This window comes from Roseitalea sp. MMSF_3546, assembly GCF_030732865.1.
Classification (GTDB): domain Bacteria; phylum Pseudomonadota; class Alphaproteobacteria; order Rhizobiales; family Rhizobiaceae; genus Roseitalea.
Window position 1 is genome coordinate 56,776 of the sequence record NZ_JASHKB010000014.1, and the last position, 40,910, is coordinate 97,685.

At 67.5% G+C, this 40,910-nt stretch carries 46 protein-coding genes and 1 tRNA gene (1 of these 47 running past the window's edge); 19 read left to right on the forward strand and 28 right to left on the reverse strand.

The window, feature by feature from the left end; genetic code table 11:
* From RBB34_RS12355 to RBB34_RS12395, 9 genes are all read right to left on the reverse strand, one after another.
* Positions 1-976 carry the 5' portion of an extracellular solute-binding protein gene (locus RBB34_RS12355; protein ID WP_306119531.1) on the reverse strand. Its footprint begins 290 nt before the window's first position, so the window shows 976 of its 1,266 coding nt (coding positions 1-976); its start codon is at positions 974-976; the stop codon falls past the left edge of the window.
* A 13-nt stretch (positions 977-989) separates the two neighbouring features.
* Positions 990-2,057: a LacI family DNA-binding transcriptional regulator gene (locus RBB34_RS12360; RefSeq protein WP_306119532.1), complete on the reverse strand. Its 1,068-nt coding sequence runs from the start codon at positions 2,055-2,057 to the stop codon at positions 990-992.
* A 36-nt stretch (positions 2,058-2,093) separates the two neighbouring features.
* On the reverse strand, positions 2,094-2,402 hold the full coding sequence (locus RBB34_RS12365; protein WP_306119533.1) for a winged helix-turn-helix domain-containing protein: 309 nt from the start codon (positions 2,400-2,402) through the stop codon (positions 2,094-2,096).
* A 366-nt stretch (positions 2,403-2,768) separates the two neighbouring features.
* Positions 2,769-3,236, reverse strand: a complete 468-nt coding sequence (locus RBB34_RS12370) for an alpha/beta hydrolase (protein ID WP_306119534.1) — start codon at positions 3,234-3,236, stop codon at positions 2,769-2,771.
* Between the two features lie 293 nt (positions 3,237-3,529).
* Positions 3,530-3,606 (reverse strand) — tRNA-Arg (locus RBB34_RS12375).
* Between the two features lie 188 nt (positions 3,607-3,794).
* A complete protein-coding gene (sulP, locus tag RBB34_RS12380; protein ID WP_306119535.1) occupies positions 3,795-5,711 on the reverse strand; it encodes a sulfate permease in 1,917 nt (638 codons plus the stop codon).
* Between the two features lie 40 nt (positions 5,712-5,751).
* Positions 5,752-6,636 carry an MBL fold metallo-hydrolase gene (locus RBB34_RS12385; protein WP_306119536.1) on the reverse strand — a complete coding sequence of 295 codons (885 nt, stop codon included), beginning with the start codon at positions 6,634-6,636 and terminating at the stop codon, positions 5,752-5,754.
* A gap of 30 nt (positions 6,637-6,666) precedes the next feature.
* The gene (locus RBB34_RS12390; protein ID WP_306119537.1) at positions 6,667-7,104 is read right to left on the reverse strand and encodes a DUF6691 family protein; all 438 of its coding nucleotides are present in this window, start codon (positions 7,102-7,104) and stop codon (positions 6,667-6,669) included.
* Between the two features lie 2 nt (positions 7,105-7,106).
* Complete coding sequence (locus RBB34_RS12395; RefSeq protein ID WP_306119538.1) at positions 7,107-7,538, reverse strand: YeeE/YedE family protein; 432 nt, start codon at positions 7,536-7,538, stop codon at positions 7,107-7,109.
* A gap of 125 nt (positions 7,539-7,663) precedes the next feature.
* Between RBB34_RS12395 and RBB34_RS12400 the strand changes: the two genes are divergently transcribed.
* Positions 7,664-8,008, forward strand: coding sequence for a metalloregulator ArsR/SmtB family transcription factor (locus RBB34_RS12400; RefSeq protein WP_306119539.1), 345 nt, complete (start codon positions 7,664-7,666; stop codon positions 8,006-8,008).
* A gap of 34 nt (positions 8,009-8,042) precedes the next feature.
* Here RBB34_RS12400 and RBB34_RS12405 read toward each other — a convergent pair whose 3' ends face one another.
* Positions 8,043-9,206 (reverse strand): M20 aminoacylase family protein, encoded by a 1,164-nt coding sequence (locus RBB34_RS12405; protein ID WP_306119540.1) that lies wholly within the window; start codon positions 9,204-9,206, stop codon positions 8,043-8,045.
* A 165-nt stretch (positions 9,207-9,371) separates the two neighbouring features.
* On the opposite strand from RBB34_RS12405, the gene RBB34_RS12410 reads away from it, so the two are divergent.
* On the forward strand, positions 9,372-10,553 hold the full coding sequence (locus tag RBB34_RS12410) for a D-alanyl-D-alanine carboxypeptidase family protein (RefSeq protein ID WP_306119541.1): 1,182 nt from the start codon (positions 9,372-9,374) through the stop codon (positions 10,551-10,553).
* A 7-nt stretch (positions 10,554-10,560) separates the two neighbouring features.
* Here RBB34_RS12410 and RBB34_RS12415 read toward each other — a convergent pair whose 3' ends face one another.
* From RBB34_RS12415 to RBB34_RS19855, 5 genes are all read right to left on the reverse strand, one after another.
* Positions 10,561-10,806: a sulfurtransferase TusA family protein gene (locus tag RBB34_RS12415; RefSeq protein WP_306119542.1), complete on the reverse strand. Its 246-nt coding sequence runs from the start codon at positions 10,804-10,806 to the stop codon at positions 10,561-10,563.
* A complete protein-coding gene (locus RBB34_RS12420) occupies positions 10,803-11,828 on the reverse strand; it encodes a murein L,D-transpeptidase family protein (protein WP_346432536.1) in 1,026 nt (341 codons plus the stop codon). Before RBB34_RS12420 ends, RBB34_RS12415 begins: the two co-directional genes overlap by 4 nt.
* Positions 11,829-11,976: 148 nt before the next feature.
* Positions 11,977-12,933: an acetyl-CoA carboxylase carboxyltransferase subunit alpha gene (locus tag RBB34_RS12425; RefSeq protein WP_306119543.1), complete on the reverse strand. Its 957-nt coding sequence runs from the start codon at positions 12,931-12,933 to the stop codon at positions 11,977-11,979.
* 90 nt (positions 12,934-13,023) lie between these two features.
* On the reverse strand, positions 13,024-13,941 hold the full coding sequence (locus tag RBB34_RS12430; protein ID WP_306119544.1) for a site-specific tyrosine recombinase XerD: 918 nt from the start codon (positions 13,939-13,941) through the stop codon (positions 13,024-13,026).
* 52 nt (positions 13,942-13,993) lie between these two features.
* Positions 13,994-14,239, reverse strand: coding sequence for a hypothetical protein (locus RBB34_RS19855; RefSeq protein WP_346432537.1), 246 nt, complete (start codon positions 14,237-14,239; stop codon positions 13,994-13,996).
* Positions 14,240-14,370: 131 nt separating this feature from the next.
* On the opposite strand from RBB34_RS19855, the gene RBB34_RS12440 reads away from it, so the two are divergent.
* From RBB34_RS12440 to RBB34_RS12450, 3 genes are read left to right on the forward strand one after another with little or no spacing between them, the layout of a single operon-like run.
* Complete coding sequence (locus RBB34_RS12440; protein ID WP_306119545.1) at positions 14,371-14,967, forward strand: shikimate kinase; 597 nt, start codon at positions 14,371-14,373, stop codon at positions 14,965-14,967.
* On the forward strand, positions 14,964-16,085 hold the full coding sequence (gene aroB, locus RBB34_RS12445; RefSeq protein ID WP_306119546.1) for a 3-dehydroquinate synthase: 1,122 nt from the start codon (positions 14,964-14,966) through the stop codon (positions 16,083-16,085). Before RBB34_RS12440 ends, aroB begins: the two co-directional genes overlap by 4 nt.
* A 6-nt stretch (positions 16,086-16,091) precedes the next feature.
* Positions 16,092-17,348 (forward strand): HlyC/CorC family transporter, encoded by a 1,257-nt coding sequence (locus RBB34_RS12450; protein ID WP_306119547.1) that lies wholly within the window; start codon positions 16,092-16,094, stop codon positions 17,346-17,348.
* A gap of 10 nt (positions 17,349-17,358) precedes the next feature.
* Here the strand turns inward: RBB34_RS12450 and RBB34_RS12455 are convergent, their stop codons facing one another.
* Entirely contained in the window at positions 17,359-17,625 is a 267-nt protein-coding gene (locus tag RBB34_RS12455; RefSeq protein ID WP_306119548.1) for a BolA family protein, read from the reverse strand.
* Between the two features lie 164 nt (positions 17,626-17,789).
* Between RBB34_RS12455 and RBB34_RS12460 the strand changes: the two genes are divergently transcribed.
* From RBB34_RS12460 to RBB34_RS12480, 5 genes are all read left to right on the forward strand, one after another.
* Positions 17,790-18,404, forward strand: a complete 615-nt coding sequence (locus tag RBB34_RS12460) for a J domain-containing protein (protein WP_306119549.1) — start codon at positions 17,790-17,792, stop codon at positions 18,402-18,404.
* Between the two features lie 57 nt (positions 18,405-18,461).
* Positions 18,462-19,448: a cobaltochelatase subunit CobS gene (gene cobS, locus RBB34_RS12465; RefSeq protein ID WP_306119550.1), complete on the forward strand. Its 987-nt coding sequence runs from the start codon at positions 18,462-18,464 to the stop codon at positions 19,446-19,448.
* Positions 19,449-19,693: 245 nt separating this feature from the next.
* Positions 19,694-19,960, forward strand: coding sequence for a type II toxin-antitoxin system HicB family antitoxin (locus RBB34_RS12470; RefSeq protein ID WP_306119551.1), 267 nt, complete (start codon positions 19,694-19,696; stop codon positions 19,958-19,960).
* A gap of 15 nt (positions 19,961-19,975) precedes the next feature.
* Positions 19,976-21,904 (forward strand): cobaltochelatase subunit CobT, encoded by a 1,929-nt coding sequence (cobT, locus tag RBB34_RS12475; RefSeq protein ID WP_306119552.1) that lies wholly within the window; start codon positions 19,976-19,978, stop codon positions 21,902-21,904.
* Positions 21,905-22,960 (forward strand): esterase-like activity of phytase family protein, encoded by a 1,056-nt coding sequence (locus RBB34_RS12480; protein WP_306119553.1) that lies wholly within the window; start codon positions 21,905-21,907, stop codon positions 22,958-22,960.
* Here RBB34_RS12480 and RBB34_RS12485 read toward each other — a convergent pair.
* On the reverse strand, positions 22,914-23,567 hold the full coding sequence (locus RBB34_RS12485; RefSeq protein WP_306121025.1) for a queuosine precursor transporter: 654 nt from the start codon (positions 23,565-23,567) through the stop codon (positions 22,914-22,916). The two genes, RBB34_RS12480 and RBB34_RS12485, sit on opposite strands and share 47 nt — an antisense overlap.
* Positions 23,568-23,641: 74 nt before the next feature.
* Positions 23,642-23,932 carry a 50S ribosomal protein L28 gene (rpmB, locus tag RBB34_RS12490; RefSeq protein ID WP_306119554.1) on the reverse strand — a complete coding sequence of 97 codons (291 nt, stop codon included), beginning with the start codon at positions 23,930-23,932 and terminating at the stop codon, positions 23,642-23,644.
* A gap of 224 nt (positions 23,933-24,156) precedes the next feature.
* On the opposite strand from rpmB, the gene RBB34_RS12495 reads away from it, so the two are divergent.
* A complete protein-coding gene (locus RBB34_RS12495; RefSeq protein ID WP_306119555.1) occupies positions 24,157-24,963 on the forward strand; it encodes a DUF3108 domain-containing protein in 807 nt (268 codons plus the stop codon).
* Here the strand turns inward: RBB34_RS12495 and RBB34_RS12500 are convergent.
* Together RBB34_RS12500 and gloB are read right to left on the reverse strand one after the other, a co-directional pair.
* Positions 24,929-25,396: a cupin domain-containing protein gene (locus RBB34_RS12500; protein WP_306119556.1), complete on the reverse strand. Its 468-nt coding sequence runs from the start codon at positions 25,394-25,396 to the stop codon at positions 24,929-24,931. The genes RBB34_RS12495 and RBB34_RS12500 overlap by 35 nt on opposite strands.
* Entirely contained in the window at positions 25,396-26,160 is a 765-nt protein-coding gene (gene gloB, locus RBB34_RS12505) for a hydroxyacylglutathione hydrolase (protein ID WP_306119557.1), read from the reverse strand. The genes RBB34_RS12500 and gloB overlap by 1 nt, the downstream gene beginning before the upstream one ends.
* Before the next feature lie 96 nt (positions 26,161-26,256).
* On the opposite strand from gloB, the gene RBB34_RS12510 reads away from it, so the two are divergent.
* The 4 genes from RBB34_RS12510 to RBB34_RS12525 all read left to right on the forward strand — a co-directional run bounded on the left by RBB34_RS12510 (position 26,257) and on the right by RBB34_RS12525 (position 29,912).
* Positions 26,257-27,018 carry a class I SAM-dependent methyltransferase gene (locus tag RBB34_RS12510; RefSeq protein ID WP_306119558.1) on the forward strand — a complete coding sequence of 254 codons (762 nt, stop codon included), beginning with the start codon at positions 26,257-26,259 and terminating at the stop codon, positions 27,016-27,018.
* Positions 27,019-27,082: 64 nt separating this feature from the next.
* Positions 27,083-27,865, forward strand: a complete 783-nt coding sequence (locus RBB34_RS12515; protein ID WP_306119559.1) for a chorismate mutase — start codon at positions 27,083-27,085, stop codon at positions 27,863-27,865.
* Complete coding sequence (gene hisC, locus RBB34_RS12520; protein ID WP_306119560.1) at positions 27,862-28,974, forward strand: histidinol-phosphate transaminase; 1,113 nt, start codon at positions 27,862-27,864, stop codon at positions 28,972-28,974. The genes RBB34_RS12515 and hisC overlap by 4 nt, the downstream gene beginning before the upstream one ends.
* 2 nt (positions 28,975-28,976) lie before the next feature.
* Positions 28,977-29,912 carry a prephenate/arogenate dehydrogenase family protein gene (locus RBB34_RS12525; RefSeq protein WP_306119561.1) on the forward strand — a complete coding sequence of 312 codons (936 nt, stop codon included), beginning with the start codon at positions 28,977-28,979 and terminating at the stop codon, positions 29,910-29,912.
* Here RBB34_RS12525 and RBB34_RS12530 read toward each other — a convergent pair.
* Positions 29,907-30,905 carry a DUF2125 domain-containing protein gene (locus RBB34_RS12530; RefSeq protein WP_306119562.1) on the reverse strand — a complete coding sequence of 333 codons (999 nt, stop codon included), beginning with the start codon at positions 30,903-30,905 and terminating at the stop codon, positions 29,907-29,909. The genes RBB34_RS12525 and RBB34_RS12530 overlap by 6 nt on opposite strands.
* A 40-nt stretch (positions 30,906-30,945) precedes the next feature.
* Between RBB34_RS12530 and RBB34_RS12535 the strand changes: the two genes are divergently transcribed.
* Positions 30,946-31,473: a gamma-glutamylcyclotransferase gene (locus RBB34_RS12535; protein ID WP_306119563.1), complete on the forward strand. Its 528-nt coding sequence runs from the start codon at positions 30,946-30,948 to the stop codon at positions 31,471-31,473.
* Here the strand turns inward: RBB34_RS12535 and RBB34_RS12540 are convergent.
* The 4 genes from RBB34_RS12540 to ftsE form a co-directional block, all read right to left on the reverse strand.
* Complete coding sequence (locus RBB34_RS12540; RefSeq protein WP_306119575.1) at positions 31,454-32,194, reverse strand: 1-acyl-sn-glycerol-3-phosphate acyltransferase; 741 nt, start codon at positions 32,192-32,194, stop codon at positions 31,454-31,456. The genes RBB34_RS12535 and RBB34_RS12540 overlap by 20 nt on opposite strands.
* A gap of 166 nt (positions 32,195-32,360) precedes the next feature.
* A complete protein-coding gene (locus tag RBB34_RS12545) occupies positions 32,361-33,029 on the reverse strand; it encodes a YdcF family protein (RefSeq protein ID WP_306119564.1) in 669 nt (222 codons plus the stop codon).
* Between the two features lie 121 nt (positions 33,030-33,150).
* Positions 33,151-34,116 (reverse strand): ABC transporter permease, encoded by a 966-nt coding sequence (locus RBB34_RS12550; protein ID WP_306119565.1) that lies wholly within the window; start codon positions 34,114-34,116, stop codon positions 33,151-33,153.
* Complete coding sequence (gene ftsE / locus RBB34_RS12555) at positions 34,113-34,772, reverse strand: cell division ATP-binding protein FtsE (RefSeq protein WP_306119566.1); 660 nt, start codon at positions 34,770-34,772, stop codon at positions 34,113-34,115. The genes RBB34_RS12550 and ftsE overlap by 4 nt, the downstream gene beginning before the upstream one ends.
* Before the next feature lie 222 nt (positions 34,773-34,994).
* Here ftsE and RBB34_RS12560 point away from each other — a divergent pair, with 222 nt between their 5' ends.
* The 3 genes from RBB34_RS12560 to RBB34_RS12570 are packed head-to-tail and all read left to right on the forward strand — an operon-like array spanning position 34,995 to position 36,547.
* Positions 34,995-35,615: a hypothetical protein gene (locus tag RBB34_RS12560; RefSeq protein WP_306119567.1), complete on the forward strand. Its 621-nt coding sequence runs from the start codon at positions 34,995-34,997 to the stop codon at positions 35,613-35,615.
* A gap of 15 nt (positions 35,616-35,630) precedes the next feature.
* On the forward strand, positions 35,631-36,179 hold the full coding sequence (hpt, locus tag RBB34_RS12565; protein ID WP_306119568.1) for a hypoxanthine phosphoribosyltransferase: 549 nt from the start codon (positions 35,631-35,633) through the stop codon (positions 36,177-36,179).
* Between the two features lie 2 nt (positions 36,180-36,181).
* On the forward strand, positions 36,182-36,547 hold the full coding sequence (locus RBB34_RS12570; protein WP_306119569.1) for a response regulator: 366 nt from the start codon (positions 36,182-36,184) through the stop codon (positions 36,545-36,547).
* Between the two features lie 61 nt (positions 36,548-36,608).
* On the opposite strand, the gene RBB34_RS12575 is transcribed toward RBB34_RS12570, so the two are convergent.
* From RBB34_RS12575 to RBB34_RS12585, 3 genes are all read right to left on the reverse strand, one after another.
* Entirely contained in the window at positions 36,609-39,188 is a 2,580-nt protein-coding gene (locus tag RBB34_RS12575; RefSeq protein WP_306119570.1) for a TIGR02302 family protein, read from the reverse strand.
* 115 nt (positions 39,189-39,303) lie between these two features.
* Entirely contained in the window at positions 39,304-40,569 is a 1,266-nt protein-coding gene (gene lysA / locus RBB34_RS12580; RefSeq protein WP_306119571.1) for a diaminopimelate decarboxylase, read from the reverse strand.
* 21 nt (positions 40,570-40,590) lie between these two features.
* Positions 40,591-40,776, reverse strand: a complete 186-nt coding sequence (locus RBB34_RS12585; protein WP_306119572.1) for a hypothetical protein — start codon at positions 40,774-40,776, stop codon at positions 40,591-40,593.
* Positions 40,777-40,910 lie beyond the last annotated feature (134 nt).

The window sequence follows — 40,910 nt, forward strand, 5'->3', positions numbered from 1 at the left end:
CGGTCAAGGCGAACTCGATGAAGGCGCGCGCACCTTCGGGGTGTTCGGAGGCGGCCGAAACGCCGAACTGCCAGCTTGCCGCGCCGATCGTCGATCCGTTGCCGAAGTCCGGCGCCGGCAGGAACAGCGCGTCGTCGCCGAACGCCTCGATGACGGGCAATGCGGCCCAGTTGCCGTTCCATTGCAGGGCATATTGGCCGTCGATGAAGCCGGTTTCACGGTCGGCCGGATCCTGGCTGGTGCCGGGCGCGAGGTCGCGCTCGAACAGCGATTGCCACCATTCGCCAAATTCGATCGCCGCTTCGCCATTCAGCGCGCCTTCGGCGGTCAGATAGGTGGACCGGTCAACGATGTCGCCGCCGAACGATTGCAGCAGCGGGCTGAACGCGTAAGGATACCATTCCCCCGTCCAGGCCATGCCAGGGTCGAACGCGTGTTCGAATTCGCCGCTCTCGTCGAGCGTGACAAGGGCCGCGTCAAACTCGTCCTTGGTCCAGGGTTCGTCGAGGGTCGGGATGCGGATGCCATGGTCCTCAAGCACCGAACGGCGGGCGAACACGGCGACGGCCGCGTCCCACAGGCCGACCGAATACACCTCGCCGCCCCAGCGGCCGATCGTGCCCGGCAAGAAGCCCTCGAGCCTTGCCTCGTCGATGCCGAGCGGCTGCATGTAGCCGGCCCAGGCCCAGTTGGGCATGACCGGGCCGTCGACATCGATGATGTCGGGCAGGTTGCCGGCCAGCGCGGCGGCGACGATCGAATCGTTGTAGCTTTCCTGCGGGAAGCTCTCCATGACGACCTCCCAGTCGTCCTGGCTGGCGTTGAACTCGGCGACCAGCCGGTTGACGGTCGCCTCTTCCTGGTTGTTGCTGCCGGCGCCGTGATACCACATCGACAGCTCGGTCTGGGCCATGGCGGCGGGCGCGAAGGCGACGCCGCCAAGCAATGCGGCGGTCAGTATCGTCCTGGTTTTCATCGGTTTCTCCTCCTCATGGTTGGTCGTTTCGGTGCTCGATCACCGATTGCCGCCAGACGATCGGACCGCGCACCGGCGCGGTGATGTCGGGGCCGTCCGGCGCCTGCGTTTCGGGCCGCAGCCGCCCGATCAGCCACTGGGCGGCCCGCTCGCCCATCTCGCGATAGGGCAGCACGGCGGTGGTGAGCGGCGGATAGAGCGTTTCGGAAATCAGCCGATGGTCGTCGTAGCCGGCCACCGAGATGTCGCCGGGCACGGCGATGCCGCGCGTGCGCAGAACGCCGTAGAGCTGCATCGCCATGCGGTCATTGCCGCAGCACAGCACGGTCGGCGGATCATCGAGCGCCATCATGCGGTCGACTGCCTCGCCCATCAGCATCGTCTCGCGCGGGCTGGCATGGTGCAGGCCGGCGGCGATGACCAGATCCCCATCATAGGCTATGCCGGCGTCCTCGAGCGCGGCGCGGTAGCCGGCGAGCCGAAGCCCGTGGGCGATGAGGTCGTCGGGCAGCGTCAGGAACCCGATGCGCCGATGGCCGGCCGCGATCAGCCTTTGCACGAGACCGCGCTGGCCGGCCGTGTCGTCAGGCAGCACCGAGGGCGTGCCCTGTTCGTCGAAGCAGTTGACGAGCAGAAGTTCGGCCTCGCCCGGCGGCCGGGGCAGGTCGATGCGGCTGTGCCGGTCGGCGACGTAGAACAGGCCCTCGACCCGGTGCTGGGCAAACGTGCTCATCAGCGCCGGCACATTGTCGGGGTCCTCGCCGGTATCGGCGATCAGCAGGGTGAAACCGGCCTCGGCGAGTGTCGCCCGGATGCCCTGCACGATGATCAGGTCGGGCAGGCCGGCCGTCTCGGGCGATTCGGCGTTGGTGGTGATGGCGCCGGTGATCAGGCCGATCAGGCCGGTCTTGTTGGAGCGCATGGAGCGGGCGGCGCGCGAGGGCACGTAGCCCAGCTCGCCCATCGCCGTCTTGACGGCCTTGCGCGTGTTGGCGTTGACCGGCGCGTCATCGTTAAGCACGCGGCTGACGGTCTTGGGCGAAACCCCGGCCCTTTTGGCAACATCGTAGATGGTCGCCAATCGCTCCTCCCGCATGACGCCGGTGTTCGGATTCGCTTATGACACCGCTGTCATGACATCGGTGTCATTACCGCAAACGCAGTGTCGATGCAAGACGAATTGTCCGGTCGTGACAAGAAGGGTCCCCGCGCCGATCGGCATGGTTGGAGCTGTCCATTTCGGCGACAAACGGAAGCCGCGACGCGCGACCGTCTTGATGACCTTCTGCTGCGATCCGGAATCACCGACAGCACGCCTTGCGGCGCTGATACCGCCGGCAATCGCGGCTTCCGAGACGATGCGGCCGCCCCAGACGCTTTCGACAAGATCGCCCCGGGACACGTCCCGATCGCGGTTTTCGATCAATCGCGGCGGCGATACGCTCGTTGTGGACGGCGAGTATCTCCAGACCGTGATCTACAAGAGCTGGCGGCGACGGCGGGGCCGTGGCGACCGCTCGTGGCGGCGCGGGTCGCTGCACCGTATGCAAGTAGTCAGCATCCAACGTCCGCCGAGGGCCGTTAGCGGACCGGGGATGAATGACGGCTTCGGGCGAGCAGCGGACGTCCGATAGAACGCCAGGGCGACCTCATCGAGAAATGCAGCTTGGCGTTTGAACTCGCTCCATTCCGCTTTTGCAATCGCGGCGCTGGAGCTGCATCGATCACGGAGGTCAACCCATCCTCGGCAGTGAATGCTCCGTGACCAGCCGCATGCCCGGATGCGCCTGCTTCATTGCGGCAACGGCTCGTCCGGCAGCACGAACCGAAATTGTGCCGCTTCGATACATGCCGTGTTCAACGGCGTATCGGGCGTCAGAATGAAGGACTGGACAAGCGCCTTTCCGCAGTCGTCGAAGAGGCCGGATACATGGCCCGACATCGGGATCGTCACGACGGTCGCATTGTCCAGCGTCTCGGCGGCGCGAAGGCCCCATTCCGGCGGCGTCGCCGTATCGAGGGCGCCGTTTACGACCAGCGTGGGAATATCGCTCACGACACCGGGGGGCGCCGGAGCGTAGGCCTCACCGGCGAGCCCGAGCTGTTCGCAGCTGACCTGATAGCGGGGCACCCACTTCGCCGACTCTCCGATCAGTTGCGGTGCCTCGAACTCCGCATAGGCGTAGAAGGCCACGTCGTTGAAGAAGCTGTAGGATATGTCGTTGCACCGAACGATGCGGTGCGCGATGGAATCGACCATGGTCCGGCCGCGCAGGAAGGCGTCAGCAGAGCACCGGTCGGCGTGACGATTCTGATGCGCACCGCAAAGGCGCGCTCATCGAGGGTCCTGTGTGTGAAGCGACGCGTCATTAGGCGGCTTTTGTTCTGGCAACGAGCGATGAGCGAGGCAAGTCGACGGGAGCCGATGGGCCAAGGTAGATTCGGGTGCGGCAACCTGGCGCGCAACCACGTCCCGTCTCCGAACGGATCGCAAAAGCGCGGCCAGAACCAGACCAGGAGAATGCTCCAACGGCGATAAGTCATTGAAAACATTGGTGATCCCGGCAGGATTCGAACCTGCGACCCTCAGATTAGGAATCTGATGCTCTATCCTGCTGAGCTACGGGACCACGACCCCTTCATATCAGAATGTGCGCCGCTGTGGACCCTCCCGACGGCAAATATCGCCCAGTGCTGCCGGCATCGGCGTGGTTGGCGCATGACCCTTGTCGGCCGAACCGACGCGTGCACGACCCGTGCCGGTCGACTGCTTCGATCCGCGCAGATATGCAAGGCGCGGCCGATCCCGGCCGACAGCCTATTTAGTCGCCGGATTGGCCGTTCCGCCGGCCAGTTGGCCGGCCCCGCCCGCACTGCCGGCCCCCGGTTCGGCCGGCGCCGCCGCCCCGGGGCTCGCGGCCGCGGCTTCGGTCGGCGCCGCCGCGCCCTCGCGCTCGCCGTCACGGTCGGCCTCAGGCGTACCCGTTTGACCGTCGCCGGCCGCGACCGGCGCAGCTGCCGTCAGCGCGCACATCGCCTGGTGCTGGCTGAGGAAGACCTCGCCCGTCAGGGCTTCGAGGAAGTGGCTGCGCTTGAGCCGGTCCATCACCGGGCCCTTGACCTCGGTGAGGTGAAAGCGCACACCCAACGCCTCGAGCCGCTCGTTGATCGCCTCCAGCGATTCCAGCGCGCTCATGTCGATGGCGTTCACCGCCGGGCAGGCCAGGACCACGTGCTCGATCTCGGGATGATCGGCCACCATTTCGTACAGCCGGTCCTCGAGATAGCGCGCATTGGCGAAATACAGGCTCTCGTCGACGCGCAATTGCAGCACGCGCGGATCGGTGATCACTTCATGGCGTCTGATGTTGCGGTAGTGCTCGGTGCCCGGCACCTGGCCGATGATCGCCATGTGCGGCTTGGAGGTCTTGTACAGATGGATCAGCACCGACAGCAGCACGCCGGCGGTCACGCCCGCCTCCACGCCGACGATCAGCGTGACCGCGACGGTCGCGGTGACGGCGGTGAAATCGGCCTTCGAGTAGATCCAGGCGTCCTTGAAGATCGAGAAGTTCACCAGACTCAGCACGGCGACGATGATCGTCGCGGCCAGCGTCGCCTGCGGCAGGAAGGCGATCAGCGGGGTGATCGTCAGCGATGCGGCGGCAAGGCCGATCGCGGTGAAGGCGCCGGCCGCCGGGGTGCGCGCGCCCGCGTCGAAATTGACCACCGATCGGGCGAACCCGCCGGTGACCGGATAGCCGCCGGTGAAGCCCGCGCCCATATTGGCCATGCCCAGCCCGATCAGCTCCTGGTCGGGGTCGATGCGCTGGCGGCGCTTGGCGGCCAGCGTCTGGGCGACCGACACCGATTCAACGAAGCCGATGATCGAGATCAGCGCCGCCGAGCCGACCAGCGCCAGCCACAGATCGGGCGAAAAGGACGGCGCGGTCAGCGGCGGCAGGCCGCGCGGCACCTCGCCGACGAGCCTGACGCCGGCCTCGCCCAGATCGAGCGACCAGGCGGCAAGAGCGGTGATCGCGACGGCGAAGACCGGCCCGGTGCGCGCCAGATGGCCGGCAAGCCGTTCGCCGATGCCGATGCGGACCAGCAGCGGCTTCAGCCCGCCGCGCACCCAGAACAGGAAGCCGGTCGCGCCGACCCCGATGATGACGGTGGCAAGGCTGGCGCTGCCCAGATCGGCGATCAGGCTCGACAGGATCACCGGCAGGGTGTGGCCGTGCGCATCGACGCCCAGGATATGCTTGAGCTGGCTCGCCGCGATCAGAATGCCCGAGGCGGTGATGAACCCGGCGATCACCGGGTGGGACAGGAAATTGGCGATGAAGCCCAGCCGCAGCAGACCCATCGCCATCAGCATGGCGCCCGACAGGAAGGCGAGCGTCAGCGCGGCGACGACATAGTCCGAACTGCCCGGCTCGGCGATGCGGCCGACCGCGGCCGCCGTCATCAGCGAGACGACGGCGACCGGCCCGACCGCCAGCGCCCGCGACGTGCCGAACAGCGCATAAAGGATGATCGGCACGATCGAGGCGTAAAGGCCCGCTTCGGGCGGCAGGCCCGCCAGAAGCGCGTAGGCCAGCGATTGCGGGATCAGCATGATGGTGACGATCACCGCGGCGACGAGGTCGCCGGTCAGGGTCTCGCCATCGTAGCCCCGGCCCCAGTCGAGGACCGGCAAGTACCGCCTTGCCGAAAGTGCCGGCTTGCTCATCGCTTCTGGCCTTCTTCTTGTTGTTGGTTGTCGCGACCGATCAGAGCTTGTTGAGCGGCACTTTCAGGGTCGGATTGCCGTCCTGGTCGCACGGCACCTCGCCGGCGCGCATGTTCACCTGTAGCGACGGGATGATCAGCTTGGGCATATCCAGGGTCGCATCGCGCTCGGTACGCATCTTGACGAACTCCTCGCGGCTCTTGCCCTGGCCGACATGGATGTTGTGGGTCTTCTCGTCGCCCACCGTCGTTTCCCATTTGATGTCGCGACCGTTCGGCCCGTAGTCATGGCACATGAACAGGCGCGTCTCGTCCGGAAGCGCGAGCACCCGCTGGATCGAATCGAACAGCGTCGCCGCGTCCCCGCCGGGGAAGTCGGCGCGCGCCGAACCGCCGTCTGGCATGAACAGCGTGTCGCCGACGAAGGCGGCATCGCCGATCACATGGGTCTGGCAGGCCGGCGTGTGGCCGGGCGTTGCGATCACATGGGCGGTCATCGCGCCGACCGTGTAGCTGTCGCCGTCCTTGAACAGCCGGTCGAACTGGCTGCCGTCGCGCTGGAACTCGGTGCCTTCGTTGAACACCTTGCCGAACGTGTCCTGCACGACGGTGATCTTCTCGCCGATGCCGGTCTTGCCGCCGAGCTTTTCCTGAAGATAGGGGGCCGCCGACAGGTGGTCGGCATGGACATGGGTCTCGACGATCCACTCGACCTTCAGATCATGCTTGTTGATGTAGTCGATGATCCGGTCGGCGCTTTCATAGGACAGCCGGCCGGCCGCATAGTCGATGTCGAGGACCGAATCGACGATTGCGCAGGCATTCGAGCCCGGATCCTTGACGACGTATGAGATCGTGTTGGTCTGCGGGTCGAAGAAGGCCTCGACCTCCGGCTTGACGTTCAGGTCTGCGATGTGAGCGTTCATGACAAGTCTCCTTTTGCGGTCCGGCGTAACTCAGGCCGAGACCGTCTTCTTGAACGGATTGGCACGGGCGAAGCGGGCGAGCACGATGCCCGCGGCCATGGAAACAACGAAGATCGGTACGGCCGGTTCGCCGATGCCGAGCGCGGGGATCGCCCCGCCCGGGCAGAACCCGGAAATGCCCCAGCCTACGCCGAACAGCGCCGAACCGCCGATCAGCCTGGCATCGAGATCGGTGCGCGTGGGCAGCGAGTAGCTCTTTTCGAACAGCGGCCGGGCGCGTGCGCCAAAGACGATGCGATAGCCGATCGCGGTGGTCACCAGCGCCCCTCCCATCACGAAGATCAGGCTCGGATCCCAGTTGCCGGCGATGTCGAAGAAGTTGAGCACCTTGGCCGGGTTGGCCATGCCCGAAAGGGCGATGCCGATGCCGAAGATGGCGCCGATGACGAGTGCGGAAACGATGCGCATGGCTACACCCCCACCGACAGGACGTGACGCATGATATAGACGGTGATGCCGGTGGTCACCATGAAGGTGACGGTGGCGACGATCGAGCGCTTGGAGATGCGCGCCATGCCGCACACGCCGTGGCCGCTGGTGCAGCCCGAGCCGATCGAGGCGCCGGCGCCGACGATCAGCCCGCCGACGACCATCGCCCAGACCGGCACCGGCACGGCGAAATCGATGGCACCGCCGGCCAGCAGGAACGCCGCCGGCGCGATGATCGCACCGGCCAGAAACGCCGCGCGCCACTGCCAATCATCGCCGACCGGCGGCAGCACGCCGCCGAAAATGCCGGTCATGCCGGCGATGCGGCCATGAAAGGCCATCAGCAGCACGGCCGCAAGACCGATCAGCGCGCCGCCGAAAAGCGACATCCATGGGGTGAATTCGGTGATCATGAGCCCTTTCCTTGATCCCTGACAATGTTCGGGAGCCCCTGAGCCCCCATTTTCGGCGCAAGCCTTGCGCCTCCGGAAGCCGGAAGTTATATTCCTGAAATCGAATATTCAAGAGGGCTCATATAATGAATATCGCGGACCTCGAACCGCGCATTGCCGAGGCCGCCCGGCTGATGGAAATGCTGTCCCAGCCGGTGCGGTTGCGGATCCTGTGCGCGCTGTCGGAACGCAAATGGAGCGTGGTCAAGCTGGCCGAGGCGGTGAACCTGTCGCAGCCGGCCATGTCGCACCATCTGCGCAAGTTGCGGGAGGCCGGTCTGGTCAAGACCGAGCGCGACGCGCAGACGATCTACTATTCGCTCGACGGCAGGGAAGTCGCCGCCGTGCTCGCCGTGCTGCAGGACCTTTACTGCCCGGGCGACATGAAGCGCGTCGCCCAGGCCGCCGATGCGGCCTCCGAACGGGACTGATCGCGCCCGCGCCGCCGCGTGCGGCCCGGCCGGCTCACCGCGCCGGGTTCATCTCGGCCAGCCGAGCCCAGTAGCTGATGCCCAGCGCAATGATCTCGTCGTTGAAGTCGTAGGCCGGGTGGTGTAGCCCGGCGCTGTCGCCATTGCCGATCAGGATCATCGCGCCCGGCCGCGCATTGAGCATGTAGGCGAAGTCCTCCCCGCCCATGATCGGCGGCAGCTTCGTGCCCACCGCCGCCTCGCCGCTGATCGCCCGCGCCGCCTCGATGCTGACATCGGTTTCGTCGGGATGGTTGACCATGACCGGATAGCCCGGCCGCCAGGTGAGCCGGGCCGTCGCGCCCATCGCCTGGCAGACATGGTCGGCGATGGCGCGCATGCGCTGCTCGGCCATGGACCGCGCCTCGGGTGCGAGCGTGCGCACCGTGCCGCTGATCTCGGCGCTCGCCGGGATCACGTTGTGCGCATTGCCGGCGTGGAACTGGGTCACCGAGACGACCACCGGCGCGCCCGGATCCGTGTTGCGCGAGGCGATGGTCTGAAACGCGCTCACCAGCTGCGCCCCCGCGACGATCGGGTCGACGCAGTTGTGCGGCATCGCCGCATGGCCGCCCTTGCCCTCGATCGTGATCCGGAACTCGTCGGTCGCGGCGAATGCCGGGCCGGCATGGGTGGCGAAACTGCCGACCGGCATGCCGGGCATGTTGTGCATGCCATAGACCCGGTCGATCCCGAAGCGCTCCATCATGCCGTCCTTGACCATGGCGTCGCCGCCGCCGCCACCCTCCTCGGCCGGCTGGAAGATGACCGCCACGGTGCCGGCGAAATTGCGTGTTTCGGCGAGATACTTCGCCGCGCCCAGCAGCATGGCCGTGTGCCCGTCATGGCCGCAGGCATGCATCTTGCCTGAAACGGTCGACTTGTAGGGCACGTCGGTCGCCTCGGTGATCGGCAGCGCGTCCATGTCGGCACGCAGGCCGATCGTCTCGCCCGCCCCCCTGCTGCCCTTGATCACGCCGACCACGCCGGTGCGGCCGATGCCGGTGACCACCTCGTCGCATCCGAACTGACCGAGGTGCTCGGCCACGAAGGCGGCGGTCTCGTTCACGTCGTACAGCAGTTCGGGATGGGCATGCAGATGCCGGCGCCACCCCGTGACCTCTTCCTGCAACTCCGCCGCACGATTGAGCACCGCCATGAAACGTCCCCTTTTTCATCAGATCTCTGCGACGCCGAGGATTGATGCCCGCGCCGATGCGCGCCACAATGCAATACGCACAATGAGTTGTCACGTGCCGCCCGCGCCGTGCGGCGCGTTGTCGGTGCGCAACCCGATGCGGCAAGAAACGGGCGGGGGAAACGCATGCTGCCGAAACGATGGGCCAATGCCGTATGTGCGCTTGCGCTTGCCGTCATGGCGATGCCGGCGAGCGTGGCGGCCGGACCGGCCATAGTGATCGAGGCCGATTCGGGCCGCGTGCTGCACCATGAGCAGGCATTCGAGCTGTGGAGCCCGGCCTCGCTGACCAAGCTGATGACGGCCTATGTCACCTTCCGCGCCATCGAGGCGGGCGAACTGGACATGCGCGCACCGGTGGTCATGAGCGCCAACGCGGCCGCCAACCCGCCCAGCAAGATGGGCTATCGCGTCGGCGCATCGATGACCGTCGACAACGCGCTCAAGATGGTCATCATCAGGTCGGCCAACGATGTCGCAGTCGCACTCGGCGAGGCGGTGGCCGGCAGCGAAGCCGCCTTCGTCGCGCGCATGAACGCCCAGGCCGAACGGCTCGGCATGACCGACACCAATTTCGTCAACCCGCATGGCCTGCACGACCCCGACCAGTATTCGACGGCGCGCGACTTCGCCATTCTGGCGCGCGCCATCCGCACCCAATACCCCGAACATGCGCGCTATTTCGCCGCCGAGGCGATCCGCACCGGCGACCGCGTGACGGCCTCCTACAATCTGCTGCTGGGTCGCTTCGAAGGCGCCGACGGCATGAAGACCGGCTTTGTCTGCGCGTCGGGCTTCAATCTTGCCGCCTCGGCGACGCGCGACGGCCGGACGCTGATCTCGGTCGTCATGGGCACCGCGAGCCAGAAGGAGCGTGCCGAGGTCAGCGCGCGCCTGCTCGAACAGGGCTTTGCCGCGCCCGCCCCGGCCGACGCGCCGACGCTGGCCAGCCTGTCCGGGCCGCCCGATGCGGACGGCAGGCCCGCCGATCTGCGCGACACGGTGTGCACGGCCGAGGCGCGCGCCGCCCGCTGGGACGGCCGGACCATCGAGGGTTACATCGCCTTCGACACGCCCCTCATCAAGGAACTGACGCGTGAGCCGGTGGCCGTCGCGGCCGGGCTCGGCGGCGCCACCGGCCAGAGCCGGGCCGGCTTCGTCCTGGCCGGCACCGTGGTCACCGAACTGCCGCTGCCGAAATTGCGCCCCGAACGCGAAGCCGTCGCCGACCAGGCCGATCTCGACCGCTACCGGCTGCGGCCGGGCTTTGAGGTGCCCGTGCCCCGGCCCCGCCCGGAAAGCGGCTGACGCAGGTCTACGCGCCGCGCGCGATCAGGAAGCGGTGCCCGTCTTCGGTCGCCTCCGTGGCAAGCAGCGCGTGGCCCTTCTCCCGGCAGAAATTGGGAATGTCGATCACGGCGAGCGGATCGGTGGTGCGCACCCACAACCGCTCGCCGGAGGCCATCGATTTCAGGCGCTTTTGCGTCTTCAGCACGGGCAGCGGGCAGTTGAGCCCGCGCAGATCGTACTCCGCGACATCGGACAAAAGGGCCGCGCTCACTGGCCGAGCAACGGCGGTCGCGCCACCGGAACCGGCGCAAGGGACAGCGCATCGGCGCTGGCATCGCCGGAAATGGATGACACCGCCTCGACCGATGTCATGGGCGGCATGGCAGGCGTGGCAAATGGCGCCGCCATGGCGGCGAGTTCGGCGAACGGGCGCGGCGAGCGCCCCTCCTTCCGCGCCACGATCGCTTCGAACGCGACGGCCTCGTCGCGGCGCAGCGCGTTATAGGCCAGTTCCAGCGAACGCGGCATCGAGGTCGGCGGGCACTGGGCGACCGGGTCGAAGGCGCCCTCGCCCTCGATCTTGCGATTGAAGACATAGCGCCGTTCGCACACATCGACCTTGGGCGGCACCTTGGTCAGTTCGAACTGGTCATAGCCCGACTTGAGCATTGTCCAGTACTCGAAATGCGGGCTGTGGCGATGCTTGGCCATGTTTTCGGCCGTCATGCGGAACGGAAACGCCTGCACCTGGAACGCATCCTGCTGGCCGCCGCGCAGCGCATCGCGCGCAAAGGCATAGATCTCGGTGACGTAATCGTCGGTCATGGCGTAGCAGCCGCGCGAGGAGCAGTCGCCGTGCACCATCAGGTTCGAACCGGTGCGCCCATGCGCCCGGTCATAGGCGTTCGGAAAGCCCAGATTGAACGACAGGTGGTAGTCCGAATTGGGATTGAGAAGCCCGCGATGGACGAAATAGAACCCCTCCGGCGACTGCCGGTCGCCCTCGGCGAATTTCGGGCCCTTCTCGCCCGAGAACTCGCAAATGTCATAGCTCTTGACGAGCGCGTAGCGGCCATTGGGCTTTTGCTTGAAGACCTCAAGGACCGCCTCTTCCTTGAAGATGCGCATCATGATGGGCGAGGCCTTGGTCATGCCCATCGAATCCATGGTCGCGACCACATCGCGCGGCAGCGGCTCCTCGGCGGCGAGGTCGAAGATGTCGCTGGCCTGGCAGCCGGCGAGGGCGATGGCCGCCGAAAGGGCGAGAGCCGAGAGCGCGGAGCGCATGCGCATGCGGAAAATCCCAATGCTCGTCACAGGAGCATGTCTTATAGTTGATGAATTGCTAACTCAAGGTTTCCAAGCGGGCATCGCGCGCGCCGGACGCGCGCGCTCTTCGCAGGCGCGGCCCGACGCAAGATGCAGCGAACACCGGTTCGGCCTACAGATCGCGACCGATGGCCAGGAACTTGTCCCGCCTTGCCTTTTTCAGCCCGTCCGCGTCCTGGTCGGCAAGCGCCTTCATCGCTTTTGAGACATAGGTATCGGTTTCGGCCATCACCGCGGGATAGTCGCGATGGGCGCCGCCGAGCGGTTCGGGCACGATCCCGTCGATCACTTTCATGTCGAGCAGGTCTTGCGCCGTGATCTTCATCGCTGTCGCCACATCCTTGGCCCGCGCCGCATCGCGCCACAGGATCGAGGCGCCCGCCTCCGGCGAGATCACCGAATAGATGGCGTGTTCGAGCATGTAGACCTTGTTGGCGGTGGCGATGGCGATGGCGCCGCCCGAACCGCCCTCGCCGATGATCACCGAGATGATCGGCACGCGCAGTTCGAGGCATGTCTCGGTCGACCGGGCGATCGCCTCGGCCTGGCCGCGCTCTTCGGCGCCGATGCCCGGATAGGCGCCGGCCGTGTCCACCAGCGTGATCACCGGCAGGCCGAACCGGTCGGCCAGTTCCATGATCCGCACTGCCTTTCGGTAGCCCTCCGGCCGGGCCATGCCGAAATTGTGCGCAAGGCGCGACTTGGTGTCCGAGCCCTTCTCCTGGCCGATGACGGCGACCGGCGCGCCGTGATAGCGCGCAAAACCGGCCATGATGGCGCGGTCCTCGGCATATTTGCGATCGCCGGCCAGCGGCGTGAACTCGGTGAACAGCGCATCGACATAATCGGTGCAGTGCGGCCTGTCGGGATGGCGCGCCACCAGCGCCTTCTGCCAGGGCGTCAGCTTGCGATAGGCTTCCACGAGCGCTTCGTGCGAGCGCTTTTCCAGCCGTGCGATCTCGTCGGCGACATCGACGGCCCCCTCGCCGCTTTCGGCCAGCTTCTTGAGCTCCAGGATCTGCCCTTCCAGATCCGCGATCGGCTTTTCGAACTCGAGATAGCTGTACATGGGTCGGCGGGGTCTCTGGCGCAGGCGCAAAAGGGGCGGGTTCGCCCCGCAGGTGGCGGCAATCGGCGCCCGTGTCAAGTCGCGCGGGGGTCAGCGCGCGGCGAGCGGATGATGCCGCGTGACAAGATCGTGCAGGCGCCGGTCGAGCACATGGGTGTAGATCTGCGTGGTCGAGATGTCGGCATGGCCGAGCAATTGCTGGACCACGCGCAGGTCGGCGCCGTGGTGCAGAAGATGCGTGGCGAAGGCGTGCCGCAACACGTGCGGCGACAGGCGCTCGGCGGCGATGCCGCAGCGCGCGCCCAGCGCCTTGAGATCGCGCGCCAGCACCTGCCGGGCGACGGGTCCCGAGAACGCATCGTCCGGGAACAGGAAGGGACAATCGCGGGCGCGTTCATCGGCGCAAAGCAGCGTGCGATAATGCTTGCAGGCGACCCGGGCCCGGTCCGACCACGGCACGATACGCTCCCTGCCGCCCTTGCCCCTGACGGTGAAATAGGGCTCCGGCCGCGCGATGATCGCCGCCCGAAGGGCGACGATTTCCGAGATGCGCAATCCCGTCGCATAGAGCAGTTCGACCAGCGCATGCAGCCGCGCTCGGCGACGGTCGTTGCGCGCCTTGCCGGTCGTCTGGCCGGCTTCGGCGCGGGCCACTGCCAGCAGCCTGTCGACATCGGCCTCGCCCAGATGCCTGGGCAGCGGACGCGCCTTGCGCGGCGAATCGATGACGCCGGTCGGATCGTCCCCGCGCAGCCCCTCGGCGTAAAGGAAGCGGAAATACTGACGCAGCGCCGAGAGCCGTCTGGCCTGCGAGGAGGCGGCAACCCCCTGCCCGGCCAGATCGCGCAGATAGGCGGCCACATCCTCGCTTTCGGCCCGCTCCAGCCCGCCCGATCCGCGCCGGCGCACGAATGCGGCGGCGTCCTCGAGATCGCGCCGATAGGCGGCGAGGGTGTTGACCGCCGCGCCGCGCTCGGCGCTCATCATTTCAAGGAAGGCCTCGATCATGCATCCGAGCGTAAGGCGGGAATGTTACCGGTGTGTAAGTCCGGTCGTCAGTTCACGGATCGTCCGTCGCCCCGGTCACCGCATCGTCGGGGGCATCGTCGGCGCCCTCGCCGGGCCCGTCCTGCAGCGGCAGCGTCCGTGGCATCGGCGCCGGCACCGGGTCGATGATGCTTGCGGGCAGCCGTGTCGTCATCTCGCGCGTATTGGGCTCGACATATCGGACCAGCGCGAACATCCCCGCATAGACGAGTCCCGCCAGGATCGCCAGCACCACCACCAATCTGATAAGACTGGACATCGAGGGTCCCTGCACATGCGCCCCGCGCCATATGACGCGAACCGGCTTCCGAGATCAAGCGTGGCGGCCGTCGACGCTGCTGCGCACGCAGCTTGACTTGCCGCCGCCATTGATGTGCTAAGCACGTCATCATGACAACGCAATGCCCCCAAAGTGCGATCGACCGGCTCCGCGTGCAGCTCGCCGGCCGTCCGATCGTGCTGGTCGGCCTGATGGGCGCGGGCAAGTCGGCGATCGGCCGCAAGCTCGCCGCCCGGCTCGGCCTTGCCTTCGTCGACGCCGACCGCGAGATCGAAAAGGCCGCCAGCATGCCGATCCCCGAAATCTTCGCCAATTACGGCGAGCCCGAATTCCGCCGCCTCGAAGCCAGCGTGACGGCGCGATTGCTGGCAGCCGAAAAGACCGTTCTGGCGACCGGCGGAGGCGCCTTCATGAACCCCGAAACGCGGCGCAACATCGCCGATGCCGCCGTCTCGGTCTGGCTTTGCGCCGATCTCGACCTGTTGATGTCGCGCGTTTCGCGCAAGCCCACGCGCCCGCTCCTGCAGGACGACGACCCGCGCGGCGTCATGGAAAGGCTCATGCGCGAGCGCTATCCGGTCTATGCGCAGGCCGATGTGACGGTCCAGTCACGCGATATCGGCAAGGAGCAGATGGCCGAAACGGTGATCGCAGCGCTGTGTTCGCATCTTCAAGAACGGCAAAGCGCGGACGTGACGCAACGATGACCGACGCCCCCACCCGGACGGTCCATGTGGCGCTCGGCGAGCGCAGCTACGACATCGTCATCGGCGATGGCGTGCTGGCCGAGGCCGCAGAGCGCATCGCCGCGCTGGCGCCCGGCGCGCGCTGCGCCATCGTGACGGACCAGAACGTCGCCGCACTACACCTTCCCGCGCTCGAGGCGTCGCTGTCGGCGGCGGGCGTCGCGCCGACCGCCCTGATCCTGCCGGCCGGCGAGGCGACCAAGAGCTTCCACCATCTGCAGCGCACGGTCGAAGCGCTGCTCGACGCAAGGCTCGAGCGCGGCGATCTGGTCGTCGCGCTGGGCGGGGGCGTGATCGGCGACCTGGCCGGGTTCGCCGCCGCCGTCACGCGGCGCGGCATGGATCTCGTGCAGGCGCCGACATCGCTGCTCGCCCAGGTCGATTCCTCGGTCGGCGGCAAGACCGGCATCAACGCACCGCAGGGCAAGAACCTTGTCGGCGCCTTCTATCAGCCGCGACTGGTCCTGGCCGACACGGCGGTGCTGGACACGCTGCCCGAACGCGAATTCCGCGCCGGCTATGCCGAGGTCGTCAAATACGGGCTGATCGACGACGCCGACTTCTTCGCCTGGCTGGAGGCCAATCGCCAGGCGGTCTTTGCCGGCGGTGCGGCACGCGCCGAGGCGATCGCCCATTCCTGCCGCGCCAAGGCGGCGATCGTGGCGCGCGACGAGCGCGAGGCGGGCGAGCGCGCCCTGCTCAATCTCGGCCACACCTTCGGCCACGCGCTCGAGGCCATGACCGGGTACCGGTCCGACGTGCTCGTGCACGGCGAGGGCGTGGCGATCGGCATGGTGCTCGCCCATGCCCTGTCGGCGCGCATGAACCTTGCCAGCCCCGACGACACGACCCGCGTGGCGCGGCATCTTGAAAGCGTCGGGCTTCCGACCGATCTGGGCTTCATCGGCGCCCATCTTCCCGACGCCGACACGCTCATGGACTTCATCGCCCAGGACAAGAAGGTCGCGCGCGGGGCGCTGACATTCATCCTCACGCGCGGCATAGGCCGGGCCTTCATCGCGCGCGATGTGCCGCCGGCCCTCGTGCGGGCCTTTCTTCAAGACATGCTGGAAAGCTGATCGATCATGGAAATCTGGATCACCGCAATCGCCGTCCTGCTGTTGATCTGCATGTCCGGCTTCTTCTCGGGCTCCGAAACGGCCCTGACCGCCGTCTCGCGCGGCCGCATGAAACAGCTCGCCAACCAGGGCAACGAACGCGCCGACGCGGTCAGCCGGATCACCGAGAACAAGGAACGGCTGATCGGCGCGCTGCTGATCGGCAACAACCTGGTCAACGTGCTCTCGTCGGCGCTGGCGACGAGCCTGTTCCTGTCGCTGTTCGGCGAGACGGGCGTCGTCTACGCCACGCTGGTGATGACGGTCATGCTCGTCGTCTTCGCCGAGGTGCTGCCGAAATATCTGGGCATCTCCAAGACCGACCGGTTCGCGATGACCGTCGTGCCGCTGATCAAGCGCTTTGTCGCCATCGTCGCCCCGCTCGCCCATGCGGTCGACGTGATCGTCCGGCGCATTCTCGGACTTGTCGGCATCCGCATCGGCGCCGGTCAGTCACTCCTGTCGGCGCATGAGGAATTGCGCGGGGCGGTCGAGGTGCTGCACGAGGAGGGCTCCTTCGTCAAGGAGGAGCGCGACCGGCTCGCGGGCGCGCTCGATCTGAGCGAGCTCGATGTCGGCGACATCATGGTGCACCGCACCGCTATGCGCATGGTCAATGCCGACGATCCCCCCGAGACCGTCGTGCGCGAGATCCTCGAAAGCCCCTATACGCGCATGCCGGTCTGGCGCGGCGAAAACGACAACATTGTCGGCATCGTGCATGCCAAGGACATGCTGCGGGCGCTCCATGCGGTCGACAACGACCCGACACAGATCGACATCATGAAGGTCGCCAACAAGCCCTGGTTCGTGCCCGACACGACCATGCTGCAGGACCAGCTCAACGCCTTCCTGCGCCGCAAGGCCCATGTCGCCCTGGTGGTTGACGAATATGGCGAACTCGAGGGGCTGGTCACGCTCGAGGACATCATCGAGGAAATCATCGGCGACATTTCCGACGAGCACGATGTCGAGGTCGCCGGCGTGACGACCGAGGCCGACGGTTCTGTGGTGGTCGACGGTTCGGTGCCGATCCGCGACCTGAACCGCGCGCTCGACTGGGACCTGCCCGACGACGACGCCAACACGATCGCCGGCCTGGTCATCCACGAGGCCAAGACGATCCCGCTCGAAAAGCAGACCTTCACATTCTACGACAAGCGCTTCGTCGTGCTCAAGCGCGAGCGCAACCGGATCAGGAAGCTGCGGATCAGGCCCTGCTGAGCCTGCCCGCCTACCAGCGGACCGCTTCGCCGGGCGCGGCCGGCTCGACCGCCAGCGCGTGAACGCCCTCGGCCAGTTCGGCGGCCAGCGCCTCGTTGACGGCGCGATGGCGTTCGATGCGCGACAGGCCGTCGAATCGCGCCGATACGATGCGCACCCTGAAATGGGTCTCGCCGGTGCCGTCCATCGCGCCGCCCTGATGGCCGGCATGCAGATGGCTTTCGTTGATCACCTCGAGCCGCTCGGGCGCAAAGGCATGGGCGAGTTTGTCCCGCATGCGGCTTTCAATCGCTCCGCTCAACACCTATCTCCTGCTTGCCACGCAGCGTCGTGACCGTTACACAGGCGCGTCGAATTTGCGCCCCTGTCGTCTGGCGTATCGCGCGCATCCTCAATGTCAATCCTTGTTTGTCCGGGGCGTTGCCCCATAATCGCGGTCGCATGAAACCCAGTTCGAAATATTTCGATTCCATCCGCATCAATCCCGGCGGCAAGAAGAAGCGGGCGGCCGAGGAAGCCGTCAGCCGCTGCCAGTGGGAGGGTTGCGAACAGCCCGGCCGCCACAAGGCGCCCGCCGGCCGCAACCGCGATGGCGAGTATCTGTGGTTCTGCCTCGACCACGTGCGCGACTACAACAAGAATTACAACTACTTCTCGGGCCTGACCGACGACGAGATCGCCCGCTTCCAGAAGGATGCCATGCTCGGCAACCGGCCGACCTGGAAGATGGGCACGGCGAACGCCAAGACGACCGCCGCCCCGACCTTCGCGGAGATGAAGTCGGGTTCGGCCAAGGCCATGCGCATGCGCGATCCGGCCGCCTGGGCCCGCGCCCAGAACGCCGAACCGGTGCGCCGGCTCAAGCCGCTGGAATCCAAGGCCATGCGCACGCTCGGGCTGAAGGACACCGCCGGCGCCGAGGCGATCAAGACGCGCTACAAGGAACTGGTCAAGAAGCACCATCCCGATGCCAATGGCGGCGACCGCACGTCCGAGGAGCGGTTCCGCGATGTGATCCAGGCCTATCAATTGTTAAAGACCGCCGGGCTGTGCTAGCCCGCATCGAAATCGAGTGAATACGCGCGGCCGCAGGCGCTGCGCGAGGATAGCATGATGAACAAGATCGATCTCGACATTGCCGACACGCCCGACACCACCGTCGACGTGCGCGACACCTTCGGCATCGATGTCGACCGGCAGGTTCCGGCGTTTTCGGCCGGCAACAGCCATGTGCCCGAAGTCGACCCCGATTACATCTTCGACCGGGCGACGACGCTGGCGATCCTGGCCGGCTTCGCCCACAATCGCCGCGTCATGGTGTCGGGCTATCACGGCACCGGCAAATCGACCCATATCGAGCAGGTCGCCGCGAGGCTGAACTGGCCGTGCGTGCGCGTCAATCTGGACAGCCATATCAGCCGCATCGATCTGGTCGGCAAGGACGCCATCGTCGTCCGGGAGGGCAAGCAGGTCACCGAGTTCCGCGACGGCATCCTGCCCTGGGCCTATCAGAATAATGTCGCGCTGGTCTTCGACGAATACGATGCCGGCCGGCCCGACGTCATGTTCGTCATCCAGCGTGTGCTGGAGTCCTCGGGCCGGCTGACGCTGCTCGACCAGAGCCGCGTCATCCGCCCGCACCCGGCGTTCCGCCTGTTCGCGACGGCCAACACGGTCGGCCTCGGCGACACGACCGGGCTCTATCACGGCACCCAGCAGATCAACCAGGCACAGATGGACCGCTGGTCGATCGTCACCACGCTCAACTATCTGCCGCACGACAACGAGGTCGAGATCGTTCTGGCCAAGGCCAAGCATTACCAGACCAAGGAAGGCCGGCAGACCGTGAACGCCATGGTGCGGCTCGCCGACCTGACGCGCCAGGCCTTCATCAATGGCGATCTTTCGACGGTGATGAGCCCGCGCACGGTGATTACCTGGGCCGAGAATGCCGAGATCTTCGGCGATGTCGCGATGGCCTTCCGGCTGACGTTCCTGAACAAGTGCGACGACCTCGAACGCACGCTGGTCGCCGAATTCTACCAGCGCTGCTTCGGCGAGGAACTCAGGGAAAGCGCGGCGAACGTCGCCCTGAGCTAGGAACACGCGCCGGTGGGCAAGACCATCGAGCGCATGCGCGCCAATCCAAAGGCGGACTGGCAGATACGGGATGTCGAAAGAGCCTGCCGGGAAGCGGGGGCCGTTTGTCGAAAACCGGGGTCGGGTTCGCACTACAAGGTTCACGGCCCATTGGGTGGACGACATGTGACAATACCGGCGCGACGGCCTATAAAGCCTTACTACATAATGCGCCTCGTTGATTTTCTGGATGAGCTGGATCCGAGATGATTGATAGAAGCAAATTCAAGACCACCGATGGCCATTTGTTTGACCCCGATGCTTACGAAATCGTGCTCCGCCCACTGACGGAAGACGAAGGCGGCGGCTGGCTAGCGACAATTCCGGCCTTGCCGGGCTGCATGGGTGATGGCGAGTCGGAAATTGAAGCAATCAAGGACGTCAGGCTCGCGGCACTGGAATGGGCGGATTCGGCTTTCGAAGTCGGGGATCCGATACCATCTCCGCCTGGGTTGGCCCCGGCCGCCGAATAAGCCACCGGAAAGTCCATGTCCCAACCCGGCGACAATTCCCGCAAACGGGCGCAAAAGCCCGCCGACACGGAGCCTTTCAAGCGCGCGCTGACCGGCTGCATGCGCGCCATCGCCGCCGAGCCCGATCTGGAGGTCGTCTTCTCCAACGACCGGCCGGCCTTTGCCGGCAAGCATGCGCGCCTGACGGACCTGCCCAAGCGGACCACGCACAACGACGTCATGGTCACGCGCGGCCTCGGCGATTCCATGGCGCTGCGTTCGGCCTGCCACGATGCGGGCACCCACCGCACCATGGCGCCCGAGGGCGAGCAGGCCCGCGCCATCTACGACGCCGTCGAGCAGGCGCGCGTGGAATCGCTCGGCGCGCGCCGCATGTCCGGCGTCGGCGACAACCTGGCCGCCGCGCTCGAGGACCGGTTCACGCGCAACAATCTCGCCACCGTCACCGAGCAGGATCAGGCGCCGCTCGAAGAGGCGATCGCGCTTGTCGTGCGCGAAAGGCTCACCGGCCGGCCGACGCCCGAGGCGGCCAGCGCCGTCGCCGATCTGTGGCGCGACTGGATCACCGACAAGGCCGGCACCGATCTCGACGAACTCGCCGGCGCGCTGGAGGATCAGGATGCCTTTGCGCGCACGGTGCGCCACATGCTTGCCGCCATGGACATGGCCGAGGACTATCGCGGCGAGGGCGACGACCAGGCCGACGAGGACGGACCCGACGAGGAACCGCCCGAACAGGACGAGCAGGACGAGGGGGGCCTGGACGACCAGCAATCCGGCGAGGAGACCGCAGAGCAGGACGAGGCGCCCGTCGAAAGCGAGGAAAGCCAGAGCGAGCAGATGGACGCCGCCGATGCGACGACCGACGATCTGGACGACGATCTGGACGCCGACGCGCAGGAACCCGGCGAGGTCGAGCGGCCCGAGCCAGTGTTCAACGACATCCTGTCCGATATCGACTACACGATCTTCACGACCGAGTTCGACGAGACCGTTGCGGCCGAGGAGCTGTGCGACGAGGCCGAACTCGATCGCCTGCGGGCCTTCCTCGACAAGCAGCTTGTCAACCTTCAGGGCGTGGTCGGCCGGCTGGCCAACCGCCTGCAGCGCCGCCTGATGGCGCAACAGAACCGCTCGTGGGATTTCGATCTCGAGGAGGGCTATCTGGACCCGGCGCGCCTGCCGCGCATCGTCGTCGAGGAGATGAAGGGCGGCTTCGGCGCGCTGTCGTTCAAGCGCGAGCGCGACACCCGGTTCCGCGACACCGTGGTCACATTGCTGATCGACAATTCGGGCTCGATGCGCGGCCGGCCGATCACGGTGGCAGCCACCTGCGCCGACATCCTCGCCCGCACGCTCGAGCGCTGCGGCGTCAAGGTCGAGATCCTGGGCTTCACCACCCGCGCCTGGAAGGGCGGGCAATCGCGCGAGGCCTGGCTCAAGCGCGGCAAGCCGGCCGAGCCGGGGCGGCTGAACGATCTGCGCCACATCGTCTACAAGAGCGCCGATGCGCCCTGGCGCCGGTCGCGACGCAATCTCGGCTTGATGATGCGCGAAGGCCTTCTGAAGGAGAACATCGACGGCGAAGCGCTCACCTGGGCCTATCGCCGTCTGGCGGTGCGCCCCGAACAGCGCAAGATCCTGATGATGATCTCCGACGGTGCGCCGGTCGACGACTCGACCCTGTCGGTCAATCCGGGCAACTATCTCGAGCGGCATCTGCGCGCGGTCATCGAGGAGATCGAGACCCGCTCGGACATCGAGATGCTGGCCATCGGCATCGGCCATGACGTCACCCGCTACTATCGCCGGGCGGTGACCATCGTCGACGCCGAGGAACTGGCCGGCGCGATGACCGAACAGCTCGCCGAACTGTTCGCCGAACAAGGTGGTCGCGAGCGCGCCCGCGCGCCCGGCCGCACGCCGCGCCGGCGGGCGGGCTGAATGCGCCGCGCCGCCGCCGGCCTTGCCGTCGCGCTGGCCACGGCCATCGCCCTGCCGCCACCGCTTTTGCCGCACAAGGCGCACGCGGCCGGGGTGGAGCGCCATGCAATGGATGTGCGCGTCCGGCCGATCACCCGGTTTCGCATCGGCTCGGACCAGATGCGCTTCGGTGCGCTCGAATTTGCCGGCGGGCTCGAGATGAACGCCACCTCGCGCCATTTCGGAGCGCTGTCGGGCCTGTCGATCACCGGCGGGCAGTCCGGTTTCATCGGCGTCGCCGACACCGGCTTCTGGATCACCGGCGCGATCCGGCGCGGCACCGACAATCGGCCCACCGGCCTTGCCGATGTCGTGATGTGGGCCATGACCGGCCGCAACGGCACGCCGCTCGCCGGCAAGCAGGACGCCGATGCGGAGGCGGTCGCCACGCGTGGCGACGTCGCGCTTGTCGCCTTCGAGCAGAACCACCGCATCATGCGCTACCGCCTTGCGCCGGGCAACCCGCCGCAATGGCAAGGGACCAGTCCGCCGCCCGTCCCGCTTCACGAACTGCGGCGCAATCAGGGATTTGAAGGGCTGGCATTCGCGCCAGAGGACAGCCCGCTGGCCGGCGCCCTGGTCGGCCTGAGCGAAAAGAGCCTCGACCGGGCCGGCGACATCATGGGTTTCGTCGTGGCCGGCACGGGGGCCTCATTCGAGTTCTCGCTGCGCCGTCGCGGCGATTTCGACGTCACCGACATCGCCTTTCTGCCCGGCGGCGACATGATCGTGCTCGAACGGCGGTTCAACGCACGCGCCGGGCTGGGCATGCGCCTGCGCCGCGTCGACGCGGCGGTCGTCACCGAGCGTGCCACGGTCGACGGCGCGGTTCTGCTCGAAGCCGACATGCGCCATCAGATCGACAACATGGAAGCCCTCGACGTCTCCATCGATCCGGACGGCGTGGCGCGCCTGACGATCGTGTCGGACGACAACCACTCGCTGCTGCAGCGCAACCTCCTGATCGAGTTCAGGCTGCCGGACCGTGACCGGCAAGCGGCCGTGGTGGGCGAGTGAGGCGCAGCAGGAGACCATAGGGTACCAGCATCGCCAGCCCGACGATGAGCTTGACGCCCAGATCGCCCAGCGCCCAGGACACATAGCGCGGCACCTCGGCGGCAAATGCGCCCAACAGCGGCGCCGCCTCGATGGCGAAGGCGTCGTTTGCGCCGAACACCGCGAAGGCCGGCGCGAATGCGATCGAAAAGAAGATCGCGGTGTCGACAACCGACCCTATCACCGAGGAGATCAGCGGCGCCTGCCACCATTGCGCCTCGCGCAGCCGGTTGAACACGGCGACATCGAGCAGTTGCGCCACCAGAAACGCCGAGCCTGAGGCGAGCGCGATCCTCGGCGTTGCCAGCACGATCGAGACCGCCACCGCCAGCGCGAAGCCGGCCAGCACGACCAGCCGCGCCGCGCCAGGCCCGAAACGGCGATTGGTCAGATCGGTGACCAGAAAGGCGACCGGGTAGGTGAACGCGCCCCAGGTCAGGAGGTCGGCGAGGTCGAGACCGCCGACCGACGCCCGCACCGGGAACTGGACGAGATAGTTCGACGCGGCGACGACCGCGCACATGGCGGCAACGAAGGCCGCAACGGGCATGACGGAAGGGTTTCGCATTTTTTTATCCTGGGTGATGCCACCAGACAGAACCATGCCGGCCGGAGGGCCGGCGATGGGGACGCGATCGCCGATCAGGCGGTCTCGGCCTGCTTTTGCGCGATGCGACGCTTGATCAGCCGGGCGCGCTGCGACAGCTCGCCGTCCTTGGCCTTTGCCAGATATGCATCCAGCCCGCCGCGATGCTCCACCGAGCGCAGCGCGTCGGCGGAGATGCGCAGGCGGAACTTCTCGCCCAGCGTGTCGGAGATCAGCGTCACCTGGCACAGATTGGGCAGGAAGCGCCGGCGGGTCTTGTTGTTGGCGTGGCTGACATTGTTGCCGGCCATCACGCCCTTTGCGGTCAGTTCACATGCGCGCGACATGGCGGTCTACCTTCGGTTCGAAAAACGCGTTCCGCGCAAAACGGGCCTCCGCCACCATACCGTTCAATCGGCTGCGGCCAGAAACCCTCGCAAGGCGGAAAAGTCACGGCTCTATAGGGATTGCGCACCGGCCCGTCAATGCCTGCCGGCCGCGCGACCATACAATCGGCCAAATTGCTCCATAGCCGGAGCGGCAGGGACGAAACGACAGAACGGAAATGCCCATGCCACGCCTTGTCAGTGCAGCCCTTGCGGCTGGCCTTGCCCTGGTCCTCGCTCTCGTGCTCGCCCGTCCCGGCCTTGCCGACACCGCCGGCGCCGCCAGCTTCAAGTCCGAATACACCCTTTCGGCCTTCGGACTGCGCATCGCCTCGACCGAGTTCGACACGACGATTGGCGACGACCGCTACGAGATCACCGGTTCGCTGCGCACGCGCGGCATTGCCCGCCTTCTGAGCACCACCGACGGCACGCTCACCGCGACGGGCCGCCTCACCGCCGGCCAGGTCACGCCGGTCCGCTTCGAGGCGCGCTACACCGACGGCGGCAAGGCCAAGCGCACCGTGATCGACTTCGAGGGGGATCGCGTCGCCGACACCGTCAACGACCCCGTGGTCAGGAAGACCGATGACTGGATCGACATGCCCGCCGCACAGCTCGTCGGCGCCTTCGATCCAGCCGCCGCGATCCTGGTGCCGGCGCGATCCTTGCGCGAGGTCTGCCGCCGCACGCTGCGCGTCTATGACGGGGCGATGCGCGCCGACCTCAAGCTGGGCTATCTGCGCACAATCCCGTTTTCGGCCAAGGGCTACAATGGCGATGCCGTCACCTGTCGGGCACGGCTCGAGCCGGTCGCCGGCTATTCGCCGACCAAAAAGGACCTCATCTACATCCGCGACAATGGCGACATCGAGATCAGCTTCGCGCCCGTCGGCCGGACCGGCCTGTTCGCCCCGGTGCGGGTGAAGCTGCGCGCGCAGCCCGCCACGGTGCTGATCACCGCGACCCGCTTCGAGCAGCTTGCGCCATAGTGGGCTGCCAATCGGGCGGCGCAAGCTCGAAGGCGGCGAAATCAAAGCCCGGCGCCACCGTGCATCCGACCAGCGTCCATGCGCCCAGCGCGGCGGCCGACTGCCACCAGCCGGCGGGCACGACGATCTGCGGGCGCTCGCCTGCGGCAAGGTCGGTGCCCAGGTGCCGCTCCTCGATATCATGGCCGTCCGCCGACAAGGCCAGCCGGAGCGGCGCGCCGGCGTAATGGTGCCAGACCTCGCTTGCATCCGATACGCGGTGCCAGTGCGAGACCTCGCCCGCCTCGAGCAGGAAGTAGATCGCCGTCGATGCGCCACGCGCGTCATGGGCCGGGCCGGACGTGTCGCGAAAGGTCTCGACATACCAGCCGCCCTCGGGATGGGCACGCATGTCCAGGAGCGCGCGGATGTCGGCGGCCGACAGATGGTTCATCAGAACCGGTCCTTGCGCGCGCGCAATTGGGCGAACACGGCCGCCTCGTCCTCGTGCTCCATGCCCAGATGGCGCCGGATGGCCGGATCGGCGGTCCGCAGGAACGGATTGGTTGCCAGTTCGGTCTTCAGCGAGACCGGCAGTGTCGGCTCTCCCATGATGCGAAGCGCCTGCACCTGTTCGGCCCGATCCTTGAGCGCGGCATTGTCGGGGTCGACCGTGCGCGCGAACGCGGCGTTCGATTGCGTGTATTCATGGCCGCAATAGACCATGGTCTCGATCGGCAGGCGCTTTAGCTTGCCGAGCGATGCGAGCATCTGCTCGGCCGTGCCCTCGAACAGCCGACCGCAACCCATCGAGAACAGCGTGTCGCCGGCAAAGACGGCGCCCGCCTGCGCACAGTAATAGGAGACCTCGCCCGCCGTATGCCCCGGCGTCTCGATCACCTCGAACACCAGGTCGCCGGCGACATATTCGGATCCCTCGACCAGGTACTCGTCAAGCCGGCCGATCGCCTCGGCCTCGGCCCGCGGGCCGGCGATGGTGCAGCCATGCGCCTCCTTGAGCGCGGCGAGCCCTTCGATGTGGTCGGCATGCTTGTGCGTGACCAGGATGTCGGTGAGCTGCCAGCCGCGCCGCTCGAGCGCCGCTTCGACGGCGTCCGCGTCCGGCGCATCGATGGCGACGGTGCGCCCGCTCTGCACGTCATGGACCAGCACGCCGAAGTTGTCGCTGCGGCAGGTGAACTGTTCGATATCGACCATTTGCCTCGCGCGTCCCTGCTCACCACATTGCCCTTGGAAGGTAAATGCGGTTTTGTACGGCCGCGTCAACACCCTGCCCCAACACCGTTTGAAGTCATGCAGACCGATATCGTCGAATTGCGCGCGTTCTACCATTCGGCGCTCGGCAAGCGTGCCGCCCATGCGATCGGCCTGGCGCTTTCGCGCATCTGGAAGCCGTTGCCCAACGAACGCCTGGTCGGGCTGGGCCATACGCGCCCATGGCTTGAGCGCTTCGAGCCCGACACCGAACGCACGCTGGCCTTCATGCTCGCCGCGCAAGGGGCGGCGCGATGGCCGCGCACCGGGCTGTCGCGGACCGCGCTCGTCTTCGACGAGGAACTGCCCCTGCCCGATTCGTCCATCGACCGCGTGCTCATGGTCCATGCGCTCGAACATGCCGAGAACCCGCGCGAGACGTTGATGGAGGCCTGGCGCGTGCTTGCGCCCAATGGACGGCTCGTGCTGATCGTGCCCAATCGCCGCGGCGTCTGGGCACGCAACGAATACACCCCTTTCGGCAATGGCCGGCCGTTTTCGCGCGGACAACTCGTCAATCTCATGCGCGAGGCGAACTTCACCATGACCTCGGAGACCGAGGCGCTGTTCTTCCCGCCCTCCAAGCGCTTTCTCGCCCTGCGTCTGACCGCGCGGCTGGAGGCCTGGGGCCTTCGGCTGTGGCCGCTGTTCGGCGGCGTTCTGGTGATCGAGGCGCAAAAGCGGCTCTATCAGGGCCTGCCGGTCGCCGAGCGCCAGTCGCGCCGGGTGTTCGTGCCCGCGCTCGCCCCGCAGGGCACCGTGGCCGGCCGCGTGCGCCGCCAACCCCTTCTCAGGCGCTGAAGCGCCTTGGCATGTGCCCGCCGGGCTGCCTAACTGGCCGGCACATCGCAGGGAGGGAGCCGGCATGGAACGCGACAACCCGCAAAGGCTGACCGAACTGCGCGCCAAGATCGACGCGGTGGACGAGACCATCCACACGCTCATCATGCAGCGCGCCACGGTCATCGACGAGCTCATTCGCATCAAGGGCGCCGACCGGTCGCGGGGCGCCGCCTTCCGGCCCGGACGCGAGGCGCAGATGATGCGCGCGCTCGCCGACCGCCATGCCGGCTCGGTGCCGCTGGGGATGATCGTGCATCTGTGGCGCGAGCTGATCTCGACCTTCACCCACATGCAGGCGCCCTATGCGGTGCACCTGGCCGAGGCGGGGCGGGCAGACATCATGCGCGACATGGCCCGCCATCATTTCGGCTTCACCGTGCCGCTCATCGCTCACGCCGACGCGTCAGGCGCCATCGCCGCCGCGCGCGCCCGGGGCAATGCGCTCGCCCTCGTGCCGCTGGAGGGCGCCGGCCCCTGGTGGGACGATCTGGACGCGGCCACCGGTCTTTCGGTCATGGCGCGCCTGCCCGTCATCGGTGTGCCGTTCGCCACCGTCGACGCATTCGTGCTGTCCCCGCAGCTCTCCGATCCCGTGCCCTTTGACGTCCGGCTCTATACCGGCCTTGCCAAGCACCCCGAAACGCTGTCCGCCTGGACGGGCGGTACGGTGATCGCCACCGGCGATACGACGCAGCGCGCCCTCATCGCGATCGAAGCGGGCGGCAGCGCGCCGCACGATCTTCTCGACATCCGCGCCGCCGGCGGCTATTTCGCGCCTGCAGGAACCACGGACCCGACACGATGAACGCCCCGCCCCGCGCACCGATCCCGCAGCCAAATGCCGGCGTGATGGACATCGCCGCCTATGTGCCCGGCCGCGACAAGGCCGCCCCTGGCGTCAAGCTGCACAAGCTGTCCTCCAATGAAAACCCGCTCGGCGCCAGCCCGGCGGCCGTCCAGGCCTATCGCGGCGCGGCCGATCACCTGCATGTGTATCCCGACGGCGCCTCGCACGAACTGCGCGCGGCCATCGCCCGCACCCATGGCCTGAACCCCGACGCCATCGTCTGCGCCAACGGCTCGGACGAACTGCTCGGCCTTTTCGCCTCGATCTATCTGGGACCGGGCGACGAGGCGATCTTCACCGAGCACGGCTTTCTGGTCTACAAGATCCAGATCATGGCGGCCGGCGCAAGGCCGGTCATGGTGCCCGAGACCGACCATCGCGCCGATGTCGACGCGATCCTCGCCGCCGTCACCGAGCGCACCAGGATCGTTTTCCTCGCCAACCCGAACAATCCCACCGGCACCTATTTGCCGGACGCCGAATTGCGGCGCATGCATGCCGGCCTGCCGCCGCACGTGCTGCTGGTGATCGATGCCGCCTATGCCGAATATGTGCGCCGCAACGACTACGCCTCCGGCATCGAGATGGTCTCGGCCAACCGCAACGTGGTCATGACGCGCACTTTCTCGAAGATCCACGGCCTCGCCGCGCTGCGCATCGGCTGGATGTATGGTCCGCCCGACGTGGTCGACGCGGTCAACCGCGTGCGCGGCCCGTTCAACGTCAACGCGCCGGCCATCGCCGCCGGCGCGGCCGCCATGGCCGACCGCGCCCATGTCGATGCGGCCATCGCCCACAACGATCGATGGCTGCCCTGGCTGACAGCCGCGCTCGAATCGATCGGGCTCGAGGTGACGCCGAGCGTGGCGAATTTCATCCTGATCCATTTCCCCGACGGCGAACCCGACCGCAGTGCCCAGGCGGCCGATGCCTGGCTGGTCGCGCGCGGTTTCGTGCTGCGGCGCGTGACGGCCTATGGCCTGCCCAACGCGCTGCGCATGTCGATCGGCACCGACGCGGCGAACCAGGGCACCATCGAGGCACTGACCGCCTTCATGGCGCGCTGACGATGTCGGAGACGAGCGAACCGCTGTTCGACCGCATCGCGCTGATCGGCATCGGGCTGATCGGCGCCTCGCTCGCGCGCATCGTCCGGCGCGAGGGGCTGGCTCGCCACATCGCCGTGTCGACCCGGCGTCTGAAGACGCTCGACCGGGCGCGCGAGCTGGACCTTGGCGATAGCTACACGCTCGATCCCGCCCAGGCCGTCCGCGATGCCGATCTCGTCGTCGTCTCGGTGCCCGTCGGCGCCTCGGGCGCCGTCGCCGAGGCGATCGCCCCGGCCCTTGCGCCCGGCGCCATCGTCACCGATGTCGGCTCGACCAAGCGCTCGGTCATCCAGCAGATGACGCCGCACATGCCCGCCCATGTCCATTTCATCCCCGGCCACCCGATCGCCGGCACCGAATATTCCGGGCCAGATGCCGGCTTTGCCTCGCTCTTCACGGACCGCTGGTGCATCCTGACGCCGCTGCCGGACACCGACGCCGATGCGCTCGACCGGTTGAAGACCTTCTGGCGGCGCTGCGGGTCGGATGTCGCCACCATGGATCCCGACCATCACGACCGCGTTCTCGCCGTCGTCTCGCACCTGCCGCAACTGATCAGCTACAACATCGTCGGCACGGCCTCGGATCTGGAGACCGTCACGCAGTCCGAGGTGATCAAGTATTCGGCCTCGGGCTTTCGCGACTTCACGCGGCTTGCCGCTTCCGATCCGACCATGTGGCGCGATGTGTGCCTGCACAACCAGGACGCGATCCTGGAGATGCTCGCCCGCTTCTCGGAGGATCTGGCCTCGTTGCAGAAGTCGATCCGCTGGGGCGACGGCGACGCGCTGTTCGAGCTGTTCACCCGAACCCGGCACATCCGCAAGTCGATCATCGAGGCCGGCCAGGACGTCGACACGCCCAGCTTCGGCCGCCAGCGCGTCAACGGCTCATGAGCCCGCGAACGGGCCGAAGCCGAGCCGCGGCAGCGTGCCGAGCGGGATGATGCCGGCAAAGACGCGACCCTCGCGCACGGTCAGCCTCAGCGTCGCCTCGTCGCCCGCCTGACCGCCGGCCGTTAGCGCCTCGATCGGCGCCACCAGTTCCGGCAGTACCGCGCCCAGTTCGGCGGCCACGCCGGGCACGTCGACCACGCGCAGTTCGAACGCCCCGCTGATCACGCCCTGCGGAGAAACCGAGAACGGCCCTTGCAGGATCACGCCGCGATCCTCGGTCAGGATGAGCGACAGCCGGTTGATTTCACCCTCGCCGCCGCCTTTCTGACCCGCCCAGTCGGTGCCGAAGTCGGCAAGACGCATGTCGAGATCGAAGCCCGCTTCGGGCAGGGTTCGCCCGCCGAGCCATTGCGGCGGGATGCGTACGCCGCGGGGGCTTGCCGCGATATCGAGCGCGCCGTCGATCTGGCGCAGATGCGCTTCGAAGTCCGCCGCCGTCACCGCCGCGGGCAGCCAGGGCAGCGACAGCCGCGCCTCATCGGCAAACAGCGAGGCCATGCGCTCGGCCTGCGGCGCGGTGATCGCGCTGAGCCGGCCCTGATCCCACTCGATTTCGTAGCGCGGCCCGCCTGCCGGCACCGCGATCGTGACCGGACTTTCGATGTCGGCGATGACGTGGCGCGGATTGTAGACCACCGCCGACGAGCGCATCGCCGCTGCCTGCAGGACGAAGGCGCCGTTCGCGCCGGTCAGTTCGACCGATTCGCAGAAAACGCCGATGCGCAGCGGAAAACCCGTAATGTCCCGGCCCGGGCAGGCCAGGCTCGCCCCTTGCGCGCGGTCCTGGCCATACGAAGCGACGGCCTCGTCGACCTGTCCGGCGAACCAGAACCAGCCGCCGCTATAGGCGGCCACGAACGCCGCGACGCCGACCGCCAGCCAGGCGATGCGCCTTCCGGCATCATGGCCCTGTTTTCCCCGGGTTTGGCTCATGCTAGCTCCTTGCGCGACGGGCAGGATTGAACGCGCGCTTATGGACGATTTCTGGGTATTCGGCTACGCCTCGCTGATGTGGCGGCCAGGCTTTCGCTATGTCGAAAAGCGCCGCGCCCGTCTGGCCGGCTATCACCGCAGCCTGTGCATCCACTCATACAGCCATCGCGGCACGCCCGAGCGCCCCGGCCTTGTCATGGGTCTGGATCGCGGCGGCGCATGCGTCGGCGTCGCCTTTCGCGTCGCCCACGCCGATCGCGACCGGGTCATGGACTATCTGCGCGCCCGCGAGCTCGTCACCCATGTCTACAAGGAGCGCCTGACACGGGTCGTGCTCTCGGACGGACAGACGACCCGTGCCGTGGCCTATATCGTCGACCGCAGCCACCGGCAATATGCCGGGCGCGTCTCGGTCGAAGAGGCGGTGGAACGGGTCTGCGGCGCAGTCGGCCAGGCCGGCCCCAATGAGGACTACGTGCTCAACACCGCCGCCCACATTCGCGAACTGGGCATTCGCGATCCCTGGCTGGAAGCCGTGGCCGACGGCATCAAGCTTCGGCTGGCTTGACCGTACGATCCATGGCCGAAAGCCGCTCGCGCGCCGTCTTCGGCATGGGCGGGGCATCCGGCGCGCTGGCCGCGCGCGCCAGCAGCCGGTCGCAGGCCGTTTCGGTGCGCGTGACCAGTTCCTCCATGAACCGGGCGCGCGACAGGCCCGGCTCGATCGGGTCGAGCACCTCCACCTCGATCAGGCCGCGATAGCGCATGAAGCCGCGCCGCGGCCAGTACAGCCCGGCATTGTGGGCGATCGGCACCACCGGCACGCCGAGCGTCTCGTAAAGATGGGCGATGCCGGACTTGTAGGCCGGCTCGGCGCCGGGCGGCCGGCGCGTGCCCTCGGGATAGATGATGATCTGCCGGCCATCGTCGATCATTTGCCGGGCGCGCGCATTGATCGCGCGAATCGCCTTCTCGCGATTGCCCCGGTCGATGGCGATCATGTTCATGCGCGCGATGTACCAGCCGAACAGCGGGATCCACATCAGTTCTCGCTTGAGAATGTAGACCGGGTCGGGCCACCAGGGCAGGAAGGCGATCGTGTCCCACGCCGACTGGTGCTTGGGCGCGATGATGTAGCCGCCCCGCGGCAGCTTTTCGCGGCCGCGCACGACGTGATCGGTGCCCACGATCACCTTCATCAGCCACAGATGCGACCGCGCCCAGAAGCGCACGATCCACCAGGCAAAGGCGCGGGGCCCGAGGAAGAACAGCGGCGACCAGACGATCATCTGCACCGCGTTGTTGGCGTAAAAGGCCAGGTTGAAGATCAGGGAGCGGATCACGCGCGCATCCTTGTGGGGCTTGCCGGGGGTGCGGGATCGGCACCCGGCGGGTCGCGGCCTGTTAATCGCCGTGGCGATGCAATTCAAGCAAAACGGCGCGCCGGCCGTTTTGTCATCGCGCCGAACCGCCGCCGCGCACCAGCGCGTACAGGAACTTGCCGTACTCTCCGGCGAGCACGCGGTAGCGGTCGGCCAGTTCGGCGCGGCGGGTCTCGGGGTCCGTGCGGTTGACGACCGGGAACGCGACCAGCGCGACGTCGGGCATGGCGCGGTGCATCTCGAGCATCGAACGCGGCATGTGGTAGTCATTGGTGACCACGACGAGCCGGTCGAAACCATGTTCGGCCGCCCATTGCGCTGTGTGCCGGGCATTGCCGATCGTGTTCAGTGCGAGCTTGTCGATATCGATGCAGCACGCAAACAGCGCCTCGCTGACGCCAAGCGTGCGCCGCAGCGTGTTCTCGCCCAGTTCGGCGTGCACGCCACTGACCAGCAGCCGCGCGCCATCCATTTGCCGCAGCAGGGCGACGGCCGGTTCGAGCCGCGCCCTTCCGCCGGTGAGCACGACGATGCCGTCCGCCTCGATCGTGGCGACGTCGGGCGGCGTCAGCGCGTGCACATGACGCAGAAAGGATGCAAATCCGATGACCAGCAATGCGGCGGCGAGCGCAAGGGACCACAGCGCCACACGTATCGGCCCGCGCCGTGGGCGCAGCCGGCTGCGCGCGGCATCCTCGCCGATCGAACCGGCGGCCCCCTCCGTGTGTTCGCCATCGGTCATCATTTCCTTGTTAGCGGTCCATCTGCGGCCTTGACAGGCCTAATTCGCCCGGATGCAGGACTACGCACACTTTTTGTTCCAAGCGCGGCTTGCGTGCAATCGACCGGCCGCCCATTGCCGGTCAACGGGAAGGGTCGGCGCGCTTCTCGTCGAACTCGTGCAGCACGCGCAGCACCGTCAGCCGCGCCGTCAACATGGTCAGCAGGCCGACCAGCACGACGACCAGCATGACCCCGATATAGGCGCCCATCCCGATGGTGAAGTCGCCGAAGAATGCCGAAAGCTGCTCGTTTTCGGCCGTTGTCAGGTTGCGGCTCGCCCACAGGCTCGAGGCGATGAACACGATGATCGCGGCAAGCCCGCCGGCGGCCGCGCCACGCAGGCCGATCACCAGGAAACGGTTCTGGAACTGGCGCGCGATGAACCCGCCCCGCGCGCCGACGAAGTGCAGCACCTCGATGACCTCGTGGTTGCCGGCCATCGCCCCGCGCGTGGCGAACACGACCGTCATCACCAGCGCGGCCAGCACGAGCACGAGCACGCAGGTGCCGGCAAAGGTCATGGTGCGCGCCATCGAGACCAGGCGGCTGACCCAGGCGCGATGGTCGTCGAGCGTGGCGTTGGGCACGACCTCGGCGATGGCCGAGCGCATGGCGGCGAAATCGGGCGGGGAGTCCTCGTCGATGGTGATGACCACCAGCCGCGGCAATGGCAACTGGTCGAGCTCCAGCCCGGCGCCGAGCCACGGTTCGAGCAGTCCCAGCGTCTCGTCGCGCCCGATCACCCGCGCCGCACGCACGCCGTCAAAGCCGACCGCGACGGCGCGCGCCTCGGCGAGCGCCGTTTCCACGTCGAGCCCGCGCGCGGGGCGAATCTGAACGGTCGCCTCGCGCGAGATCTGGCTTTGCCATGTCACCGCGCTCTGATTGACCAGCGACACCGCCCCCACCGTCAGGCAGGCCAGGAAGGACATGATCGCGACCACCAGGGCCATGGCCTGACCGGCCGTGTTGCCCGGCGGCACGATCGGCGTCATGGCCTTGTCAGGCAAGACCGGCTCGGTCGCGATGGGCCGTGTCTCGTTCATCCGAAAATGTCCATCCGGCCGGCCGACAGGATCATCCGCCTTGCATCCACCTGCTCCATCAGCCCCAGATCGTGCGTTGCGATGACGACCGCCGTTCCCGACCGGTTGAGCTCGATGAAAAGGCGCAGCAGGCGCCGCGCCATGTGCGGGTCGACATTGCCGGTCGGCTCGTCCGCGAGCAGGATCTCGGGCTGGTCGATGAGCGCCCGCGCGATCGCCACGCGCTGTTTTTCGCCGCCCGAGAGCACCGGCGGCAGGGCGTGGATCTTCTCGCCCAGCCCCACCCATTTGAGCAGTTCGATCACGTCGCGATGATAGTTCGATATCACCCGCCCGCGCACGCGCAGCGGCAGCGCGACGTTCTCGAAGATGGTCATATGGTTCAACAGCCGGAAATCCTGAAAGACGACACCGATGCGCCGGCGCAGCAGCGGCAGTTCGCGCCGGTCGATCGACAACACGTCCTTGCCGAAGATGCTGATCTGGCCGCGCGTCGGCCGCAGCGACATGAACAACAGGCGCAGCAGCGATGTCTTGCCAGCGCCCGATGGACCGGTCAGGAACTGGAACGACTGGGCCGGGATGTGAAAGGAGACGTCCGAGAGCACCTCGGGCTCCATCCCGTATCGTAGCCCCACATTGTCGAACCTGATCAACTCGCCCCCGCGTCCGTCGTGCCCTCGGCGGCTGGCCGAAATCCGGTCCCGGCGCCGCGCAAATCACCGATCTGAGCTCCCGCTCTATGGCATGCACATGGCCGCATCAAGGCCGCAGCAGCGGCCCGGCGCCAACCCTGGGACTGCGCCGGAAACACTCGATTAACACACCCCGGGCTACACCCGACACCGGGGACGCCAGCGGGAACGGGACCGATTCGCTTGTCCGATGACATCGTCGATGCCGAGTTCGAAACGCTCGGTGCCACACGCCCCGGGCGGGCACCGGACGTTGCGGGCGCGGCCGCCGCGGCGCGCGCCCCGGACCGGCCGGGCGCGGGCCTTGGCGTGTTTGCCGCCGGCCGCATGGCGCGGCCCGACCGCGACGCAAGGCCTATTGCGCGGCCCGACCGCGCCGCAAGGCCCATGCCGCTGCCCGCCTTCGCCGCGATCGCCGCCATCGGCGCCCTTGCCGCCTTCTATGTCGCCGGCGGTCACGTGCTGCTGCCTGGCCCTGTCGAATCGGTGCGCGGCGCCCCCTCCGCGACCGCCGCACCGGTCTCCCCGCTTGTCCTGGACGAGGCGACGGCGCGCGTCGAGACCGCCTCGGGCCGGCCGGTCTTCGTCATCGGTGCGACGATCGTCAACGATACCGCCGGAACGCACATCGTCCCGCCCGTCCGGATTCGGTTCGAAAGGCCCGGCCGTTCCGGCGCGATGGTCCACGTCATCGCCCGCGGCGAAAGGCTTGCGCCCGGCGAGCGCATGGCCTTTACAAGCCGCATACCGGCGGGCGATTATGCCGGCCTCCGGCCCCGCCTGTCCTTCGCTCCCATCCTGTGACCGTCTTCCGAGCCCATGCAGACCGTACGCGGCAAGAAAATCGAAGTGCTGTTTCCGGCGTCCATGATCGCGCGCCGCAACCTCGAACTGGCGAAAGAAATCGCCCGGCGCGACTACAAGGACCTTCTGGTCGTCTCGATCCTGAAGGGCTCGTTCATCTTCGCCGGCGACCTCATTCGCGCCATGCACGATGTCGGCATGGCACCCGAGGTCGAATTCATGATGCTGTCGACCTATGGCGCGGGCACCGAGCCCGGCAAGGTGAAGATGCTGCGCGACATCGACAGCGACGTGAGCGGGCGCGACGTGCTGCTGATCGACGACATCCTGGAGTCGGGCACCACGCTGACCCACGCGCGGCGGATGCTGCTCGAGCGCGGCGCGCGGTCGGTGGCGATCGCCGTGCTGCTCGACAAGCGCACCAGACGCAGCGCCGACACGCCGGTCGACGCCGACTTCATCGGTTTTGAATGCCCGGACCACTTCGTGGTCGGCTACGGCATGGATGTCGGCCACGCCTTTCGCGAGTTGCCCTATGTCGGCGTGATAACGGGAGATGCATGATCATGGCGCGTATTCTTGTGGTCGACGACGACGATTCGGTGCGCGGCTTCACCGCCCGCGCCCTGAAGCTGGACGGCCATGACGTCGACGAGGCCGATGACGGCGACATCGCGCTCGACCGGATCACCCAGACCGGCGGCCGGTTCGACCTGGTACTGTCGGACATCCGCATGCCCGCCATGGACGGCATCGAGATGGCCAGGAACGCCGCCGACGCCTATCCCGGTCTGCGCATCCTGCTGATGACCGGCTATGCCGAGCAGCGCGAGCGTTCCGAGGAGATCGCCCGCATCATCATCGATGTGATCTCAAAGCCGTTTTCGCTCGCCGACATCCGGCGTGCCGTCGGCGAGGCCCTCGCCGCCTGAGAGCGGGCGCCGCTCGACGCGATACGCGCCGTCTCGACCCGGTCCGCCTCCGGCTGCGCCGTCAGCGCAGTTCCAGCAGCCGCTCCAGATACTGACGTTCGAGCTGCGGCGACAGCGCGTCGCCCAGCCTTTCGCGGATGGCCTCGAGGATCTCGCGCGCCCGGCGCACGTCGATCTCGTCGGGGATGTCGACCGATTCGCCGAAGTCGGGGCCGGAGGAACGCTGCGGACGCCCCAGCGGGTCGCGGTCGGCGCCGTTGCGCGTGCCGCGCGGATCCGCCATGCCGGCCTGGCCCTGCATGGATTGCTGCATCTGCTGCATCATGTCGTCGGCGCCCTGGCGCAACGCGTCGAGCGCATTGCCCTGCTCGGCCAGCGCCTGTTCGCCCTGACCCTGGCCCAGCGCATCGCCGGCCTCGCCCATCGACCGGCCGGCATCGCCAAAGCTGTCGCCCGGATCGATGCCCATGCCGCGCAGCCCTTCCATGAACTGGTCGAGCCGCTCCTGCAGCGCCTGCTGGCCGGGCGCCAGACCGGGCAGGCCGTTCTGGCCCTGGCCGGGCTGCTGGCCGTTCCGGCCCATCTGGCCCTGCCCCTGCTGGCCCTGCTGGCCTTCACCCTGCTGACCCTGCTGGCCTTGCTGACCCTGCTGGCCCTGTTGACCTTGCTGGCCCTGACGGTTCTGGCGGAAGGTCTCGTCCATCAGCCGCTGCTGCTCGCGCAGGATCTCGCCGAGCTCGTTCATCTGCTGCTGGGCCTGGCTTTGGCCCTCGCCCTGCTGCTGCTGGCCCTGACCCATCTGCAGATTGTTCATCATGTTTTCGAGTTGCGACAGCATGTCCATGGCCTGCTCGCGCGCGCCCGACCGCGCCATGTCCTCGAGCTGGTCGAGCATGTCGTCCAGCGTCTGCTGGTCGAGCTGCTGGCCATCCATCTGCGGCGCCTGCTGGGCGAAATCGGGATCCTGCATCGCCCGTTCGGCGAATTCGCGCAGATAGTCCTGCATCGCCTCGCGCAACTCGTCCATCAGCCGGGCGATCTCCTGGTCGGTCGCCCCGTTCTCCAGCGCCTCGCGCAGCGCCTGCTGGGCCTGACGCAGGCGCCGTTCGGCGTCGGTCAGCCCGCCATCCTCGATATTGCGCGCCACCTCCCACAGATAGTCGACCACCTCGCGCAGCTGATCGTCGTTGCGCGCGTCGATCAGCCGGGTGCGCGCCGTCGACAGGCCGAGAAAATGGGCGGCGTTGTCGATCGTCTCCTCGGGATAGAGCATGAGCACATCGAGCAGGTCGGCGACCGCATCGGCGGCATTGGCGTCGAGCGCCAGGATGCGCCGCTGCTCGATCAGCGCCCGCGCCAGCGGATTTGAGAAGGGCCGGCCGGGCAGCACCAGCGTGCGCGTGGCGCTCCGGCCGATCTGGCCCAGATCGTCCTCGGCCTCCAGCGTCAGCCGAACCTCCGCGCCGGCCCAGGGATGGGCCGTCAGATCGCGCGTGGTGGACGCCGCGCCGTCCTCGGCATTGCGGCGCGGCAGCGTCAGCGGCAGTTCGGGCGCGTCATAGAGCGGCCGTGCGCCCTTCAGGTTCGGGTCGGCCAGCGCGATCTGCCCGCGCGCGACGGCAATGCGATAGTCGTCGGTGGCATTGTAGCGAAGCGTCATCGTGCCGTTGACCGCGCGCTCGAAGGGGTCTTCCTCGGCAAAGGCGATGTCGGGTGTGGCGTCCTCGACCATGTCGATCTGCCATGCGCCGAGACCGCCCTCCTCGCCATCGCCGCCGATCGTCAGCCGGCCATGGCTGTCGACGGTCGCGGCAAAGGCGCGCGCTTCGCCGGTGCCCTCATCGGCCTGCGCGGCGATCGGGGTCTGCGGGGAGGGGAAGCTGACCTGCTCGGTGCCGTCGCCGCCGGCGATCCGCACGGTGATCTCGCTGCCCTCGGGCACGGTGAACCGGTCCTTGCCGGCATTGAGATCGGCGGTCAGGAAGATCGGCGCGATGCCGGTATAGGTCGGCGGCGTGATCCAGGCATCCACGCGCGCGGGCACGACGGTGTCGGCCGCATGGCTGCGCACCACGTCGGTCAGCCGCCCGCCACCCGGCGACAGCGAAAAGGCGAAGGCCGTCACCAGCACCAGCGGCACCAGCGCACGCAGCGCCCAGGGGTCGCGCGCGGGAATGGCCGTGCGCGGGCGCACCGGATCGAGGCGGCCGAGCCCCTCGGCGACCCGCGCCTGATGCACCTTCCACAGCGCGCGGGCATAGGGATCGGCATTGCTTGCGAGCTTTTCCTGCTGGGTCGTGATCGGCCGGTGCCGCAGGCGATTGTCGCGCTCCAGGCGATGGTCGACATCGCGCGCGCGCGGCGGGATCAGACGGCGCAGCGGCCACAATGCGCCAAGAGCCGCCAGGGCGAGCAGGACGCCGCTCGCAATGCGCACGCCGTCCGGCACGGCGCGGAAGAAGCCGAACCAGGACAGGATCGCAAACAGGCACATGATGATCGCCAGCGGCAGCACCAGCGCCGCCGCCCGCTCGGCGAGCATGAGCGCTCGGCTCGACCAGCGCGCAAAGCCAAGCCCCGCGCGGGCAGGTCCGTTGGCGGGGCTCGCGTCCGGCCGTGCCGGTTTCGTCTGCTCGGACATCGATCGCCGTCCCTGGCCTGTGAGACTGTCAGGGACCGAAGATAGCAGCTTCTGTGGCGATGGCGAGGCGAAAGCCGCTCACGCTTTTGTCACCGTGCGCAGCGCGCCCGCACGTTCACAGCCAGTCGGGCACGCTGTCCAGGCCGATCAGCTCGTCATAGCTCGGCCGTGCCCGCGCCAGGTGCCAGCGCTCGCCATTGACGATGACCTCGGGCACGAGCAGGCGCGAATTGTAGGTCCCCGCCTGTACCGCGCCATAGGCGCCCGCGGTCAGGACCGCGAACAGATCGCCGGGCGCGGTTTCGGCGATCATCCGGTCATGGCCCAGATAGTCGCCCGTCTCGCACACGGGTCCCACGATGTCGGCGCGGATCCGCGGCGCATCGCGCGCCGGCTCGACCACCGGCACGATGTCGTGCCAGGCGTCATACAGCGTCGGCCGGATCAGGTCGTTCATCCCCGCATCGACGATCAGATAGGCCTTGTCCTCGAGGCGCTTGAGATAGACCACCGAGGTGACCAGGATCCCCGCATTGCCGGCGATCATGCGGCCGGGCTCGAAGATTGCTCTGACCCCCAGCGGCCGGATGTGCTTCTTGACGGTCTCGGCGTAATCGTCCGGCAGCGGCGGCGGATCGTTGTCGCGCCGATAGGGAATGCCAAGGCCCCCGCCCAGATCGACATGGGCGATGGTGTGCCCGTCGGCGCGCAACTGGCCGACCAGTTCGCTAACGAGCGCGAACGCGTCGTCGAAGGGCTGCAGCGCGGTGATCTGGCTGCCGATATGCATGTCGATGCCGCATACGGCCAGCCCAGGCAGCTCCGCCGCCCGGCGATAGGCATCGCGCGCCCGGTCCCAGGAGATGCCGAACTTGTCGCCCTTGCGCCCTGTGGTGATCTTGGCGTGGGTTTTCGCGTCGACGTCGGGATTGATGCGCATGGACACCGGCGCGGTGCGGCCCGTCGCAACGGCCCTGGCGGAGAGCAGTTCGAGTTCCGGCTCGGACTCCACGTTGAAGCAGTGGATTCCCGTGGCGAGCGCGAAATCCATCTCCGCGGCCGTCTTGCCCACGCCCGAGAACATGATGCGGTCCGGCGCGATGCCGGCTGCGAGCGCGCGTCGCAACTCGCCCTCCGAGACGACGTCGGCGCCTGCGCCCAGGCCGGCCAGCGTCGCCAGCACGGCCTGGTTGGAGTTTGCCTTCATCGCATAGCACACCAGCGCGTCTATATCGGCGAACGCCTTGGCGAAGACGGTGTAGTGGCGTGTCAGCGTCGCCGTCGCGTAGCAGTAGAACGGCGTGCCGACCGCCTCGGCCAGCGCCGGCACCGGCACGTCTTCGGCGCAAAGGACGCCATCGCGATATTCGAAATGGTTCACGGGCCTGTGTCCGGTTGCGGCCTAGCGAATGAGGCCGTCCAGGATGAAGGGCCGCTCAGGCGCGCCCTCGCCGGTCTGCGCCGCCGTTTCGGTGTCGGTGGCCATGGCGGCCGAGGGTCGTTCGGGCGCGCCGGCCCGGCCGCAGGCGGCAAGCGCGAAGACGAGCGCGGCGAGCGCGGAGCGGGTCATGACGGTGCGAACGGCCATGTCGGTTTTCCGGTGAACGGGTCGGGCGCCTGTGTGCGTCAAACGGACCGGGCTTGCAAGGGGGCGGTTGAAGCAAGTCGAACCCTGTTCGCTTCTGCCCCCTCACATTGCCGCTGCCTATTAGCCTTTCCCCC

Bases quoted from the DNA above. Each gene is read 5' to 3' on its own strand.
- RBB34_RS12530 (WP_306119562.1), bottom strand. From the start codon at position 30,905: ATGAGCCAAACCCGGGGAAAACAGGGCCATGATGCCGGAAGGCGCATC.
- aroB (WP_306119546.1), top strand. From the start codon at position 14,964: ATGACCGACGCCCCCACCCGGACGGTCCATGTGGCGCTCGGCGAGCGC.
- RBB34_RS12450 (WP_306119547.1), top strand. From the start codon at position 16,092: ATGGAAATCTGGATCACCGCAATCGCCGTCCTGCTGTTGATCTGCATG.
- RBB34_RS12495 (WP_306119555.1), top strand. From the start codon at position 24,157: ATGCCACGCCTTGTCAGTGCAGCCCTTGCGGCTGGCCTTGCCCTGGTC.
- sulP (WP_306119535.1), bottom strand. From the start codon at position 5,711: ATGAGCAAGCCGGCACTTTCGGCAAGGCGGTACTTGCCGGTCCTCGAC.
- RBB34_RS12500 (WP_306119556.1), bottom strand. From the start codon at position 25,396: ATGAACCATCTGTCGGCCGCCGACATCCGCGCGCTCCTGGACATGCGT.
- RBB34_RS12400 (WP_306119539.1), top strand. From the start codon at position 7,664: ATGAATATCGCGGACCTCGAACCGCGCATTGCCGAGGCCGCCCGGCTG.
- hisC (WP_306119560.1), top strand. From the start codon at position 27,862: ATGAACGCCCCGCCCCGCGCACCGATCCCGCAGCCAAATGCCGGCGTG.
- RBB34_RS12440 (WP_306119545.1), top strand. From the start codon at position 14,371: ATGACAACGCAATGCCCCCAAAGTGCGATCGACCGGCTCCGCGTGCAG.
- RBB34_RS19855 (WP_346432537.1), bottom strand. From the start codon at position 14,239: ATGTCCAGTCTTATCAGATTGGTGGTGGTGCTGGCGATCCTGGCGGGA.
- RBB34_RS12405 (WP_306119540.1), bottom strand. From the start codon at position 9,206: ATGGCGGTGCTCAATCGTGCGGCGGAGTTGCAGGAAGAGGTCACGGGG.
- RBB34_RS12480 (WP_306119553.1), top strand. From the start codon at position 21,905: ATGCGCCGCGCCGCCGCCGGCCTTGCCGTCGCGCTGGCCACGGCCATC.
- hpt (WP_306119568.1), top strand. From the start codon at position 35,631: ATGCAGACCGTACGCGGCAAGAAAATCGAAGTGCTGTTTCCGGCGTCC.
- RBB34_RS12525 (WP_306119561.1), top strand. From the start codon at position 28,977: ATGTCGGAGACGAGCGAACCGCTGTTCGACCGCATCGCGCTGATCGGC.
- RBB34_RS12460 (WP_306119549.1), top strand. From the start codon at position 17,790: ATGAAACCCAGTTCGAAATATTTCGATTCCATCCGCATCAATCCCGGC.
- RBB34_RS12585 (WP_306119572.1), bottom strand. From the start codon at position 40,776: ATGGCCGTTCGCACCGTCATGACCCGCTCCGCGCTCGCCGCGCTCGTC.
- RBB34_RS12575 (WP_306119570.1), bottom strand. From the start codon at position 39,188: ATGTCCGAGCAGACGAAACCGGCACGGCCGGACGCGAGCCCCGCCAAC.
- RBB34_RS12470 (WP_306119551.1), top strand. From the start codon at position 19,694: ATGATTGATAGAAGCAAATTCAAGACCACCGATGGCCATTTGTTTGAC.
- RBB34_RS12540 (WP_306119575.1), bottom strand. From the start codon at position 32,194: ATGATCGTCTGGTCGCCGCTGTTCTTCCTCGGGCCCCGCGCCTTTGCC.
- RBB34_RS12455 (WP_306119548.1), bottom strand. From the start codon at position 17,625: ATGCGGGACAAACTCGCCCATGCCTTTGCGCCCGAGCGGCTCGAGGTG.
- RBB34_RS12570 (WP_306119569.1), top strand. From the start codon at position 36,182: ATGGCGCGTATTCTTGTGGTCGACGACGACGATTCGGTGCGCGGCTTC.
- RBB34_RS12420 (WP_346432536.1), bottom strand. From the start codon at position 11,828: ATGCGCATGCGCTCCGCGCTCTCGGCTCTCGCCCTTTCGGCGGCCATC.
- RBB34_RS12535 (WP_306119563.1), top strand. From the start codon at position 30,946: ATGGACGATTTCTGGGTATTCGGCTACGCCTCGCTGATGTGGCGGCCA.
- cobS (WP_306119550.1), top strand. From the start codon at position 18,462: ATGAACAAGATCGATCTCGACATTGCCGACACGCCCGACACCACCGTC.
- RBB34_RS12430 (WP_306119544.1), bottom strand. From the start codon at position 13,941: ATGATCGAGGCCTTCCTTGAAATGATGAGCGCCGAGCGCGGCGCGGCG.
- RBB34_RS12370 (WP_306119534.1), bottom strand. From the start codon at position 3,236: ATGGTCGATTCCATCGCGCACCGCATCGTTCGGTGCAACGACATATCC.
- RBB34_RS12545 (WP_306119564.1), bottom strand. From the start codon at position 33,029: ATGACCGATGGCGAACACACGGAGGGGGCCGCCGGTTCGATCGGCGAG.
- RBB34_RS12395 (WP_306119538.1), bottom strand. From the start codon at position 7,538: ATGATCACCGAATTCACCCCATGGATGTCGCTTTTCGGCGGCGCGCTG.
- RBB34_RS12425 (WP_306119543.1), bottom strand. From the start codon at position 12,933: ATGTACAGCTATCTCGAGTTCGAAAAGCCGATCGCGGATCTGGAAGGG.
- RBB34_RS12410 (WP_306119541.1), top strand. From the start codon at position 9,372: ATGCTGCCGAAACGATGGGCCAATGCCGTATGTGCGCTTGCGCTTGCC.
- rpmB (WP_306119554.1), bottom strand. From the start codon at position 23,932: ATGTCGCGCGCATGTGAACTGACCGCAAAGGGCGTGATGGCCGGCAAC.
- gloB (WP_306119557.1), bottom strand. From the start codon at position 26,160: ATGGTCGATATCGAACAGTTCACCTGCCGCAGCGACAACTTCGGCGTG.
- RBB34_RS12390 (WP_306119537.1), bottom strand. From the start codon at position 7,104: ATGCGCATCGTTTCCGCACTCGTCATCGGCGCCATCTTCGGCATCGGC.
- RBB34_RS12485 (WP_306121025.1), bottom strand. From the start codon at position 23,567: ATGCGAAACCCTTCCGTCATGCCCGTTGCGGCCTTCGTTGCCGCCATG.
- RBB34_RS12510 (WP_306119558.1), top strand. From the start codon at position 26,257: ATGCAGACCGATATCGTCGAATTGCGCGCGTTCTACCATTCGGCGCTC.
- RBB34_RS12515 (WP_306119559.1), top strand. From the start codon at position 27,083: ATGGAACGCGACAACCCGCAAAGGCTGACCGAACTGCGCGCCAAGATC.
- RBB34_RS12550 (WP_306119565.1), bottom strand. From the start codon at position 34,116: ATGAACGAGACACGGCCCATCGCGACCGAGCCGGTCTTGCCTGACAAG.
- cobT (WP_306119552.1), top strand. From the start codon at position 19,976: ATGTCCCAACCCGGCGACAATTCCCGCAAACGGGCGCAAAAGCCCGCC.
- RBB34_RS12385 (WP_306119536.1), bottom strand. From the start codon at position 6,636: ATGAACGCTCACATCGCAGACCTGAACGTCAAGCCGGAGGTCGAGGCC.